We start from the raw sequence: 57069 nt of genomic DNA, 5'->3' as shown, positions 1-57069 counted from the left end.
CTGCAATTGCTTGTAGCGACCCAGCAGACCTTCGCCAATGGTGCCGTCTGTGTAGAAAGCCGCGCTTTGGTGCGGGTTCTCGCCGTAGCGCAGAGTCTGCTCCTGTTTGAGCTGAATGGTCAGCACATTGGGCCAGGTGTTCACTTCGGGGGCGCTGTCCTGGGCAGGCTCGGCTTGAGCCAGACTGCTCAGGTAAGCCGCGATGGCACCGTCGTAAGCGGCGGTGTGGGCGTAGACCTTGGCAGCCAGTTCCAGACGCAGGCCGTAAGAAGGGTGACCAGCAGGGCCGTCCATATCAGCCAGCACGCGTTCGTAATCGACGGGGTCAATGACGACACAGGCGCCGCCTTCAGGCGTGCCGTGGTTTTTGGCAGCAGCGCGCAACATGGCGGGGCCACCAATATCAATGTTCTCTACCGCATCGGCAAAGGTGCAACCAGGCTTGGCAATGGTTTCACGGAAAGGGTAGAGGTTGACGACCAGCAGATCGATACGGTCAATGCCGTGCTCTTCCAGAGTCTTCAAGTGTTCGGCGCTGTCGCGACGGGCCAGCAGGCCACCGTGAATTTTTGGATGCAGTGTTTTGACACGGCCATCCAGAATTTCTGGCGAACCGGTGTGCTGGGCCACTTCGGTAACAGTCAGGCCGGCCTGGGCCAGCAGCTTGGCCGTGCCGCCAGTGGATAGAAGCCGCACTCCCCGCTGGGCGAGTGCTTGGGCAAATTCGACAATACCGGTTTTGTCGGAGACAGAGAGAAGAGCTGTCTGGATTTTCATGGAAGGTGAGACGTGAGAGTTAGGAATCAGGGTTGCAGATTGTGGGCGCTGAGCTTCTTGCGCAAAGTACTACGCGTGATGCCCAGCATTTCTGCGGCCTTGGATTGGTTGCCCGCGGATTTCTCCAGGGCAACTTGCAGGACAGGCCGTTCCACGCAGGAGATGACCATCGACAACAGATCGCGTGGCTCGGATTCGCCCAGATCGGCGAAGTAGCGTTCGAGGCGTTCACGTACGGACTGTTCTAGTGGGTTGGTCGTTGACATTTTTTTCTGAAGGTATACGTAGTACTTAAATACAAAAGAGCCACACAGCTGTCTGTTATTGCAGGTAGGGCTGGTCCAGGTCGCATTCTTGAAACCAGTGAGTAATGGCTTCTAATTGATCTGCACAGTTTTCGATACGATTAATCTGATCCAGCCAGTGTCGGGAGTCCGGCATATCCGACAGATACCAGCCTATGTGCTTGCGGGCAGTACGTACTCCAGTGTGCTGCCCGTAGAAAGCGTAGTGGTCTTGCAGGTGTTCGATCATGCAATCGCGCAGCTCGCCAAAGGTGGGGGCTGCACGATGTTCGCCATGTTCGAGGTAATGCAGGATTTCCCGGAAAATCCAGGGACGTCCTTGCGCGGCTCGACCGATCATGACGGCATCCGCTCCGGTGTACTCTAGTACGAATTTTGCCTTTTCGGGACTATCGATATCCCCATTGGCGATGACCGGAATAGAGAGGCTGTTTTTGACTTCGCGTATGGTGTCGTATTCGGCGTGGCCCTGGTAGAAGTCGCAGCGTGTGCGGCCATGCAGGGTCAAAGCGGCGATGCCGATATCCTCGGCCAAGCGGGCAATACGAACAGCATTGCGCGATTGCGCATCCCAGCCGGTGCGGGTCTTGAGTGTAACCGGAACCTGGTAGGGAGTACATGCCTTGACAACGTGTTCAAGGATTTCAATGATGCGTGGCTCGTCACGCAAGAGCGCGGAACCCGAGGCCACGTTACACACTTTTTTGGCCGGGCAACCCATATTGATATCGATGATGCGAGCGCCTTTGCTGATATTGAACACGGCTGCTTCGGCCATCATTTCAGGGTCGGAACCGGCAATCTGTACAGCAACCGGATCAGCCTCACCCTCGTGATTCAGACGTCGGGATGTTTTTACGCTGTCCCACAAGCGCTTGTTGCTGGCGGCCATTTCCGAGACAGCATAACCGGCGCCCAGCGTCTTGCACAGACGACGATAAGGTCTGTCTGTGACTCCAGCCATGGGGGCAATGAAAATGGGGTTAGGAAGGGTCCAGGGGCCGATACGCATGGGGAAGATTTTAACCCTGCGGCACGGCTTCGTGGGCAAGGACTTACAAGAAGAAAAGGGCAGGCCCCGCATCGGGACCTGCATGACAGAGGGGCCTAGGCGCGCATCCCTTGCAGCAATTGCCGTGCAAAGGGCTGACGAGCGAACGGCAGGGTGTCCATGGCCAACAGCCCCAGACCACACGCATGTTGTATCAACGGATTCTTGGTCGCAAACAGACGCGGCAAGGTGTCGGTGATGGCGGCGGTCAACCAGCGATCGGGGCGACGCAGACGGGCATAACGCGCCAAAAAGGGATCGGGGTTCTGGCTGCAATCGGCTTGCCAGGCGGCCAGACACTGTGACAATTGTGCGACATCACGCAGGCCCAGGTTCAGGCCCTGACCGGCCACCGGGTGCAAGGTCTGGGCGGCATTGCCGACTGCCAGCAGGCGCTCGGACAAGCGGCTGGGGCCGGCATGAAAGGCGAGGGGAAAGATGTGACGCTTGGAGACCAGCTCCAGATGTCCCAGGCGCTCTCCAAAGGCTTGCAACATGGCGGCCTGAAACGCCTCGACCGGCAGTTCGGATAGAGATTGGCTGCGTTCAGGGCTGTTGCACCAGACGATGGCATACAGGTCGGGTGCATCAGGGTGGGGCAGTGCGGCAAAGGGGCCGTGTTCGGTAAAGCGCTCGTAGGCCCAGCCGGTTTGAGGCTGGCTGGCGCGCACCGTCGTCAACAAGGCGTGTTGACCGTAATCGCGTCGCACGCCGCTTGGACGGACGCCATCACATTGCACGGCAATCAAGGCTGTGGCCTGACCCGCATCGTGGTCGACCAGAATCTGTTTGGGGGCGGAGTGAGTACGGGCCTCCTGAGCGGACAGCAGCGTGACGCCGCTGTCCCGGAGCCGGGCATGCAGGGCCCAGAGCAAATCATCGTAATGAACCACGGCGCCAAGGTCAGGTACACCCAGTTCGTCGGCTTGAATCAGACAACGGCCCAGGCGTCCTTTTTGGGAAACATGCACGGTGCGCATCAGGGCGGCGCGCTCGGGCCAGGCTTTGAGCTGATTCAGAATCAGGCGACGGCTGCCGTGATTCAGGGCCAGGGTGCGTGGATCGCCCTGGGCATGTTCGGTACTGGCCAGATTGAAGTTTTTCCCCAGAACGGCAATGCGTGACGGGCTTGGGTGCTGGGCAGCCAGCATTAGCGCCAAAGATGCGCCTACGGGACCGGCGCCACAAATGGCGATGTCGTAGTCGGTGGCATTCATGGGGGACCTCATGACGGCAAGGAAGTAATTCAGGTATTGTACGGGAAGGTGGCTGTCAAATTGGCTTTAAGCAAATGACAGCTGTGCGCAATGGCTGGCAGCACAAGCCCGGATTGGATGCCCTGCATGTCTCAGCAGACTTTGTCATTTGAACAGACCAAACCTTTTCGCCATAAAGTCACCGCTGCGTGGCTGTCTCTTCTATTAGGTGTGGTGGGCGCACAGCACCGCTATCTGGGCAGACGTTTTTGGTATGTCCCTTTGATGTTTACCAGCCTGGCCATTCTGGGAACGCTGGTGTTTCAGCAGGGGCTGGATTCGTTATTCCCCAATTTGCTGATCTTGCCGGTCAGTGCCGGGATTATCGAGGCCGTGATTCTGGCGCTGCGTAGCCCCGAAAAATTTGACGCGCTCTACAACCCCCAAAGCGAGCAACACAATCAGCATGGCTGGCCCAGCGTCCTGACAGCGGTGGTCTCGACGGTTGCCTTTGCCAATATCAGCCTGTTCTGGCTGGTACACATCATCATGGCCTTTTATCGCTATATGGGCTGGCTGGATCTGTCTGTGTATTAAACACATCAAGTGCCTTGTAAAGTAAAGGTTTTTCACAGGCCTGCCCTTGTGGCGAGGCCTTGCGCACGTTACAATACGGGTTCTTTAGTTTTATAGGAGCTGTGTGGTGAATCCCGACCCCGGCGACAGTGCTAGTCGATCTATGTTCGACCTATCTATGTCCAGGCGCGTTCAGGCCCGCTGATTCCTTCACAGCTTGCCGCGTCCTGGAAATTTCAGGGCGTGGTGTCTCAGGCGGCTGTTCTGCTGCCTTAAATTCCCCGCCATTTCATTCTCTGGAAAGCCCTTGGCTTTCTGAATCCTGATGTGTTGCAACTTTAATGTGCAATAGGGGGAATGTATGCGTATTTTCGATCTCTTTTTGCGCCGTGCCGGCATCCAGGCTTCTGCCCTGCGTGCTCGTGCCCCTTTGTCCGTCTCCCGTTTGACGGTTGTCTGCCCTCGTGGCGATCTGGCCCAGATCCGGCGTCGTATTTACTCGGACCTGAATACGGCAGGTATCCGCGTGGCCAATGTGCAGGTAGACCATTCCGATACGCACGATACCGCGTGTGTGACCTTGACCTGCCCGCCTGAACTGCGCGCAGAGCTGATGCAGCGTGCACGGCTGATTCGGGATTATCCCGGTGTGCTGAATGTGAAGTGGGCAGGACGGGAGCGTATTGCTATAAACTAAACCGCAACTGGATTTGCGGATGGCGCTGCTATGTCCTTGCTCGACTGGCTGACACCTTGGGAGTTTTCTCCTGTTCTGCTTTTGACCTTTTTGCTGGTCATTGCTTTGTACGTCCGGGGGCGGCAAGTACACCGCCCCAATCTTTTGCGCCAGTCCTTCTTCTGGATTGGCCTGATTCTCCTCTATCTTTCCTTGCACACGCGTCTGGACTATTACGCCGAGCGCATGTTCTTCATCCATCGGGCCCAGCATTTGATCTTGCATCATCTGGGCCCCTTGTTCCTGATGGGAGCCTACCCTGGCCAGACCCTGCGCGCCGGCCTGCCTTTAAGCTGGCGTCGTGCTCTGGCTCAATGGCTGCGTAGACCCAGTGGCCGACGCGTTCAGGCTATCCTGACCAACCCGATACTGGTCGCCTTTCTGTTTGTTTTCCTGGTCCTGATCTGGATGCTGCCCACGGTGCAGTTTTACTCCATGCTGGACTGGCGTCTGTACCGTTTGATGAACTGGTCTGTGGTTATCAGCGGGATCATGTACTGGAACCTGATTCTGGATCGTCGGCCTTCGCCACCGGCCCGGCTGTCGGTGGGGGGGCGTATACTTTCGCCGGTTATCACCATGGTGCCGCAAATGGTTGTGGGTGCCATCATCACCTTTACCGAATACGACCTGTATCCGATTTTCGATTTATGTGGTCGTGCCATTCCGGGCATGGATGCGCTGGCTGATCAGGTCATGGGGGGGCTGATCATGTGGGTGCTGGCCGGTCTGGTGGAAGTGTTTGGCCTTTTGTATGCCTTGGGCACCTTGATGCGCCTGTCAGCGCGTCACCGTTTGCCAGAATCTCGCAAGCGGGCAAGCGCTATGATGGTCAGGGCCAATTGATTTTGTCGGGAGTATCCATGCAGTTTAAACCCGCCCGTTCCGCGCTTTCTTTATGTCTGGCATTGTCGCTGGCGTTCAGTTCGGTGTTGCCTGTGCAGGCGCAGCCTATGGGCATTCCTTCCATGGGAGCGGCCTCGGGCGCCGAGTTGTCGCCGGCTTTGGAAAGGACGCTGGGCAACGCCATCATGGAGCAGGGCAGGCGCTCGCCCGAATATGTGTCGGACCCGGATATCAATCAGTATCTGACGGATATGGGCCGCAAACTGGCCCAGTACGGCCCCGCCATGGCGCAGCCCGTGACGGTATTTGCCTTGCGCGATAGCAGCATCAACGCCTTCGCCTTGCCCGGTGGTTATATCGGTATTCATAGCGGCCTGTTTACGGCTTCGCAGTCCGAGTCTGAACTGGCCTCAGTTCTGGCGCACGAAATTGCCCACGTAGCGCAACGTCACGTTGCTCGCGGTATTACTCAAAGTGCACAAAGCAACCATTTGCTGATTGCCGCCCTGGCCGGTGCCTTGTTGGGCGCCTTGGCGGGCAGCGGTGATCTGGCGATGGGGGCGGCTGCTTTCGGACAGGCGGCGGCGGTGGACCGTCAACTGGGCTTTTCGCGTCAGGCTGAGCAGGAAGCTGACCGGGTCGGCTTCGAAATGCTGCTCAAGGCAGGCTACGAACCTCAAGGTATGGTGCAGATGTTTCAACGTCTGGCCGCGGCTTCGCGCCTGAATGAACGTGCGACAGCCAATGAGTACGCCAGCACTCACCCCATGTCCCAGCAGCGTGAATCGGACATCAGCAACCGGGTGCGTGGTCTGCCAGCCAGCAATTATCAGGATACGCCCTCGTTCTGGTATATCCGTGCGAAGTTGATGGTGATGCAGGCTGGGGGCGGGCAGTCCTTGCGTGTTCTGGAGCAGGCGCTGCAAAGCTCGAATCAGTCGCAAAGCGATCTGGAGCGTTCGGCGGCACAGTATGGCCTGGCCTATATTGCGCAAGGCCGCCAGGATTACGAGCAGGCCCGCGCGCATCTGGCCCAGGCGCGGGCGCAAGGCAAGTTTCAGGCTCCTGAACTGGATACCCTGGATATACGCATTGCGATTGCCGATCGTGATGTACAAGGCGCCCTGAACTTGGCCAAGCAGGCCTGGCAGCGTTGGCCCAAGAGCCAAGGGGTTGCCCTGGCATATGTGCAGGTCCTGCAGCAATTGGGGCAGAACGATCAGGCCCAGGCTTTCTTGATGGATCGCATCAAGCAATGGCCTGATGAACCCCAACTGCATCAGCTGCTGGCACAAACGTACGACCGTTTGGGTGATGGGGTGAAAGCCCGACGTGCCATGGCTCAATATTATGAATTAGTTGGGGCCTTGCCTACGGCGGTGGAGCAATTGCAGCAGGCGCGCAATCTGACTCAGGACTTCTATCAGCAGTCCGAGCTGGATACGCAGATTCGCCAATTGCGCGAGCGCGTTGAAAGTGAGCGTGTCTTGCTGGAGCGTTTCCGCTCCTGATGAGCCCGCAGGCCCGCTTTAACCAGTCTTAGCTATTGGTTTCGAAGAAGCGGGCCAGCCGTGCGGGTAACCAACCCATATTGCCGGGGATGCTGCCCGTGATGAAACCGACGTGCCCACCTTCGGCAGGTTGGTGCAGCAAAATGGAGTCCGAGCAATCCTGAATCGTCGGCAAGCTGGCATGTGGCACGAAAGGGTCGTTACGGGCATTCAAAACCAGCGTGGGGATTTTGATATTGCGCAGCAAAGGTTTGCTGGACGCACGCGTCCAATAATCCAGCGCATGGCTGAAACCATGCATGGGCGCGGTATAAATATCGTCGAAGTCGCGTATGGTGCGGGCCTGGTTCAAGCGGGCCGTATCGACCATGCCGGGAAAGCGGTGGGCCTTGTCCTGCAGCTTGCTGCGCATGCTTTTCAGAAAATAGGGCGAGTAGAACCAACGACCCATTCGGGATTCGGACAGGTAGCGGCCGCAAGCGACCAGATCCAGGGGTACCGAAATGGAGGCACATGCCTGCACCCAGGAAACCTCATCACCCGCTTCACCCAAATACTTGAGCATGGCATTGCCGCCCAGCGAGGTGCCGGCCACGTGCCAGCGTACATTGGGCAGATGGCCGCGAACAGTATTCAGGATAAAGCTGATTTCCTCCGAGTCGCCCGAGTAATAGGCGCGCGCCATGCGATTCGGAAAACCCGAGCAACCGCGGAAATGAGCGACCACCACAATCCAGCCGCGGGCGCGAAAGTATTGCGCAATGGCCTGGATGTAATGGCTTCGGCTGCTGCCTTCCAAGCCATGAAACAGAACCAGGGCATGCGTATCGGCCGTGCTGGGCAGGCTGTCCCAATCCTGGGGCTGCATCCAGCGGCGGGCGGCGGTACGGGATAGATGGGCGTCGGGCTGGGCGGTGGCACCGTTGGCCAGCTTGTCTGCAAACAAGCCTGGTCCGGTCCAGTCCAGATCCAGGAAGTCGCCATCGGGCGTATCAATCCTTTGGCGGACAAAGGCGATATGGTGATGGCGGGCAAAAAATGCCCCGTGGATAGTTTGGAGGTGTCCGCCAGGCAGCCAGGCGGGCAGAGGGCAGGCGCTGGAATCCAGACGGGCAACCACGTCGGTGTGACGCCAGGGTTGCGCGTCTGCGCCGGGCACAGGGCCCGGCTCTATCGCATTGCCAGAGGGGGGAGCAGTAGGGTCCAACGAAGCCAAATTCAGAAATTAATGACCGTGAACCTTTTCGCCTTCTTTCAGGCGGTAGCGGGCGCCACAGTAAGGACAAGCGGCTTCGCCGGTTTTGCTGATATCGATATACACGCGGGGGTGCATGTTCCACAGCGAGCCACCTGGACGGGGGCAATGCACGGGCAGATCGTCGGCTCCGACCATGATCAGTTCGTGATCTGCTTTTTTAGGTTCGATAGCGGCGCTCATAGGATTCCTGATAAACAATGAGAGGGGTAAGAATACCGTGCACGCAACGGCGATGCCGACCTTTACGTGCGTAGACTAGGGATTGTAGCAAGACCCGGCCTGTTTTTTCTTGACCTTATTAAGAGAGCAAGATGTTCGGGGCCGTCTTTTGCTTCTAGAATAAGCAAAATCATAAGCAAAGCTGCCATCGCTGTTTCCAGCTTGCGGGCAGCACATCTCAGGAGACGGCGTGTCAGCCATCACAAGATTATCGGCCTTGCTGCCCAGTGCACAGGATCGTGTGCACATGCGCGCCGGTTTTATCGACTTTATTCCCGCCTTGATTGCCACTGTGGTCTGGGGTTTTGTGACGGGCGTGGCGATGGTCAAGTCTGGCTTGAGCGGGTTTGAAGCCACCTTGATGACCTTGTTTGTGTATGCCGGCTCGGCCCAGCTGACGGCGTTGCCGCTGATCGAATCTCACGCGCCCTTGTGGCTGATTTTCACCGCCGGTTTCATTGTCAATATTCGCTTCATTATTTTTGGAGCGGCCCTGCAGCCCTTTTTTCGTCATTTGAGCTGGAAAAAACGCTTGGGCCTGGGCTATATCACCAGTGACATGGTGTTTGTGCTGTTCATGTCCAAGTATGGTGACGCCAAGGAACGCGGCTCTCGCGAGCATCTCTGGTATTACCTGGGCATCATCCTGCCCGGCTGGTTGAGCTGGCAGATCGCTTCTCTGTCGGGCATTGTGCTCAGTGCCTATGTGCCGCCTTCCTGGTCGCTGGAGTTTGCCGCCATTCTGGCCTTGCTGGCGCTCTTGATTCCCCTGGTCAACAACCGTGCCATGTGGGCCTGTTTGATTACGGCCAGCGTGATTGCGTGGGTCGGACAGGCGCTGCCCCTGCGTTTGGGACTGGTGGCAGCGGTGCTTGGCGGAGTGCTGGCCGGCGTGGCGGCAGAACAACTGCAACGGCATAGGGATGCACGGTGATGAGCGATTGGCAGTATGATTGGTACGTTTTGGGTGCAATCGCCCTGTTGGTGTTGTGCAGCTTGCTCACCCGCTCAGGCTATTTCATGTTTGGTGATTTGCTGCCCCTGACCGAACGTATGCGGCGCGCCTTGCGCTTTGCTCCGGTAGCTGCTCTGGCAGCAATCATTATCCCGGAACTTTTGCCTTGGGCTTACGGCGACACCCCCCGATTGGATATCAAAGCTCTGGCCAGCCTGGTGGCTGTGCTGGTGTTCATCCGTACCCGTAACGCTGTTTGGGTAATCGTGGCCGGGATGGTGGCGTTCTGGCTGATACGTGCCGTGATGCCATAAAATCCTGACGCGAGTACTTACACGCCCGTGACTGCTGTTGAGGCAGGCGGGCATAAGTTAAAATAGGATTGTTACAAATGCTTGCCACTCGTGGCAAGCCGACTTTTTGCGTACATGACAGATAAAACTCCTTCGACTCCCAATGACCTTACGTTTGCTGATTTCGGTCTGCACCCTGGAATATTAAGCGCCGTTACCGAGGCGGGATATTCCAAGCCTACGCCTATTCAGGCCGAGGCGATTCCTGTGGTGCTGGCCGGCCGTGATGTCATGGGAGCAGCCCAGACGGGTACAGGTAAGACGGCAGCCTTTTCCTTGCCTATCCTGAATCGTCTGATGGCACACGCCACGACCAGCGCCTCGCCCGCCCGTCACCCGGTGCGGGCTTTGGTGTTGACGCCAACGCGCGAACTGGCCGACCAGGTGGCTGAGAGCATTGCGCTCTACAGCAAATCGGTCCCGCTGCGTTCGACCGTCGTGTTCGGTGGTGTGGATATTGGTCCGCAAAAAGAGGCCCTGCGTCGCGGTGTTGAAATTGTCATCGCCACGCCAGGCCGTCTGCTGGATCACATTGATCAGCGCACGATCAACTTGAGCCAGGTCAGCATTCTGGTGCTGGACGAAGCGGACCGCATGCTGGATATGGGCTTCTTGCCCGATCTGGACCGTATTGTTTCCTTGCTGCCCAAGAGTCGCCAGGGTCTGTTGTTCTCGGCAACGTTCAGCAAGGAAATTCGCAAACTGGCCCGCAACTTCCTGAATGACCCGGTCGAGATCGAAGTGGCTGCCCGCAACGCCACCGCATCGACGGTGACCCAGGTTGTGTACCCCATGTCAGCTGACGAGAAGCGTCGTGCTGTCGCGCATCTGATCAAGACCAAGAAGCTGACCCAGACTATCGTCTTTTCCAATACCAAGATTGGTGCCGGTCAACTGGCACGCTATCTGGAGCGTGAAGGCATCAAGGCGGAATCCATCCACGGCAATAAAAGCCAGCTGGAGCGTATGAAAGTACTGGACGCCTTCAAGAGCGGTACTGTGGATGTTCTGGTCGCTACCGATGTGGCCGCCCGTGGTCTGGACGTGGCCGGTATGCCTTGCGTGATCAACGTGGACCTGCCGTACAACGCTGAAGACTATGTGCACCGTATTGGTCGTACCGGTCGTGCCGGTGCCTCGGGTGAAGCCATTGCCTTGATGGCTCCTGATGAAGAACACTTGCTGCAGGAAATTGAAAAGCTGATTGGTACGGCGGTGCCACGCTTGAAGCTGGATCTGCCATCCGCAGCTTCGTCTTCCCGTTCTGGCTCCAACCGCCACGAGCGTGGTGAGCGTCGTTCGTATCAGCCGAACACACCACCTGTGGACGAGTTTTTCCTGAAGCCTTACGAGCCATCCACCGCTGCGGCTCCCAAACCTGCGGTGACGACTCCTTCCAGCACCACGCGCAAGCGTTCGGTGGGTGTCCTGTTAGGCGGCGGCCGCTACTAAGGCGCGCAAATCCCCTGGCCCGGTATCAAGTACCGGGCTGCGTTCTGAGATGCTGTGCACCAGACGCTCCAGATGTTCGATATGAGGCAGCATGGGACCGTAAAAAACGGTCCCATTTTCGTTCTGGATCAATAAGGTGGGGAAGTCCTCGATATCTTCATCGCCCAGCAGCTCGGGCTGCTCTTCAATATCAATCCAGATCAGGCAGGCCTGAGGGAACTGTGTGGCCAGAGCCTCAAAGGCAGGCTGATATTGCTGACAGGTTTTGCACCATTCGGCGCAAAAGCAGGCAATCAGCATAGCGTCGGGCTCGGCTTGCAAATGGGCCGCCAGAGCGGGCAGATCGTGTTGGGCGTTGAACAAGGCCATAATTTCATACAGACAAAAAGAAGCGACTGTGTCTATGATACTCGGGTAATTGATTTTGCTTCGCAGGAGCTGTATGTCCGTATCTTCGTCTGCCCCCTCGCGATCGGGCCCTGCTGGTGGATGGGCCAGTATTTCCATCGCCTTCAAGCGCTCTTTGGTGTCGCAATTTCAGCCGCGCATGCTGGTGGCCTTGGTCATGCCTTTCCTGATCATGTTTGTGGGCCTGATTCTGCTGAGCTGGCTGCTTTGGACACCTATCCAGAACTGGTTGCTGGAGGTGCTGGGCGGCTGGAATGCTTTTGAGTCCGTGGACCAATGGCTGGTGGGTCTGGGCCTGTTCTCGTTGAAAGTGTATCTGGCCCCCTTGCTGGCCTTGGGCATCCTGTTGCCCCTGGCGGGTGTGCTGGGTCTGATTATTGCTGCCGTGCTGGTCATGCCTTTGGTTCTGGGGCATTTGCAGCAGAAAGACTATCCCGATGTGATCAAGCAAGGCCACAATGCGACAGCGTATAGCGTCTGGAATGCCGTGTGGGTGGGGACCTTGTTTGTGGTGGGCTGGCTGGTCACCCTGCCTTTATGGATTTTTCCTCCTTTTGCCCTGATTCTTCCCGTGTTGTGGTGGGTCTTTGCCCTGACACGCATGTTGCGGGTGGACTCCCTGGTCGAGCATGCCAATGTGCAGGAGCGCAAGTATCTGTGGTCCCGCTTGAATAGCCAGTATTGGCTGATCGGCCTGATCTTTGCCCTGTTGAACCTGATTCCACCGGCCTGGCTGGTCTTGCCTGTATTCTCGGCCCTGGTATTTGCCCACTTCTCTTTGGAAAACCTCCGTCGCCTGCGTCAGCAAGAGGCAGCCGCGGCTTCTACTGCGCTTATTGACCATGACAACTAAGGATCAAGCCATTATTCGTCTGATTATCATTGGCGACGAAATCCTGTCGGGGCGTCGTTACGATAAACACTTTTCAAAACTGATCGAGCTGTTAGGGGCCAGAGGCTTGCAACTGGGGGGCGCACAGATTATCCCCGACGACCTGGACACGATTGCCGCTACCTTGGAGCGCAGTTTTGCAACGTCGGATATTGTGTTTTGCTGTGGCGGGATTGGCGCCACGCCGGATGACCAAACCCGTCAGGCGGCAGCCAAGGCTTTGGGCGTGGAACTGAAGCTGCATCCCGAGGCTGCGGCCTTGATTACTGAACGCTGTGCTGAAAATGAGCGTAACGGCGTGGGCAGTGCTGATATGTCCTTGCCCGAGAACCAGCAGCGCTTGCAGATGGGGATGTTCCCGGAGGGTGCAGAAATTGTGCCCAACAGCTACAACAAGATTCCCGGTTTCTTCATTCGCAATCACACGTTCATGCCAGGTTTTCCCGTGATGGCCTGGCCCATGATGGAGTGGACACTGGATACGCGTTACCAGGCACTGCACCATCTGGCTCATCGGGTGGAGCATTCCTTCCTGGCGTTCAACTTGCCAGAGTCGCGCATTACGCCAGCGATGGAACATGTAGAGCTGAACTGGCCGGGCGTGAAAGCGTTTAGCTTGCCCAGTGTGGGAGAGTCGGGCGGACAGCCGCATATTGATCTGGGTGTAAAAGGGGAGCCGGAACCGGCCGCGGAAGCATTGGCTTATTTGCGCCAGCAAGTGCTGGACTTGGGCGGGAGCTTGAGCCCTGCGCTAAAATAGCGCTTGCCAAGCGCGCGGCCATTTCATATTATGGAATTTGTTGCGTTGCATCATAATTCTCCTAATAATGACAACAAATTCCTTTACGCCTTCTAGCGCGTCGTCAAGCAATGGTGGTCAGATGTCGATCCAGGTTCTGGAACGCGCCATGATTCTATTGGACGAACTGGCCAAGCAATCCGAGCCAGTGGCATTGAAGAATCTGGCGGCTGCAACTGGCCTGCACACCTCTACGACTCACCGCATTTTGAATGATCTGGTGGTGGGGCGTTACGTTGAGCGCGTGGACAGCGGACTGTACCGACTGGGCATGCGTTTGCTGGAGCTGGGCTCTCTGGTTAAAGGCCGCCTGAATGTGCGTGCGGCCTCCCTGGCTCCCATGCGCGAACTGCACAAGTACACCGGCCAAACGGTGAATCTGTCCTTGCAGCAGGGCGATGAAATTGTCTATGTAGAACGTTCCTGGAGCGAGAGCTCGGGTATGCAGGTGGTACGCGCCATTGGTGGCCACGCGCCTTTGCATTTGACCTCGACCGGCAAGCTGTTTCTGGCTTCCTGGGAGCCGCGCCAGGTTCGGGCCTACGTCATGCGTACTGGTCTGGCTGGTGCAACCCGCAACAGTATTACTCAGCTGGAGTTGCTGGAGCGCGAATTGGCTCAAGTTCGTCGCCTGGGTTATGCCCGTGATAACGAAGAACTGGAGATGGGCGTGCGCTGTATTGCGGCCGGTGTGTACGACGATACCGGCAAGCTGCTGGCAGGCTTGTCCCTGTCCGCACCCGCCGAGCGTTTGCACGATGACTGGATTCCCGTCCTCTTAAGTACGGCCGCCAAGATTTCCGAAACTCTGGGTTACGACAAGCAGCGCTAAGTCTGTGTTTTTGCGCGGTTTACAGGTTTTGAGAATAAGCTCAAGCGGGATTTGTTGCAGCGCAACAAATCCCGTTGACTTTGTTTTGGATAGCGCTTAAAGTTGAATTGTTGCGGTGCAACATAGAAGGTTTGCCTTGCGTAGTTGCGAATGGGCCGGGCCTTCTGCAGACCCTTGTCTAGTAACACTGACACTAATTTCACGCTGGCTTGACCCAGGCCACGTATCTCCAAGGAAAACATCATGAGTGCTATTCCACAAAACGTACTGGAATCCCAACAAGCTACTTTGAACAACCTGTTCGCTGCTCAAGGCCAACTGTTGCAAGGCTTTGAAAAGCTGGTTGGTCTGAACCTGAATCTGCTGCGCAGCTCGCTGGAACAAGCGGCTGGCCAATCCCAGCAAGCCATCAACGCCAAAGACGTGCAAGACGTTGTGGCCCTGTCGCAAAGCGTGGCCAAGCCTAACGCTGCCCAGGCTCTGGAATACGGCAAAAGCGTGTACGACATCTTCTCCGATCTGCAACTGAACCTGTCGCGCATCGCTGAAGCTCAACTGGCTCAAGGTCAACAGCACGCTGCTGACGCTATCGACCAGTTGGCCAAGAATGCTCCTACCGGCACCGAAAGCGCTGTTGCTTTGCTGAAGTCCTCCTTCGCCACGGCTTCCAACGCTGCCGAGACCGTTGTTAAAGCAGCTCGCCAAGCCGCTGATGCTGCTGAAAGCAACATCCAGGCTGCCACTAACGCCAGCTTGAAAGCCGCTGCCCAAGTTACTGAAGCCAGCAACAAAACAGTGGAAGCCGCTGCCGCTGCCGCAACTGCTGCTACCAGCAAGAAGTAATCATTGGCTTGCTGATTTGATCAGACGCTAAAGGAAAAGCCAGCTCATTGAGCTGGCTTTTTTCTTGTCTGCAGTGCAAGCCGTCAGCTTGCTTCAGGATGGAATGCGATTGCCCGCTTCAAGCGGGCAATAAGCGTTTTACAGAGCGCGAATGCACTCGGAAATCAGGGCGGGGCCCTTATAAATCAAGCCGGTATACAGCTGTACTGCCTGAGCACCGGCCTGGATTTTTTCCTGGGCCTGACGACCAGACTCAATACCGCCCACACCAATAATCGGGAAGTCCGGCCCTAATTGCTCGCGCAGGCGACGAATGACGTTCAAGGACAGTTCGTGCACTGGCGGGCCGGACAAACCACCCTGTTCCTGACCATGTTTCAATCCTTGAACAGCATTGCGCGACAAGGTGGTGTTGGTCGCAATAATGCCGTCCAGACCTTGCGAGGGTACGGTGTCCGCAATGGCATCAATTTGCGATTGATCCAGGTCGGGCGCGATTTTCACCACGATAGGCACGTAGCGTTTGTGCTCGTCTGCCAACTCGGTGCGCAGCGCTTGCAAGGCACCCAGCAGGCGGGCCAGCTCGTCCTGCGCCTGCAGCGCACGCAGGTTTTGCGTGTTGGGCGAGGAGATGTTCACAGTGACGTAATCAGCGTGAGGGTAGACCGCACGCAGACATGTCAGATAGTCCTGATCGGCCTGCTCAATAGGGGTGCTCGCGTTCTTGCCAATATTCAGGCCCAGAATGCCGCCTTGCGAGCGGAACTGGCTTTTGCGCACATTTTCAATAAAGGTATCCAGGCCGTGGTTGTTAAAGCCGAAGCGATTGATCAGGCTATTGGCTTCAGGCAGGCGGAACAGGCGTGGCTTGGGATTGCCGGGCTGCGCTTTTGGAGTCACGGTGCCAACTTCGACAAAACCAAAACCCAGGGCGCCCAAGGCATCGATATGTGCGCCATTTTTATCCAGGCCAGCGGCCAGACCCACAGGATTGCGCAGCTTCAGACCCATTAGTTCCAGAGGTTTGCTGGGCAGGTCTTTCAGCAAACTACCCAAAAGAGGGGTTTGGTGAGCGCAATGCAGGGATTTCAGAGTCAGTTCGTGAGCGTGTTCAGCATCCAGACTGAACAGCACCCGGCGAGCCAAGGGATAAAGGCTGAATAGGGCAGACATGGGGATCGATAAAAGAGGACGTTAAGCCAGCCATTCCCAACGACCTTTCATCAGGAGCTGGTAGGGGCGAAAGCGGGTTTTGTAGGCCATTTTACGGCTTTCTTCGATCCAGTAGCCTAAATAGAGCCAGGGCAGGGATTGTTGACGGCAGTAGTCCAGTTGCCAAAGCACGGCGTAGGTGCCCAGACTGCCGGTGTCGTCGGGATCAAAAAAGGTATAGACGGCGGAAAGTCCGTCTTGCAGCACGTCGATGACGGCCACGATTTTCAAGGTGCCGTCGGGTTCGCGAAACTCCAGCAGGCGCGAGGTGACATGGCTGGCCAGTAGAAACTGGGCGTACTGGGACTGGTCGTCTTCATCCATGCCGGCACCGGGATGGCGGCTGGCCTGGTAGCGGCGATACAGCTCGTAGTGCTCGGCGTTCCAGTGCAAGGGCAGATCTTGCACGATCAGATTGCCGTGACGTTTTTTTGCACGGCGCTGGGCGCGGTCGGGCTGAAAATGCAGAGTGTCGCAACGCAAGGGCAGGCAAGCGCGGCACTGGTCGCAATAGGGGCGATAGGTAAAGGTGCCGCTGCGTCGAAAGCCTTGCTGGACCAGTTTGGAGTACACCGCATCGTTAATCAGGTGAGCAGGAGCGGCAACCAGAGAGCGTGCCTGTTGCTCTGGCAGGTAGCTGCAACGGTAGCTGGCCGTGGAATAGAATTGCAGCGTTTGAGGACTGGTGGGTGCTTTGGGATAATTCATGCGACTCTGCCAAGCGTGATAGAGCCATTATGGGATGCTCGCGCCAGCCTAGCAAGCTGGGGGAGGGCCTAGCCGCAAAGCCCCGCGTGGCCAGACCGGGCTGGGCTGGTCTTTGGCCCAGGCCAGGGCATCCATAAAGTCCTCGCGGGGAATGGGGCTGGCGCCCAGACTGGCCAGATGCGATGTCTCTTGCTGGCAGTCTATATATGGTATCCCGGCGAATTTCAGAAAATCCACCAGGTGGGCCAGGGCGATCTTGCTGGCATCGGTTTGCAAGGCAAACATGGATTCGCCAAAGAAGAAGCGGCCCAGATTCACCCCATACAAGCCACCGACCAGCTTGCCGTCCATCCAGGTTTCTATGCTGTGCGCGTAGCCGGTGCGATGCAGATCGGTATAGACCTGTTGAATGTCCGGGCTGATCCAGGTGCCGGTGGCGCTGCGCTGCGCGGCGCATTGGCCGATGACTTGCTCGAAAGCCAGATCGCAGGTGACACGAAGGCGGGCCTCGTCCTGATCTTGCTGGCGTGCAATCTGGCGCAGCTTCTTGCCCAAGGAGCGGGATATCTTGAAATTGTCCACCTCCAGCACCATGCGTGGATCAGGCGACCACCACAGTACCGGGTCGCCAGGGCTGTACCAGGGAAACATGCCCTGACTGTAGGCTTCTAACAGACGTGGAACGCTTAAATCCAGACCGGCGGCCACCAGCCCTTCGGGGCTGGCGTTTTCAGGGCTGGGCAGGGCCTGATCAGGAGCGACCCATACAAGCGACATGATCAGTCTTGGTCGCGGGGGGCGATATCAAATTCGTGAATCTGGAAGCGGCCCGCCTTGTGATCCTCCACGTAGCGCTCCAGGGTGGCGCTGACCGTGCGGAACGCCAGGTTGTCCCATGGAATGTCGTTCAGGTGGAAGAAGCGGGCTTCCAGGGATTCCGGGCCGGGGTCCAGCACATCACTGGTTACCTTGGCCAGGTAGTACACATGTACTTGCTCGGCGTAAGGCACGCTGATAACGGTAAAGAGCGGGCCGGGTTCGACCTGCGCACCGGCTTCTTCGCCCATTTCACGCAAGGCGCCTTGTCCCAGGGTCTCGCCCAGCTCCATGAAACCGGCGGGCAAGGTCCAGGTGTTGTAGCGTGGCTCGATGGCGCGACGGCATAGCAGGACCTGATCGTCTTTCCACATGGGCACAATGCCGACCACATTGCGGGGGTTCTGGTAGTGCACTGCACCGCAGCTTTCGCAGACATCACGCATGCGGTTATCGTCCGGGGGCACCAGGCGTGTCAGTTTGCTGCCGCATTGATTGCAGAAGTTTTGCGTGCGTGGGGCGGGGAAATAGAAAGAGGCGGATGGCTGGGTCATGCAGATTCTGTGATGGCGGTTCAAATGGGATCGGGCTCTGGCAAAACAATATACGCCAATTCCTCGGTGGGCGACACGCAGGAAGACCAGACTGTCAGGGAACAGGGCTTGGGGTAGGCAGGCAAGGACCAGCCTTCGCTGTGCTGGGGCTGCTCCAGATCCAGGCTGCCCAGGCCTTGCTGCTTTGTGCGTAGTTGTTCCAGCAGCGCCGGAATATCTCGACCTGCCAACAAGGCCGGGCCTGCTGAGGTACGTAAATAGAGCCTGCCTTCAGCGCTGAGGTACCAGGCCAGGATAGCGTGGACAGGGCTGCTAGTGTGGTCTTGCAAATGGGCCTGGTCTTCAGCCAGAGACACAATCAATGGGGCGGCGTCCAGACGAACATAGACGCGCTGCGGACCGTTCTGGATAAACCAGCGCCCTTTTTCATCCGCCTGATAATTGCGATTGAAAAAGGAGAGCAGACCCTGGTGGGCAATGCGCTCGCCTACTTGTTCAGGGTGCTGGTTGGCATCGCCAGCCGGGTGATGACGCCACTGGCCAGCCTGATCCAAAGAGATGTACCCGCTGACAGCGGGTACATTGGGCCATTTTTTCATGGCATCAATAACAGCAGTATCCATAAGTTTCAGCCTTGCGAGGACGAAAACAAAGGGTGGCAACCGTATCGGTGCCACCCTTGATGGTGTGGGGTCGACAGCAAGGTCGCCCCTTGGGCAAGACGGGTTTGCGTCTTAGGCCATATAACTGCGTTGCAGGGTTGTGGGCAGAGGGTGCGAAAGTGGCTTGTCAACTTTGATGTCCGGGGTGCTATCGCCTTGCAGGGCCTTGGATAACAAACTGGACAAGCGTTGGCGCACGTCTTGGGGCACATGGCTAAATACGCCCGAGAGCCACTCGATGTAATAGGGCAGCAGGTGCTCGCACAACTCTTGTCCGGCTTCGGTGAGTTTAACAGTGAGCACGCGGCGGTCCGACGTATTGTTTTGTCGCACCAGCAATTGCTGCTGCTCCAGCCCGTCGAGCAGTCCGGTGATGGTGGCGCGGGTGACACCCGCTTGTTCTGCCAGCAAGGCGGGGCTCAGGCCAGACGGTTGGCGGCTAAGCAAAAACAGCAGAACCAGACGGCCTTCGGACAGGCCAAACTCGTTCAAAACGGAGCTGGAAGCGCGATTAATGCTGGAGGCCAGCGACAGAACGCGTAAACACAGTTCGATATCCTCGGTTTTAGGGTGGGCCTGGCGCTGGGATTCGCTCAGGATAGTTTGATATTTCAGATCGAGTAATTTCATAGTGCTGTGCCGTTAAGGAGTGCGCGGCAAAGAGCAGTAGTTATTTAGAAAGAATCAACAAAACCCAATAAAACCGGGCCTGCTTTCTTTTATTACTGAGCCGCTGCTTTTAATGTGGAAATTTATCTTATTTTTTAATTCCATTTTTACTGATTTAAACATCTTTTATTGATCAGGAATTTTCATTTAGTAAAATAAGACTGGTTTTTTTCAGTATAAGCGGCTGCGGGTTTAGAGAATAGCCTTAATGCCTGTGTATACTCTTTCGCCTTCCTTTTTTTCTCAAATCGCAAGGTTTCCGGACTTCCAATCCGGGCATCGCCAGGGTGATTTTTGATCTTGTGTTGTGAGTCTTATGGTGAAACAGCATCAAAATGATGCAAGCGCGCAACGCTCGTGCACAAAGCGCCAGACTCTTGTTACAGACAGGATGAGCGAGCTATATCGGAGATACACCGCTAAATTAAGTCAGTTTTCAACTGTCAGTCAGGAAAGCAGAGCGGCCCAACTCAAGAAAAACCGCAAAACGACACGCATGCGAGCGCTCGGCGTTTACAATGTTCTCAGCGCTTCCCGAGCTCGACGATGCCTTCAAAAAAGGCGGTTGGATCATTCACCCCGCTTGGTGGATTGCAATAGAGGCCCGTTTTTTACGGGCCTTTGCTTTCCGGGTTTGGATACAAGCATTATCCAAAGCTTATTAGCGGTATTTGCCAGCATGTCCCCGAGCCCCTGCCAAGTTCGCAAGAAATGGCAGGGCTTTGTTCCGTTTGTAGTCCGGGATCGAGTATGAGGCGTATCAAAAAAGTCTTGCTATCGTTATTAAGGAAACGAAGGAATTATGAGTCAGTTCCGTATCGAACATGATTTGCTGGGAGACCGCCAAGTCCCCGATGAAGTCTATTATGGTGTTCATACCTTGCGTGCCAAGGAGAATTTCCACATTACCGGTACGCCTATTTCAACTTACCCGGAACTGATTAATGCTCTGGCGCTGGTCAAGCAGGCAGCTGCTCAGGCCAATTTCAAACTGGGTTTGCTGGAGCAGGATAAGCACGACGCCATTGTGGCTGCCTGTCAGGCTGTACAAGCAGGCAAGTGCCATGAGCATTTCGTGGTAGACATGATTCAGGGCGGCGCAGGTACCTCGACCAATATGAATGCCAACGAGGTTATTTGTAACCTGGCTTTGGAGCATATGGGTCACAAGCGCGGCGAGTATCAATATCTTCACCCCAATGAAGATGTGAACATGGCCCAAAGTACCAACGACGTGTACCCAACGGCTCTGCACCTGGCGGCCTACCGTTCGCTGGACCCGCTGTTTGCCGCCATGGAGCGTCTGCGTGATGCCTTCCTGAAAAAGTCCGAGGAGTTCTCCTCGTACATGAAGATTGGCCGCACTCAGTTGCAAGATGCTGTGCCCATGACCCTGGGTCAGGAGTTCAATGCATTTGCCACCATGATCAACGAAGACATCGTGCGCCTGAAAGAATCGCGCAAACTGATGTGCGACGTGAACCTGGGCGGTACGGCTATTGGTACTGGTATTACGGCTCACCCCGAGTATGCCGAGCTGGCTGTCGCGGCCTTGTCCGATCTGTCCGGTGTTCAGCTGCGTGTGTCTGCCGACCTGATCGAAGCAACTCAGGATTGCGGTGGTTTCCTGCACCTGTCGGGCGTATTGAAGCGCGCTGCCGTCAAGCTGTCCAAGTTGTCCAACGACTTGCGTCTGCTCTCTAGCGGTCCTCGTGCCGGTATGGGTGAAATTTGTCTGCCCGCCGTGCAAGCTGGTTCGTCCATCATGCCCGGTAAGGTCAACCCCGTGATCCCGGAAGTGGTCAACCAGGTTGCCTTTGAAGTGATCGGTGCCGACATGACCGTGACCATGGCTGCTGAAGCCGGTCAATTGCAGTTGAACGCGTTTGAACCTGTGATCATTCACTCCCTGCTGCGTAGCATGGCTCTGTTGAGCAATGCTTGCGACACGCTGACCCAGTTCTGCGTGGTAGGTATCACTGCCAACCGTGAATGCCTGGAAAGCAATATCGAGCGTTCCATTTCCCTGGTGACTGCCTTGAATCCGTTCATCGGTTACAAAGCCGCTACCTCGGTTGCCGCCGAAGCCTTCCAGACAGGTACCAATATTCGTGACGTGGTTCTCAAGCGTGGCCTGATGGACGCCGAGACCCTGAACGAAGTGTTGCGTGCCGAATCGCTGATCCAACCTCGTGATCTGCGTGCTGCTGACCCAGCCTGAACCAATCTGAACCAGGCCTGATTGGCCAGTCTTGGCCGACGCCGGTAACAGTTTGGGAAGCCTCCATTGTGGAGGCTTTTTTCTGCCCGCTCGCTTCGTAAAGAGGGATACTGTCGCTTGTCTTCAGGCAAGGAGCAGCAGGGGATGATGGAGTCGGTTTATTGGGCGGTGGCTTTTGGCGCCATTGTGGCGGGTTTTGTTCAGGGGCTGTCGGGCTTTGCCTTTGGCATGGTAGCCATGTCTTGCTGGGCCTGGTTTCTGGAGCCTCAATTGGCCGCGGTGCTGGCGGTCTGCGGTGCCTGGACAGGACAGATGATTGCCGCCTTTACCCGGCGGCGCACTTCTTATTGGCAGATCCTGCTGCCGTTTCTGGCCGGTGGCCTGATCGGAGTGCCTTTGGGCACCTATTTGCTGCCTTTTCTGGATGCAGCTGTATTCAAGGCATTTTTAGGGACCTTGATGGTGATCTGGTGTCCCATCATGCTGATGTCCAGCCGTTTGGGCCATGTCCGGGTACGTAGCCGCCTGACCAATGCCGTGTCCGGCTTGATAGGCGGCATCATGGGTGGGCTCGGTGGCATGACGGGGGTGATTCCTACCTTGTGGACCACCATGACCGGATTGCCCAAAGACGAGCAGCGCGCCGTTATACAAAACTTCAATCTGGCGACCTTGTCGGTGACTTTGCTGGCCTATATTGCCTCCGGTTCTATTCTGCCCGCCATGTTGCCGTCTATAGGGCTGGTGATGCTGGCCGTGCTGATTCCCGTGCTGGCGGGCGCGCGCCTGTATGTGGGCATTAGCCAAAGCACGTTTCGGGCCATTGTTTTAAGTTTGTTGACCCTGTCCGGCATTGCCATGCTGGTCTCTTCGGTCCCCCAGTTGCTGGCGCGCTAGAGCAGGTGGTTTAAGCCTCTAGGGTAATGCTCTATATCTAAAAAAAGCCTGTTTCCCTGATAATAAGTGTCGGCGATGGGAACGCATTTCGGCTTCCCGCCCACTGGAGCAGAGCCTGTGAGGTTTCTGGGATTTCAATTGTTGTTTGGTGATCACTTGGCACGCAGTGTGCGTGGGGTATCCTGCGCGCCCCCCTGCAAGGCTTGAGCCCAAGTTTCAAGGCGTTTTTACGCCGTCTTTGATTACCTGATTGCAACTGGAGTCTGCTATGACTGACTTGTTTGAAAATCCAATGGGCCTGATGGGCTTTGAGTTCATCGAATTTGCCGCTCCCCAGCCTGGCGTGATGGAACCCGTATTCGAGATGATGGGTTTCACCAAAGTGGCGGTACACCGCTCCAAGAAAGTGTCCCTGTATCGCCAGGGCGAGATCAACCTGATCCTGAACGAAGAACCCAAGAGCCACGCCGCTTACTTTGCCGCCGAGCACGGCCCTTCGGCCTGCGGCATGGCCTTTCGCGTGCGTGATGCGCAGAAAGCCTACGAACGCGCGCTGGAGCTGGGTGCCCAGCCTGTCGATATTCCTACCGGCCCCATGGAGCTGCGCCTGCCTGCGATTAAAGGCATTGGTGGCGCCCCTCTGTACCTGATCGACCGTTTTGGCGAAGGCAACTCCATCTACGACATTGACTTCGTTTACCTGGACGGCGTGGATCGTCATCCCGTGGGCGCGGGCTTGAAAGAGATCGATCACCTGACCCACAACGTGTACCGCGGTCGCATGGCCTACTGGGCCCAGTTCTATGAGCACCTGTTCAACTTCCGTGAGATTCGCTACTTCGACATCAAGGGCGAATACACCGGCCTGACGTCCAAAGCCATGACCGCCCCCGATGGCAAGATCCGCATTCCTTTGAACGAGGAATCCGCCAAGGGCTCGGGCCAGATCGAAGAGTTCCTGATGCAATTCAATGGTGAAGGCATCCAGCACGTGGCCTTCCTGACTGACGATCTGATTGCCTCCTGGGACAAGCTCAAAGCCATGGGCATGCGCTTTATGACCGCGCCGCCACAAACCTATTACGAGATGCTGGAAGGCCGCTTGCCAGCGCACGGTGAACCGACTGCAGAACTGCAAAACCGTGGCATTTTGCTCGATGGCACATCGGAAGGTGGCCACCGCCGTCTCTTGCTGCAGATTTTCTCTGAAACCTTGATGGGCCCCGTGTTCTTCGAGTTCATCCAGCGCAAGGGCGATGATGGTTTTGGTGAAGGCAACTTCAAGGCCTTGTTTGAATCCATCGAGCGCGATCAGTTGCGCCGTGGTGTCTTGCAGGCCGAGTAAAAAGGTTCTGTGCCGGTGCTCACTGCACTGGCGCTGATCTGTCCCCACTGTTTGGCGATGGCAAACAGTGGGGATTTTTATTTGGGCTGAGCCTTTATGTTCAATCCGGCTTGCCGCGTGCGGGCTGCAGGATTCTGAACAGCTCCAGCATCAGATCAGATTGGGTGATCATGCCCACCAGCTCCTTGTGATCATTGACCACCGGCATATGGCGATGGCGACCCTGGCTGAACAGGGGAATCAGCTCGGCCACCGACCAGTTTGCATTGGCGGTGACGGCAGGTGTGGTCATGATCTCGGCTACTGTGGGCGCGGCACGCTGCCGGGGGCTTAAAAAGCGCTTGAGTCGCTGGCGCAGATTATCCGGTTGATCCAGCCCGGCACGCTGCAAGAAGTCCGACAGGGCCAAGATACCAATCACGTGCTTGTTCTGATCCAGTACTGGCAAAGCCTTGATCTTGCGCTCGCGCATCATGTCCCAGGCTTGTTGCAAGGGCGTGCTGACCTGACAGGACAGGGGAGCATCATTCATCAGGGTGGAGCAACGGCGGGTGCCCAGATTGCGCCGGAAGGCAGACTGGTGCACATAGCTGACCAGCTTTTCCAGGTCATCGTGGCTGATGTTCAGCGTCTGGTTGTAGTGGCTCAAGGCCGCATCGTAATCCTGGTCCGTAAAGCGGGCAGGAGTAGCGGCGGGGCGTGTTGCGGGCTTGTGTACTGGCGGGTAAGCCACGCCGGTCAGGCGGTTGTACAGCATGCCCAGAAGGATCAGCACGCAGGAGTCAAACAGCACCGGAAACAGGACGAAATCGTAGTTCTGAATACCATTCAGGGCAGGAAAGACCGCCATAGCCAGACTGGGCGGGTGCACGCAGCGCAGGGCCAGCATGATGGGCATGGCAACGCAGACGGCCATCGTAATGGCAGCAATCGGATGAGGGAGCAGCACCGCACAGGTAATGCCTGTGAGCGCACCCACCAGATTGCCCAGCACTATGTTCCAGGGTTGAGCCAGAGGGCTGGTTGGCACCAGAAAGATCAGCAAGGCACTGGCGGCCAGGGACGCCACCAACCAATGATGCGTGTGTGCGAAATCCGACAGGTACAGGCTAAGAGAGGAAACTATCAGCACACTAAGCGTGGCGCCTAGCGTGGCACGCAGCATTTCAGGGCGTGCAATGGCCAGCGACTTGGGGCGCAGGCTGTCAAACCAGTGACGAAGTAAAGCAGGCATACCCACCAGGGTGAAGAAGGAAGACAGCTTTAAATCATACTGCTAACTCTTCACTTCAGGGCTGAGCCCCTTGCTGGATACCGGGAATGATGGCGGGGCCCTTGCGCTCGGTGGCGATTTGTTGGGGTACGGCATCGACCGTAATCACAATATGCTCGCGTTGCAGCGAATCCAGCAGCACGCCCGGTGCCAGCTCCTGGCCAGGGCGATACGCACGTACCGGCTGTTGATTGATGCTGAGCAGGGCTGCGCCAGCCTGGCCGCTCACAATCATGCCGTGCAAGCGCAGCTCGGGCAGCGCGGTGCTGCCTCCAAACCACTGCGCAATTTGTTGTGTGCTGATCTGTTCGCGATGATCTTCATCCAGCACCGGCGCAATCGTTCCCTCCGAGGGCAGGAACAGATTGATCAGCAGGTTGATCAGGGCCAGAGCAATACCGGCCTGACACAGACGCAGCCAAAGATGTGACGGAAATATGGCGGAAATAATACCCATTTAGACTGCATCGCATAGTGCTTTGGCAGACGGCCGAGATGGCTGTCTTAAGGGCTCTTAGTGTGCGTGTGCTCCATGAAGCCCGTATGACAAGAGCTTGGGTTTTTTTGGATAGCTTATTTCCTTCATGTCTCGATCTACTTTATCTCGCCGTCCGGCACGCCGTTTGGCCGGCTCGCTTCAGTCCCGCGCTCAACACGGTTTTTCTCTGATTGAGGTCATGGTGGTGGTGGTCATCATGGGCATTATGGCGGCCCTGGTCGTCCCCAGTCTGATGGACCGCCCCGATCAGGCACGTGCCGTCGCGGCTCGTCAGGATATTGCCGCGCTGACCCAGGCCCTGAAGCTGTACCGCCTGGATAACGGCCGTTACCCCAGTACGGCTCAAGGTTTGACGGCGCTGCACCAGCGTCCGACCCAGCCACCCGAGCCTCGCAATTGGCGTCCTTATATGGACCGTCTGCCCAACGACCCTTGGGGCAACCCGTACCAGTATCTGCAACCCGGCGTTCATGGCGAGATTGATGTGTTCTCGCTAGGGGCGGACGGGCAGGCCGGCGGGTCGGGCAGTGATGCCGATATAGGCAATTGGGACTGATGTGGCACAGCGGGGCTTTTCCTTGATCGAGACCCTGGTGGTCTTGCTGATCGTGGGCATTGTCAGCAGCGCAGGCTTAAGCGTGCTGGTACTGGACCGGGATCAGGGGATACAGCGAGAAGCCCGTCAACTGGCCCTGCGGCTGGCCGAACTGCAAAGCTATGTGCGTGAAAGCGGGCGCAGCGTGGCCTGGACGGCGGATCAGCAGGGTTATCGCTTCAGCCTGATTCCGGACGCTACCGATGGCTCCAGTCCTACGCCGGGCTGGCTGCGCGATCAGGCCCGCTTTGCCCAATTATTTCCTCAGCGATCCTGGACTATGGAGTCAGTGCGTGTGCGCCTGGAGCCGGCGGGACCGTGGGTTTTTGTGAATGAATGGTTGTCCGCGCCGCGTCAGCTGGAGCTGGATGATGGCCACGAGGTCCTGCATTTGCGCAGTGATCCGACGGGCCGCTTTGATGTGCAGTCATGACAGAGCGTGGCATGAGTTTGATTGAAGTCCTGATTGCGCTGGCAATCGTCTCGGTAGCCTTGACTGCCGGCTTGCGTGCGCTGGGCCTTAGTGCCTCTGGTAGCCAGGCCATGCATGAACGCAGCCTGGCCTTGCTGGCCGTTGATGGCGTGGTAGCCGAGATGCGCTTGCGCCGCCTGTTTCCCGAACCGGGTGAAACCGTGGTGCCGTGTCGCCAGGGGCCTCTTAATTTGCAGTGCAAGCAAACCGTGCAAGCCACGGCCAATCGTTTCTTTCGTCAGGTAACGGTCCAGGCTTCCATGCCCAAAGGCCCCGTGCTGGCCGAGTTGCACGCGACCTTGGCGTCCTTGCCATGACAGACGCCGGCCAGGAAGGCTTCACTTTGGTGGAAATGCTGGTGGCTCTGACCATCATGGCCTTGATCAGCCTGATGTCCTGGCGCGGCCTGGACGCGGTCTTGCATGCGGATGAGCAACTTGGTCGACAGGCGCGCCAGACCCAGGCCTTGTTCAATGTCTTGTCTCAAATGGGCCGGGATCTGGAACTGCATTTGCCTCCTGTGCCAGGTCCGGCAGACCCGACGGGGGCGATGGCGGTATTGCCTGCCAGTATTCGCTGGCAGGCCAAGGGCGAGGGCCCGGCCATCCTGATGATTGAGCGTCGTACTGAATCCGGAGCGGGAACCCAGCAGATCCAATGGCGCTTGCAGCAGGGCGTGTTGCAGCGTGCCATTGCTCAGGCTGGGACCGCTTACCCCTTGCCTGAATTGAGCCCTTTGCAAGATGTGCTGGAGCAGGTCACTGCCTGGAACTTGCGTATCTGGATTCCAGCGCGTGGTTGGCAAAGCTGGCCGTGGCCCGAGCAGGCCGGAGCAGCGGCGACTGGCATAGAGCTGACCGTGCAATTGGAAGGGCAGGAGCACCCGTATCGCAAAGTGGTGATGCTGCTATGAAGCGGGTAACCCAACAGGGCATGGCGGTGATCAATGCGTTGGTCGTTGTGATGGCGGTGTCCATTGCCACCATGGGCATCGTCCAGCGTCAAAGTGGGCTGGCAACACAGTTGGCCAGCGAGCGTGATTACATGCAGGCCAACTGGCTGCTGCGTGGTGCGCTGGATTGGGCTGTGCTGGTCTTGCGTCTGGACTCGCAGCGTTCGGCTGTGACGCATAAAGGTGGGCTGTGGGCGCAGGCCCTGAGCGAGCTGAAGATAGAGACACCGGACAAGACCCGCGCAGCTTACTTCTCCGGCTATATCCAGGACGAGCAGGGCAAATTCAATCTGGCTTTATTGCTGCGCGATGGCCGTATTCAGGCCCGCTATGTGCAGGCATTGGAACAGTTGCTGGGCAGTGTGCAGCAGGAACCCTCTTTGGCTTTGGAGCTGGCCCAGCGATTGGAGCGGGCGCAGGCCGGGCAAGCGCCCTGGCCCTCTCATTTGCAGGACTTCTTTCCCAATGCGGCGCAACAGGCCAAGCAGCTGGAGCCTTATCTCAGCTATTTGCCGCAAGCCAAATCCCTGAATGTGAATACCGCCAGTGCCCAGGTGCTGGCGGCGGTGCAGCCTTCCGTCAGTCTGGTGGAGTGGCAAGGCCTGCTGGAGCAGCGCGACCGGGGCCAGTGGTTTCGGGATCAGGCCGATGTGCAAGCCCGCCTCCAACGTCAGGAGGCGCTGGAAGGGCAAACGCTGAGCGTGCGCAGTGAGTGGTTTTTATTAAGTGGTGAGTTGCGACTTGACCATAGCCGGGTGGCGACCCAGGCCCTGATCAACAGGGCCGCGGATCGCAGCCGGATTGTCTGGATTCGTTGAAGTGATGAGCAAAGTGCTGCGTATTTATTTGGACTCTCCGCCAAGGCTGGATCAGCCGGTGGATTTTGTGCTGCGGGACAAGCGCGCCAGGGTGCTGCGCCGTGGGCGGGGAGAGGTGCAGGCGTTCAAGGGTCTGGCCCGCTCTTTGGAGCTGGTCTTGCCTGCGGGGATGGCGACGGTGACTGAAGCGCGTATTCCTTCGGTCAGTGCTTCGCGGCGGCAAGCCGTGGCATGCAGTGCGGTCGAGCCTATGTGCTTGAGCCCTATCGAACAGGTGTGGGTGGCTTGTTCGGCACCGGGGCCGGCCGGTATGAGTCAATTGGCCTGGACGGAGCGCCAGCCCTTGCTGGCCTTGGGAGAGCTGGCGCGCCAGTTGGGGCTGCCTTTGAGCGGAGTCTATGCCTGGTCCGATGGCCACGAGAAAGACAGACAAGGCCAAGGACAAACACTGACCGTACCCGCCTGCTCCTTGCTGATGCCGGAGATGGCCGCCAGTGGCGGAAACAGCGTGCTGCGACAAAGCCTGTGGTGGACTTTGGCCGCCGTCTTGAGCTGGACCCTGGTCTTGCAGCAGCAGGCGCAGTCGCTGCGCTCTCAGATGAAGCAGGTGCAGACCCAGATGGAGCAGGCGGTTCGACAAGCCTTGCCGCACTTGCCCGTTATCGTCGCACCCTTGACGCAGGCCAGACAGCATCGCGATGGTTTATTGGCTGAGAAGAGCCCGGCCTCGGCTCCCTTTGATCGTTTATTGATGGCCAGCGCCGTGCAGTGGCCGGCCTTGCAAGGACAGGTGCGGGCATTGAGTTTCAAGGATCAGCAATTGCTTTTGACACTGGCCAGCGAGCTGCCTGCGCAGCCTTTGCCAGCTGAATCGGATCTGGAGTGGAAGCAGGGCGAGTCCGCCCGTCAATGGGAAATTGGCTTCAGCAAAGCAGCACAGGCGTCCAGCCCGCAGGGGGCGCAGCAATGAGCAAACTCACGGCCCTCCAGCCTGTACTGCTGACCCTGCAAAGCAAGCTTTCGGTAGCCAGACAGTACTGGCAAGCCCTGAGCCGTCGGGATCAATTGGCCCTGTCGGTCCTGGGCGCTTTGCTGGTGTTGATGTTGCTGTGGTTGCTGCTGCTACGTCCTGCCGTTCGTGATCTGGCTCTGGCAAAACAGGAGCTGCCCCGCCTGCAGTACGAGATGGCGCAACTGCAAACCGTGCTGGCGCAGATTCAGGTGCTGGATAAAGAACTGGTAGCGCCTGTGGACGCGCAAGGACAAGACAAGGCCTTGCAGCGCAGCTTGCAGACCCTGGGTACCCAGTGCCAGACAGAGGAGCCTCAGGCTGAGCAGCGTGTTCTGGTCTGCCAGGCCGTGGCGGCTCCCGCCTTGATGGATTGGTTGATGCACGCCCCCCGTGTGCTGGGCTTTGCCGTGCAGGAAGTCAGCCTGAGTCGCTCTGTAGTCGATAGCCGGGAACGCGCCGGTCTGCTGGATGGCCGCATTGTGCTGCGTGCAGGAGAGCCTTCATGAAAAAACTGGCAAAGATCACCGCGTGGGCCTTGCTGGTGCTGTGCCTGCTGTTGGCCGCCGTGCCCTTTCTGCCTGCCCGCATGATGCTGGCCTGGCAGCCCGAGCAGTTGCCGCTACGGCTGGAAACCGCCCACGGCAGTCTGGCTTCCGGGCAAGGCTTGCTGGTAGTCGGTTCGGGTCTGCTGGCCCGCACCGTTCCCGGCCCTGTCCGCTGGCGCTGGCGTCTGACGCCCTGGCCACAAATGGAATTGAGCCATGGCTGGCTGGATCAGCCTGTGCGTCTGCAAGCCAGCCTGCAGGGTTGGCGTATTTCGGGTCAAAGCCTGGCGGCTCCCGCCGCGCTATTAGGGCGTTTGCATCCCTTGCTGCAGACCGTGCAACCGCAAGGACAGTTGCAGCTGCGCTGGCCCAGCCAGGCATTGGCCGCTGAAACCGGGCCTTTGCTGGAGCTGGATTGGCGCAGTGCACGTTCCGCTTTGGCCGCACAGGCGGAACTGGGGGATTACCAATTGGCGGTCAGCCGCAAGGGGCAGGGCGTGCAGTTAAGCCTGCGTACCTTGGCGGGGGATTTGACCCTGGCAGGTCAGGGTCAGTGGGGGCCGCAGGGTGGGCAGTTTGAAGGACGCGCACAAGCCAAACAAGCCGACGATCAACGATTCAAAGAGTTATTGGAGGCCTTGGGGCCTCAGCGTCAGGGTGTAACCCAATGGCGAATAGCCACAACGACTAGCAAGCAGGAATAACGATATTTTGACTATGAGTACCTTGACTAAACGACTTCCTGGGCTGCGGCCTCGCTTCCTTTTAAGCCTGGGTGCAGCCGTGCTGTTGAGCGCCTGTGCCAGCAATGGTCAGAAGCCTGAACCCGGCCCCGATCCTTCTTCGTTTTTTGCTTCGGTCGGCAAGACGCCTGTCCGCAGTACTCAGGCTGACCCGCGCTTTGCCAATAGCAATACGCCTTCTCCTGCCGTGACGCGTCGGGTTCCGCAGCGAGTTGGCGGCAGTGCTGCGCCGATCGACCTGCCCGACCCGGCCGAGTTTCCGCAAGGTAACGACATTACGCTGAATTTTGTGGATGCCGAGCTGGATGGGGTTGTGGCGGCATTGGCGCGCTTTACCGGCCAGAACTTCATCGTGGACCCACGCCTGAAAGGACAACTGACCCTGGTGTCCGAGGTACCGGTCGATGCCCGCACCGCCTACGAGATGCTGCTGTCGGCTTTGCGCATGCAAGGGTTTGCGGTGCTGCGCAATGGCAAGGTCAGCCGAGTGGTGCCTGAAGCCGAAGCGCGTCAACAAGGTGGCGCGGTGCGTGCCGCTGGTGCCGGGGCCAGCGGTAGCGGCGAGCTGGAAACCCGCGTGTTCACCCTGCGTTATGAAAACGCCACGGCCTTGGTGCCTGTGTTGCGGCCCATGATTTCGCCCAACAACCCTATCAATGCCTACCCCTCCAATAACACCTTGGTCGTGACGGACTATGGCGACAACCTGGACCGTATTGCCCAGGTGATTGCCGGGATTGATACTCCCGCCGGCTTGAATACCGACATCATCCCGATTGATTACGGGGTGGCGCTGGACGTGGCGGCACTGGCCTCGCAGATGCTGGACACGCCCGGCAACGATGTGGCGCAGCGTATTACCGTAGTGGCTGATCCGCGTAGTAACTCCGTGCTGGTGCGGGCAGGCAGTCCGGCCCGTCTGGATCTGGCGCGTGACCTGATACGCCGTATCGACAGCCCGGAAAGCAATAAGGGCAATCTGCACGTGGTCTATCTGCGTAATGCCCAGGCGGTGCAGCTGGCGGAAGTGCTCCGAGCCGCCTTGACCGGACAATCGGGTTCGGGGAACGTGTCTACCGGGAGTCAGCAGCAGAACAACAACAGTCTGGCTCCTGATAACAATGCCAATACCACTGGCGGAGCCAAGGTCATGACGACCTCGGCAACGACGGGCCAGCAGCCTCAAGGCGAACTGGGTTTGAGTGCTGCGAACAATGCCAGTGGCACCGTGGCCTTCAGTGCGGGCGGCGCAACCGTGCAAGCCGACCCGTCCACCAATACCTTGATTATTTCGGCTCCCGATCCGGTTTACCGCAGCTTGCGTGAAGTCATCGACCAACTGGATCAACGGCGTGCTCAGGTGCTGGTGGAAAGTCTGATCGTGGAAGTGAATGCAGAGGATGCCGCCGAGTTCGGTATTCAGTGGATGACGGGCGGTGGCAATATCGCCGATGGTGGTTCGGGCTTTGTGGGCGGTGCCAATCTGGGCGGTAGCGGCATCACCAAGGCCGGGGCAACCACACTGGATTCGCTGGCTGCCGGTCTGAGTCTGGGGGTAGTGAAAGGCACGGTAAATGTGCTGGGCCAGCAAGTGGTCAATCTGGGTGTTCTGGCGCGTGCGCTGGAACGCCAGGGCGGCACCAATATTCTGTCTACTCCCAATCTGATGACGCTGGACAATGAAGAAGCCAGCATCATGGTGGGCCGCACCGTGCCTTTTGTGACGGGGCAATACACCACCACGGGCGATGGGGCCAGCAACCCTTTCCAGACCATTCAGCGTGAAGACGTGGGCCTGACCTTGAAAGTGCGTCCGCAGATCTCGGAGGGTGGTACCGTCAAGATGGCGCTGTATCAGGAGGTCAGCAGCATTGATACCGCCATGTCGGTATCGGCCAATTCGCCTGTCACGCGCAAACGGGCGCTGAGCACCAATGTGCTGGTGGATGATGGGCAGATCATTGTGCTGGGTGGCTTGCTGGAAGACTCGATTGAGGACGGCACACAATCTGTTCCCTTGTTGGGCGATATCCCGCTGGTAGGCAATCTGTTCAAGTACGAAAAACGCAAGCGCACCAAAACCAATTTGATGGTGTTTCTGCGTCCGCATATCGTGCGTAATGCGCAAGACAGCCAGAGCCTGTCTTTGGACCGCTACAACTACATGCGTGCCGTGCAGACAGGCTTGCCGGATCGCTCCACCTGGTTCCATCCGGATGCGGGACACATGGTCTTGCCGCAGGCCGGAGGCTCGTCCGGAACCGTGGACCTGCGAGAGACGCTATGACCCGTCTGCCGTACTCTTGGGCACGTCAGCATCGAGCGGTGCTGACGCAGCAGCAAGGTGTGGGCACGCTGGTGATTAGCGAGCGCACACCGGATTGGGCTCTGGTGGAGTTGCGGCGACGCTATCCCGAGCTGGACGAGCGCCAAGTGCCTGATGCGGAACTGGATACCTTGATTGATGCCAGTTACGCCCAGGGCGACGATGCCGCCAGCGTGGTGGATGCGGCGGCCAATGAGGTGGACCTGGATCGCCTGATGCAGGAACTGCCCGCTGTCACTGACTTGCTGGAAAATCAGGACGATGCGCCAGTCATCCGCATGATCAACGCCTTGTTCACCCAGGCGGTGCGGGATGGTGCCAGTGATATACACCTGGAGCCGTATGAAACCCATTCGGTCGTGCGCTACCGGGTGGATGGCCGCCTGCGCGATATCGTCAGTCCGCGCCGAGCCTTGCATGGTGCTTTGGTGTCGCGTATCAAGATCATGGCCAGCCTGGATATTGCCGAAAAACGGCTGCCGCAAGATGGTCGTATAGCCTTGAAAGTGGGGGGCAGAGCGCTGGATCTGCGTGTCTCGATCCTGCCTACCGGACATGGCGAACGGGCCGTGATGCGCTTGCTGGACAAGTCCGCCGGGCAACTGGAGCTGGAGCGTCTGGGCATGGCCCCGGATATTCTGGCTCAGCTCGATGAGCTGATTCATCAACCACACGGCATTGTGCTGGTTACCGGGCCTACCGGCAGTGGCAAGACCACCACCTTGTATGCGGCCCTGGGGCGAGTCGATACGGCGCGCAGCAATGTGCTGACGGTAGAAGATCCGATTGAGTATGACCTGCCCGGCGTAGGCCAGACGCAGGTCAATCCCCGTATTGAATTGAGCTTTGCCCGCGCCTTGCGCGCCATATTGCGACAGGACCCGGACATCATCATGATCGGGGAAATCCGCGATCTGGAAACCGCGCAGATTGCGGTGCAGGCTTCCCTGACGGGGCATCTGGTGCTGGCTACCTTGCATACCAACGATGCCGTGTCAGCGGCGACGCGTTTGGTCGATATGGGCGTGGAGCCCTTCTTGCTGGCCTCCACCTTGCGCGGGGTGCTGGCCCAGCGGCTGATACGCAAGCTGTGCCGACATTGTCGTCAGCCTGCCGAGCACGGGCAGTACCGGGCCAGCCCGGATGGTTGCGAGCATTGCGCCCACACAGGTTATCAAGGCCGTACCGGTATTCATGAGCTGTATCGCATCGACGAACGTGCTCAACACTTGTTGAATGCCGCCGGAGCCGAGCCCGCCTTGCGTCAGGCCGCGCGTGAATCGGGTATGCGCAGCTTGCGTGAAGATGCCCAGCGTTGGGTAGAACAGGGCATCAGTACCCCTGAAGAAGTATTGCGCGTCACGCGCGAGTTATAGGGGGGGGCGAGACAGCATGGGTACCTATCACTATGAAGCGGTGGACCAGGCCGGGCGCAGCGAGCGGGGGGTGTTGGAGGCCGAGAGCGAACGGCTGGCACGCCAGCAGTTACTGTCCCGAGGTCTGTTGACGGTTTCCCTGAAAGCAGGGCGTAGCCGGGCTGCCGCTCGTGCCCGCAGTGCGGGGCTGCGCCGTACCGAGCTATCCTGGCTAACCCGTCAGTTAGCCAGTCTGGTGGCGGCGGGCTTGTCTCTGGAGGCCAGCCTGGGTGTGGTGATTGAACAGGCGACGCGTCGGCCTTTGGTGCAATTGCTGGCCGCCTTGCGTGCTGATATCCGAGCAGGGCAAAGCCTGAGCGATGCCTTGGCCAATCATCCGCGTGACTTTCCTGAGATTTACCGAGCATTGGTGCGGGCAGGGGAGCAGTCTGGCGAGCTGGAAAAAGTGCTGGACCGTCTGGCCAGTTTCATCGAGGACAGCGGAGCCTTGCGTGGCAAGGTGCTGACAGCTTTTATCTATCCAGCCATCGTCAGCCTGATTTCGGTGGCGATGGTGGTGTTCCTGCTGAGCTACGTTGTCCCGCAAGTGGTAGGGGCCTTCACCCAGGCCAAGCAGCAATTGCCCATGTTGACTCGCGTCATGATCAGCGCCAGCGATCTGCTGCGTGAGTGGGGGGTGGTGTTATTTGTTTTGCTGGTATTGGTGGCTGTGCTGGTGGCCTTCCTGCTGCGACAGCCGGCCTTGAAGCTGGCCTTTCACCGACGCCTGTTAAGCGTGCCTGTTCTGGGGGGATATTTGCTGGGGGTGGACACTGCTCGCTTCGCCGCTACGCTGGCGATTCTGGCTGGCAGCAATGTTGCCTTGCTAACCGCCCTGGAGGCGGCCGGGCGTACCGTGTCCAATCTGGCCTTGCGCGATGCCGTGAACCAGGCTGCCATTCATGTGCGCGAGGGCCTGCCTTTGGCTACCGCCTTGCAGCGCAGTGCCTTGTTCCCGCCCTTATTGGTGCAACTGATTGCCAGTGGTGAAAAAACCGGTGAACTGGCGCCCATGCTGGATCGGGCGGCGACGACCTTATCAACTGAACTGGAGCGCAAAGCCTTGACCATGACGGCCTTGCTGGAACCTTTGATGATTCTGCTGATGGGGGGCTTGGTCTTGCTGATTGTGCTGGCGGTGATGCTGCCAATTATCGAGATGAATCAGCTGGTGCAGTAAAAGGCGGCATTGCCGCCTTATTGATGTGTGGCGGCAGTGCCTGTTACCGCTCACGTTCCCGGCACGGTCCTGGCTAGGATGAGGACATGGCTTTGATACGACGTATCGTCCTGGGGTGTACGTCATATTTTTTTGCAACGATTTCCAGCGGAACCTGATTGGTCAGCGCAATAAGGGCTTCCTTGTGTTGGGCTGGCGACAGGGCAGGGCGCCGGCCTAGTGGCCTGCCATTGGCACGTGCAGCGGCCATTCCCGCGCGGGTACGTTCACTGATAAGCGATCGTTCAAATTCGGCCAGGGCGGCCATCATATGAAAAAGCAATCTGCCGCCCGATGTGGTGGTGTCAATATTTTCCGTCAGGGAAATGAAATGGATATTTTCTTTGCCCAAGCGATCAATGGTGTCGACCAAATAGCGCAATGACCTGCCCAGTCTATCCAGACGCCAGACAATCAGCGTGTCGCCCGATTTCAATTTTCGCTGCAGGTGATTCAATCCCGGACGCGTTGCTTTAGCGCCGGATACTCCTCTATCCGTATAGATATGATCACAATTCACCTTTTTTAAAGCCGCGATCTGTAGGTCCAGGTTTTGATCCTGTGTTGAAACGCGTGCATATCCATATTTCTTACTCATAGTACCCATCTTCCTAGCGCAAAGCGCAGCCTCCCCCCTCCCACTCGACGACATCTCAATGCAGTCGATGTTAGTAAACCCAAGATGGTCTAGTGGAATGTTGGCCACGCGATGCCAAGTTTTACTAACCGCATGCAAACCTGCTGCCACGTAAACGGCGATTGAGGTAGCTCGTATTGCAATAAAAACTATTACGTAATTTTTTATTAACGCTGTGTTTCAGATGCAGATACTGATTAAGTGTTAGCGGCGGCCACATGTGTGTCAACACGAAGTAGGTCTGGCTGATGCACTTTCTGAAGAACGTTGCAGCCAGCCATAGGCAAGCGTCAACAATGGTTAAGAAAAGGCGTAAATAGGCTTGCGATTTTGACAAGAAGCCTCCTTTTAGTCCCAACCGAATAGCGCATCGAAATGATCCTTTTCAGCGTAATTTCCACGTACAAACGTGTCTATTTGTTATGGAATGGATGTTGACATAAAGGAGGCTTTTTGACCGCTGCCAGGTTGAAAGCCAGGCGCTGATTCAGACTCAGCGTCCAGAGTGCCAGCCGACGATGCGGGGCGTGTAATGGGCGCCCGGTCGGTAGAGTCCTTGTCCTGCTGGTTGCAGCAAGTTACTCCTTCAAGCAGCTATTTGCTTTTAGGGCTGCGCAGCCTGGCATCGCTTGCTCAGGCCTATGATGCGCGCCTGCTCCAGCAAGCCCTTTTGTCCGCCATTCAGGAGCGTCTACGTCCTTACGGCGTCGTGCGTAGCGACATCCTGGTACTTGACCAGGTGGTGTTGATTGGCTTGACGGATTGCCGCTTGCCCACCCAGTTTGACAAGGACCTGTTTCTGGAACGCTGCCAGGCGGCCCTGTGCCACGAGCCTGTCAGATGCGGCTCCGAGCTCATCCTGGTGAATGTGGTACTGGCCTGGGTGGAAGCGTCTGTTGACCAGCCGGTCTGCCTGTCTCATCTGCGTTCGCTGGCAAGCACGATTGCCTTTTCCGAGATCAAGCCGCAGGACGGCGACCAGACTCGACAAGACATGGCGCTGGCATCCCGTTTCTTTGCAGATATGCAAGACGGCAAGATTGCCTTGTCCTTTCAGCCCGTTGTGTTTGTGCAGAACCGCGAACACGTTCTGTACTACGAAGCGCTGTTGCGCTGGGATGATGCCGATTCAGGCTGCCAGTCAGGCTCTTGTGCGCCCGTTGTGCAGGCGATTGAGCGCCTGCATGTTACGGAACGCCTTGATGCCAGTGTGCTTTGGTCGGTGGTGCAGCTACTGGAGCGTTATCCGGACATCCACCTGGCCTGCAATATTTCCCCCTTGTCCTTGCAGCACGGGCCGTGGTGGCGGCTGTTGATCGCAGTGCTGGGCAATGCTCCGCAGTTGGCCAGTCGCCTGACTTTGGAAATCACGGAGACGGCCTGCGTCTTTGATCATAAGGCTGCCGCTAAGCTGCTTTGCACCTTGCGCAGTCTGGGCTGCAAAGTCGCCATTGATGATATTGGGGCCGGATTCAACACCCTGGATCTGGCCCGCCAGATCCGTCCTCACGTCATAAAAATTGATAAAGCCCTGGTGCATCAAGCACGGCACAAGGACGGGATCGCCGCCCTGAACTCCTTGGTTCAGACCTCTTGCGGCATCAGCCAATACGTCATCGCAGAAGGCATTGAGACGGAGCTGGATTTCCAGCTGAGCGTCGATGCCGGTGTGCACGCCGTCCAGGGCTACTTCATTGCATCTCCTTGCGTTCAACCCCCATGGGAGGGGGCGGAACCCTTGTCCGTTAGAGACAGTTTCAACCCCACACACACCAACTTTGCACTCAACAGGTATTCCTTAAAGGATCAGGAACAGAGATGAATCACATCTATAAAACCATCTGGAATGAGCAGACTGGAACATTTGTTGCCGTTTCAGAGAACAAGGCAGCAAAAGGGAAGCGCAGTTCTTCTTGCGTAAAGGGAGGCAAGCGTTCGTCTTTCTCCGCACGTATGGGATTGCTTGCCTTGTTGACAGCCAGCGCATTGGCGGTGAGCAATGCCTGGGCTGTTGTCGAGATTCCTGGCGACGGTCAGGACAACACCATCAACTTCACCAGCCCCGGCGGTACTATCCAATTTGTGGGTGGTGGCAGCATTGTGGGGCTGAGCAGCCTGACCATCTCCGGTGTCTTGAGTGCCGATCAGATTACGGTGGGTGGGGAGTCTGTGGCGACCCTGACGCAGCTCAATGCAACTTCTGCCGATGTGCAGACCAAGATTGATGGGCTGGAAACTCGTGTTACGGGTAATGAGTCCACTCTGACGGATCACGGGACTCGCATTACGGACAATGAAACGGCCATTACGAGTCATGACACCCGGATTACGGATAATGAAACAGCCATTACGGCCCATGACACCCGAATCTCGGACAATGAAACGGTTATTGCTGATCATGGTAGCCGCATTGGAGCGGCTGAAGCAGGCTTGGTAACGGTCAACGATCGTCTGACCACCTTGGGTGTGGATGATACCAATCCTGGTGTGAAGTATTTCCGTGCCAATTCAGAGCAGCCTGACGCCGAGGCGAACGGCGAAGAATCCATTGCAATTGGCCCTGAGTCCAAGGCAGAGGGTGATCGTAGTATCGCTGCAGGCCAGGGCGCTTTGGCCGATGCCCAGAGCGCGATTGCATTGGGTGACGGTGCCAGTGTCGCCAGCGCAGACAGTCGACCCAAACCGGAGGCGGCGATTGCGATTGGCAAGGATAGTCAGAGCAGCGGTTTGGCCAGCGTTGCGGTAGGCCGCGAAGCAGCGGCGAGTGGAAATAATGCGCTTGCCTTGGGTATGCAGGCACAGGCCAGTGGGGCTAACGGGATCGCCTTGGGTCTGGGTGCTCAGGCTGATGCAGAAAACAATATCTCTATCGGTAATGGTGCTGGCCGGGCGACTGGCAATCATCTGCCGGGTGATCGTTCGCACAATATTGCCATCGGTCAGGCCAGTGGTCAGAACGTCAAAGGTCAGTTCAATGTGGCGCTGGGTGATGGCACCGGCAATGGCGTGGATGGCAACGAGAACGTGGCGCTTGGCCGAGATGCTGGCCAGAATATCATTGGCGATAGCAATGTCAGCCTGGGCAAGAATGCGAATCGTGGGCTGTCATCCAATCGTGCGATCGGTATTGGTGAGGACTCCGGCGCTGAAACAGAAGGCGTGGCGATTGGGTACAAGGCGATTGCCGGTAATACCGGGGTCGCGGTGGGCCGTCAGACAACGGCATTGGGAACGGGTACAGCCATTGGTCCTAATGCACATGCAGACAGCAATTTTGTGGCCCTGGGGTTGAACTCTTATGCCGCACAAAATGATGTGTCCGGTCTGGGCCGGTTCACCAATAGAGGCTTCGATGGAAGTGCAGTGTCGGTTGGCAGTAGCCAGGCGGGCAGTGAGTTCACACGTCGTATTGTGAACGTGGAAGACGGTGCCAATGATACGGATGCAGTGAACGTGCGCCAGCTGCAATCGGCAGTAGATCAGGTGACGCTGGGTGCGACAGTGGACTATGAAAAGCTGGCCGAGAAGGTCGACAAGGATTGGGGCCAGCAGATTGCCGACAGCAAGACGGGTTACTTCAGTGTCAATGATGGTGGTGTGGACAAGGGCAACAAGAATAATAATGGTGCTGCTGCTACCGCCATTGATTCGATTGCCATCGGCCCGGATGCGACTGCCAAGGAGAAAGACTCGGTTGCCATTGGGTATATGGCAGGGGCAGAGGGAGCGTCCTCTGTGGTGATGGGGCACAACATCAAGGGCTTGGGGGTGAACTCCACGACCATCGGTAATTCCCAATCCGAGGCGCGCGACGAGAGTGGTGTAGCGATTGGTACGCATGTCGTTAGCCGTGACAAGAACTCCATCGTAATTGGCCGGGATTCCTATACGGATCGCCAGGCAAACGGTCCCTCTGTCGAGAATTCGATTGTGATTGGTACAGAATCCAGTTCCACAGCAGTGGAAGGGATTGTGATTGGTAAAAACTCGGTGGTGAATGCTGCTCGCGGTATCGCGCAGGGTAGCAATGCGGAGGCAACGGCCAGTGACGCCATGGCGTTTGGTACCCGGTCGCGGGCTGATGCGAGTGATGCCCAGGCCAGCGGTACGGATGCCCAGACCTTTGCGGCGCGTGGTATTGCCATGGGCACGCGTGCTCGCTCCGGCCAGCCTAATCCTGATGTCGAAAATCAGGACAGGAACCGCGACTCCATTGCGCTGGGTACGGATTCCGTTGCCGAGTTCAATAGCAGCATTGCAGTAGGACGCGAAGCTCAGGCCACCGCTGATTATGCACAGGCACAGGGCAAGGGCGCTCATGCTTTTGGCGAGGCATCGATTGCACAGGGCCGTGATGCTTGGGCTCTTGAACGACAAGCGATTGCGCTGGGTGACGGTTCCCGCAGCACGGCCGACCGTGCCGTCGCTATTGGTCAGGGCGCACGTGCAGGCAATGCACGTTCGATAGCGCTGGGCGATGGTGCAGAGACAGCAGGCGCGGTTGGCACCTCGAATGCCTCTTTGAACGGGTTGAACTACGGTAACTTTGCCGGGGATCGTCCTGTTGCTACCGTCAGCGTGGGTACGGAGCAGGAAAAACGTACAGTGACGAATGTGGCCGCAGGCCGGATCAGCGCGAGCAGCACGGATGCGATCAATGGCAGCCAGTTGTATGCCACGAATTCGGTGCTGGGCAATGTAGCCAACACCACGAAAAACATCCTGGGTGGTAATGCCACACTGGCCCCCAACGGCACTCTGAGCATGAGCAATATCGGTGATACCGGTGAAAACACGGTGCACGATGCGATCAAATACGCTGCTCAGGGCTGGCATGTGAGCGCCAATGGCGCCGCCACAGAGAACGTGAAACCGGGTGGTTCGGTGGACTTCAGCAATGACGATGGGAACATCACCGTCACGCGCACCGGCACCGATCTGGCCTTCAATCTGGCCGATGATCTGACCGTGGGTAACAGCATTACGGTGGGCGACACCGTGATCAACGGCGACAGCGTCACCGTAGGCGACACGGTCGTCAATGGCGATAGCATCACCACCAACAACCTGACCGTTCAGGGTGAAACCCGCTTGGGTGACAACTTTGTAGTGAACAACGCGGGTGATGTCATTTACAAGGGCAGTGAAGTCGCTACGCAGAATGACGGCTTGAGCTTTGCCGGCAACACCGGCAGCACCATTGCCAAGACGCTGGGGGATAACACGCCATTGACGGTCTCCGGCGAACTGGCCGAGGGCGAAGCCTCGACAGGCGCGAACCTGCGTGTTGATAGCGACGGCAACCAGCTGAACCTGGTCATGGCGCAGAACCTGACGGATCTGAACAGCATCACCATCAATAACGGTGGTCCGGTGATCAACGGCGACGGCATCAATATGGGTGGCAAGAAGATCACCGATCTGGCCGTTGGCACAGAAGACACCGATGCGGTGAATGTGTCGCAGTTGAAAGAGGTCTCGGATGTTGCCAACGCGGGCTGGAACATCAGTGCCAATGGTGCTGCCGCCGAGAACGTCAAGCCGGGCGGTTCGGTGGACTTCAGCAATGACGATGGCAACATCACCGTCACGCGCACCGGCACCGATCTGGCTTTCAATCTGGCCGATGATCTGACCGTGGGTAACAGCATTACGGTGGGCGACACCGTGATCAACGGCGACAGCGTCACTGTGGGTGATACGGTCGTCAATGGCGATAGCATCACCACCAACAACCTGACCGTTCAGGGTGAAACCCGCTTGGGTGACAACTTTGTAGTGAACAACGCGGGTGATGTCATTTACAAGGGCAGTGAAGTCGCTACGCAGAATGACGGCTTGAGCTTTGCCGGCAACACCGGCAGCACCATTGCCAAGACGCTGGGGGATAACACGCCATTGACGGTCTCCGGCGAACTGGCCGAGGGCGAAGCCTCCACAGGTGCCAACCTGCGCGTTGATAGCGACGGCAATCAGTTGAACCTGGTCATGGCGCAGAACCTGACGGATCTGAGCAGCATCACCATCAATAACGGTGGTCCAGTGATCAACGGCGACGGCATCAATATGGGTGGCAAGAAGATCACCAATCTGGATGCTGGCACGGATGACACCGATGCCGTGAATGTGTCGCAGCTGAAAGAAGTCTCGGACGTTGCCAATGCGGGCTGGAATATCAGTGCCAATGGTGCTGCCGCCGAGAACGTCAAGCCGGGCGGTTCGGTGGACTTCAGCAATGACGATGGCAACATCACCGTCACGCGCACCGGCACCGATCTGGCTTTCAATCTGGCCGATGATCTGACCGTGGGTAACAGCATTACGGTGGGCGACACCGTGATCAACGGCGACAGCGTCACTGTGGGTGATACGGTCGTCAATGGCGATAGCATCACCACCAACAACCTGACCGTTCAGGGTGAAACCCGCTTGGGTGACAACTTTGTAGTGAACAACGCGGGTGATGTCATTTACAAGGGCAGTGAAGTCGCTACGCAGAATGACGGCTTGAGCTTTGCCGGCAACACCGGCAGCACCATTGCCAAGACGCTGGGGGATAACACGCCATTGACGGTCTCCGGCGAACTGGCCGAGGGCGAAGCCTCCACAGGTGCCAACCTGCGCGTTGATAGCGACGGCAATCAGTTGAACCTGGTCATGGCGCAGAACCTGACGGATCTGAACAGCATCACCATCAATAACGGTGGTCCAGTGATCAACGGCGACGGCATCAATATGGGTGGCAAGAAGATCACCAATCTGGATGCTGGCACGGATGACACCGATGCCGTGAATGTGTCGCAGCTGAAAGAAGTCTCGGACGTTGCCAATGCGGGCTGGAATATCAGTGCCAATGGTGCTGCCGCCGAGAATGTCAAACCCGGTGCTTCGGTGGACTTCAGCAATGACGATGGCAACATCACCGTTACGCGTACCGGCACCGATCTGGCCTTCAACCTGGCTGATGATCTGACCGTAGGCAACAGTATTACCGTGGGTGATACGGTGGTCAATGGCGATAGCGTCACTACTAACAACCTGACCGTTCAGGGTGAAACCCGTCTGGGTGACAACTTTGTGGTCAATAATGGCGGTGATGTCATTTACAAGGGCAGTGAAGTTGCTACCCAGAATGACGGCTTGAGCTTTGCCGGCAACACCGGCGGCACCATTGCCAAGACCTTGGGTGATAACACGCCATTGACCATTTCAGGTGAGTTGGCCGAAAGCGAAGCCTCTACAGGCGCGAACCTGCGTGTTGATAGCGATGGCAACAAGCTGAACCTGGTCATGGCGCAGAACCTGACGGATCTGAACAGCATCACCATCAATAACGGTGGTCCGGTGATCAATGGCGATGGCATCAATATGGGTGGCAAGAAGATCACCGATCTGGCCGTTGGCACAGAAGACACCGATGCGGTGAATGTGTCGCAGTTGAAGGGTGTTGAAGAGGTTGCCAACGCAGGCTGGAACATCAGTGCCAATGGTGGTGCCACAGAAAATGTGAAACCAGGCGCATCGGTGGACTTTAGCAACACCGACGGCAATATCAACATCACACGTGATGGCACGGACCTGGCCTTCAACCTGAACAAGGACATTGATCTGGGTGCGGACGGCAGCCTGACGACAGGAAACACGGTCGTCAATAACGACGGTCTGACTGTAGAGGATGGTGCAGGTAACAAGACCTCCACGACTGCGGCAGGCACCACGGTCAGCAATGCCGCCGGTGACACGACTAACGTAGGCGCAGGTTCGATCACGGTAGCAGATGCGGCCGGTAACAGCACGGCTATCGGCAGCACGCAGGTCGTGGTGGGCGGAGCAAACCCGGTCACGATCAATGGTGATACCGGCCGAATCGGCGGACTGACCAATCTGACTTGGGATCCGGACAATTACACCAGCGGTCAGGCGGCGACCGAAGACCAGCTCAAGCAAGTCAATGACGTTGCCAGCGCTGGCTGGAATGTGACCGATGCGGATGGCAATAGCGCCAATATCGGCCCGAACGGCCAGGTTGCCTTTGTCGGTGACAAGAACGTCACGGTCGAGCAGACCGGCACCGATGATTCCGGACAGGTTGAAGTCAAGCTGAACAAGGACATTGATCTGGGTGCAGATGGCAGCCTGAAGACCGGCGATACCGTCATCAACAACGCAGGGGTTGCGGTAGGAAACGACGTACACCTGGGTAACACCGGCCTGACCATCAACAATGGCCCGAGCATCACCCTGGCTGGCATTAACGCAGGTGATATGCGCATCACCAATGTGGCCGCCGGCCGCAATCCGACGGATGCCGTCAATTACGGTCAGCTCCAGCCTATCGAGTCCTTCATTGGTCTGGATGGAAACGGCTCGTTTGCTTACAACGGTGGCCAGCATTCTTCCTTGAAAGATGTTCTGGACAGCATGCACTGGAATGTTGAAGCACCGACAGATGGCAAGGAAGGCGGCAATACCGGTGGCTCCAATGGCAATGGTTCCGGCTCCACAGGTGGTGGCAATAATGGCTCCGGTGACGGCACACCTATCCATAATGGCAACACCGTGGGTTTTGTTGAAGGCGACAACATCGTGATCTCCAAGACGGACCGGGTCAATGATGCAGGCCAGACCGTTGGCGCTGATATCAAGGTGTCGGTGTCCCAGGATCTGAAGGTCAATTCCATTACGGCAGTGAATGTTCAGGCCGATGAAATTCAGATCAATAACGGTGGCCCGATCATCAACGAGAACGGTATCAATATGTCCGGCAAGCACATCACCAATGTGGCGGCGGGCGTCAATGACACCGATGCGGTGAACGTGAGCCAGTTGAATCAGGTTGCGGGCAATCTGCAAGGCCAGATCAACAACATTCGCCACGATATCAATCGTCTGGATAACCGCTTGAGTGCAGGTGTGGCGGCCGCCATGGCAACAGCGTCACTGCCCCAGGCTTACTTGCCGGGCAAACACATGATGTCCATGGCTGGTGGTACCTGGCGTGGAGAGTCCGGTATGGCCATTGGTTTCTCCGGAATTACCGATAACGGCAAATGGGTTTACAAGCTCTCGGGCAATACCACCTCGCGCGGTGATTACGGTGGTGCCGTGGGTATTGGTTATCAATGGTAAGTCGGCCCTGACTCTACGGTGCATCGGCGCATTGACGCCGATGCACAGCACACACTTTTGAAGGATTTCAGATCATGAAGAAAAATTGGTTTGGGGCTGCTCTGCTCGGCAGTCTGGTGCTTGCTGGATGCGGAACTTTGAGTCAGGTGGACTCGGAAGGTCACACAGAAAACCCGGTGTTTCCTGAAGTGGACAAAGCGACGTTTCACACGGGCTCTTACCCGAATATCGACAATCTGCGTCAGGTCCGGGAAGGCGTGACACGCGATCAGTTGTATGACTTGCTGGGTCGCCCGCACTTTGCCGAAGGTTTCAAGGTGCGGGAGTGGGATTACCTGTTCCACTTCAACACGGCACAGGGCATCAAGACGTGTCAGTTCAAGGTGCTGTTTGACCAGGACAAGCTGGGCCGCAGTTTTTACTGGAAGCCTAGCGAGTGTGCTTCTGTCCTGGATGCGACGCCGAAAACCGCGACTGTTCAGCCTTTCTCGCTTTCCGGGGACGTGGCCTTTGCCTTTGGCAGTGCGACCTTGACCAGTGCGGGGTTGAGCACGATTGGAGATATTGCAGGCCAGCTCAAGCAAATGTCCGAAATCGAGCGCGTGACTGTTTCCGGTCATACGGATCGAATCGGAAATGCGGCATCGAATCAGCATTTGTCGCAGCAACGAGCCCAGACAGTCCGCCAGGCTTTGTCCGCCCAGGGCATTCCAGCTGCCGTGATTGTGACGCAAGGCTTTGGTTCGGATCGTCCCCTTGTGCAGTGTGATCAACACAATCGCACTGAGTTGATCGCCTGCCTGGCGCCGAATCGTCGGGTTGATATTGAGGTTCAAGGCCAACGTTAAGTTGGATGCTGCAACCAGGCACGCACCCGGCTTGTCGGGCTGCGTGCCGTGATTGAGAAAATAATGAATATTCTGCACAAATTAGCGCTACTGATTCTGGCGGGCGGCCTGGCTGCTTGTCAGCAAACGATGCCTCGCCAGGCTCCTGAACCTGTAGATCCGGCACCGCCTGTCATGCAAGGTTCTGCCTCGTCCGCCAAGGCCCCTGCGGTGGCAGCAACAGCCTCTCGCAATCAATCCAACACGGTCATCACCCTGCATTTGGCGCAGGAGAAAGCGGAAGCGCCCTTGGTGGCGGTGGATGTGGGCGGAACCTCTCTTTATGCGCTGCCCCAGCCCGTTCTGACGCAAGCCGATCTGCACCGTGTCACTCCCGTGACCACACAAGATCAAGGAACCTTTCTGTTGCTGGAAATGAACCAGAACGGGATTACCAAACTGCGCAGTGTCACGGCTCAGGCGCAAGGCCACTATCTGCTGCTAAGTGTGCAAGGGCAACTGGTGAGTGTGGCGCGTATCAGTGAAACGATTTCCGATGGGCGTTTGCTGATCGGAACCCAGAATGCTCAGCATACACAGGCCATTATTAAATTGATGCAGGGTGGTCAGTGATAAAAGGACTGCGTATCGCGCCCTATGTACGATTTTGATGTGGTTTTTCTCCTGATTGCACAGCCTGCATCATCGCGTGTGGGCGATATGCTGGCCCTGCATGATTATCTGGCCGGCTCAGGGGTGTGCACGACCGTGGCGACCAGACCCACGGACCTTGCCACAATCGGAAAGCGCCTGCGTGTCTTGATTATTGATGGTGAAGGGGAAAGCGAGTTTGATGTTTATGCCGTGATCTCGGCAATGCGTCAGCTGGATAATGTGGCAATTCTTTTTCTGGCCGATGAGACTCCTTTGGCCTGTGAGCGCGCCTTGTATGCGGGGGCTGACATTTGTTTGTCGGCCCGCATTACGCATGCCGAGTGCTTACGCGCTGTCGTTGAACTGGGCAGTGTCCGCAAGCCCCCGCCCATCAATGAAGAAAGAGTGGCGCTGAAAAGAAAGAGGCAGCGCAGAAGGCATTACATTGGCTTGAATCTTCGCTCCCGCTATTCCCGCTAAGTTTGGTAGCGGGCCCTTGGCGCGCTACCTGCATCAATCACAATCAAAAAAAACCCCGATGCCACTTGTTGGCATCGGGGTAAAAAGTGTGCGTGGTGCGCACGCACACATAGTCAGACGATAGAACTATAGATTCAGAGCGTTTAAGTCTTACAGGTAGGCAGGAATCCCCAGAGCTGGGTCGCTGACGCCGTGCTCGCCAAACTCCACGCGGCCTGCGAAGCGACGGTAGTAGCTTGGGTCGCTGCTGCAGCGAACCACGAAGTCGTACCAGTGGCCGCTGGCCTTCAAGGCCCAGGATTGTTTGGATTGCTGGCCTGGCTCAACCGTCACCTCCCATGGACCGTCTTCACGGTAGGCCATGGACTGGATGGTGAAGGTGCAGGCAGACTGGCCACCGTTCATCATTTCCAGATAGATATCGCCTTTGGTGACTTCGTAGCAGACACGAATTTCGGGGCGGGCAGCTTCGGGCTGGCTCAACACGCTGACATCGCCACGGAAGTGACGGTGAAAGCCGTTCGGACCCAGGACCCACAGGTCGTAGTGACCCAGATTGTTCGCTTGCACGTCCCACACATCATCCAGGATCTGGTCAGGGTTGACCATGTAGCGGCGAGGGATGCGGTCCAGATTCAGCTTGTCGTAGACGTGGAACACAGCCGCTGCTTTCCCCGTGTTGGAGAACAGCAGTTGTACGCCTTTCTCGCTGTCGCAACGGGCGCTGACGTGCAGTTCGTAAGGCAGGGCACGCGATGGACGCACGCCGGTTTGCTGCACGGGAATGCGCTGGTTGTCGACGGGCTGAGGTACTTGGGCCAGACGCTCCTGAGCACTACGGATCGAGTCTGCGTCCTGACGGCTGCGGCGGCCGTTCAAGGTAGGCAAAGGTTCGTCGTTCGGGCTGGCAAAGTTGAAGGCGGAGGTCAGGTCACCACATACGGCACGGCGGTACGGGCTGATATTCGGTTCCATCACGCCAAAGCGCTCTTCCATGAAGCGGATAACAGAGGTGTGGTCGAACACTTGCGAGTTCACCCAACCGCCACGGCTCCAGGGCGAGATCACGTACATGGGTACACGCACGCCGGGGCCAAAGACCTTGCCGTCACGGGGAGGCTGACCCAACAGACCTTTGGGGCTGGGGTAGTTGTAGTACTCGAACGCGATCTCTTCTTCGCTCAGGGAGGTTTTGCCCGCGGGCTTGCCAGTGACCGGATCAATGGAAGGGGCAGAAGGCGAAGGCACGTGGTCAAAGAAGCCGTCGTTCTCGTCAAAGTTGACCAGCAAAACGGTCTTGCTCCAGACCTCGGGGTTGGCTGTCAGCGCATCCAGCAGTTCCTGGGTGTACCAGGCGCCTTGTACCGGGCTTGATGGGCCAGGGTGTTCGGAGTAGTTGGCAGGAGCCACGACCCAGGAGATCTGAGGCAGATTGCCTTCTTCCACGTCTTTACGCAGTTGGCCAAAGAAACCACCATCGGGCATGGTGTTGGCCACGCCTTTGTACAGCGGGTTGCCATCATTGTCGGCCGGATCGTAAGGCGAGTTGTTGGGCTTGCCGGATTGTTCGTTGGCACGACGGTATTGCTTGAAGCCGGCCAGGGAGTTGTCGGTAAAGTTGTCAGGCAGGTTCTGATACACCTTCCAGCTGATACCGGCTTCTTCCAGGCGCTCGGGGTAGGTTTTCCACTCGTAGCCCAACAGGGAAGAACCAAGGCTGTCCCAGGCGTTGTTCACCGTACATTCGCCGCTGCCCGATGGTCCATTCGTACCCGTCCACAGGAACATGCGGTTGGAGTTGGTGCCGGTGTGCATGGAACAGTGGTAGGCATCACACAGGGTGAAGGCGTTGGCCATGGCGAACTGGAAGGGTACTTCGGCTTCGCGGTAGTAGCCCATGGAGTGACGGTTCTTGTGCTTGGGCCAGAAGTTCATGCGGCCGTGATCCCAGGCAGCCTGGCCGTCCGACCAGGAGTGCGGCGTACCGTTGACGCGCTGGGCATTACCCTTGGTGCTGTCCAGGTGATAGGGCAACACGCTTTCGGTGGAGCTGACGTTTTGCTGCCAGACATTGCGGCCATTGGGCAAGGGAATGGTGAAGCGGTCGCCAAAACCGCGCACACCTTTCAGGGTGCCGAAGTAATGGTCAAAGGAGCGGTTCTCCTGCATCAGAACCACAATGTGTTCTACGTCCTTGATGGTGCCTGTCTTGTTGTTGGCCGGAATGGCCAGCGCCTTGCGGATGCTGGGAGGGAATGCGGCCAGGGAACCTGCTGCCAGGCTGGCACCGGTCATATTGCGTAGGAAGCTGCGGCGTGAAGTCATTGTGCTTAATCTCTTAGTCAATCAAGGGGCGCATTTCAGTTGCGGCGCGGGTTCGGGCGTGGGTTTGCCGGGCTCGGTGGGCTCTTCAGGCGAGCCCGTGTTACCCGAGCTACCGGTGTCGCTGCCACCGCCGCAGGCAGCCAGCAGGCCGCAGAACATCAACAAGACGGATGCGCGTTTTATGCGCTCAAAGGTGAGTGAAGCGTTCTTGGGAGTCATAAAAAGTCCTTGCTTGGCGATCAGGGTTGGAGGCTGGACAGAGGCTGGCGGGATTCGTAAATGCTGGTCAGTTCGTCCGTGCTCAGGGCGCGGTCCCACATGGCCAGTTCGCCAAAGTCCATATTGATGTCGCTGCGTCCCCAGCGTTTGTAGTACTGGCCGGTAACGTCTTCGTTCAGGCCCAGCTCGCCGGTGCCGGTGCCACCCAGGGCTTGCAGGGTGCGGGCTTCCAAAGCCACCGAGCCAAACTGTGCGCCTTTCTTGGGGTCAAACACGTGGCCCAGCATCTTGCCTTCGGCCTTGTCGATGACCACGGCCACATAGGCCCATTCGTCCGGGGTGATGTTGTAGCCCTGGCTCTCGTTGCGGCCGCCACCGTAGCCGGTGTTAAAGCGGATGTCGCAGCCATTGGCGTTGAACAGGCCCAGCGCAAAGCCGGGGTTGTTGCCCGAGTCGTAGTTCTTGTTGGCCATGATGGAGGCGCCGTAACCCTGGCAGTTGTTGGGGGTGCGCAGCCAGAAGCCGATAGTCATTTGCTGCACGCTGCTCAAGGTGAACAGGTCGCGGCTCATGGACAGGCGGTAGCCGCGGTTGCCATTGCTATCGGCATTGTTACCTGTGATGCGCAGGCCGCCCTTGGCTGTGCTTGGGTCCAGGAAGTCTGCGGCAATCAGTTGGCCGGCGGGAACGGCTGGAGTCGAGGTTTGCAGTGTGCTGCCACCTTTGGCGTCGGTAAAGGGCTGGCTGCTGAAGGTGTAGTAGCTGCGCAGTCCGTTCTTCAGGGTGTCAGCCAGTTTGGGCGGGGGCTGGTAGCCCACCTCGGCTTTCAGAGTCGAAGCTGCTTTGCCTACCTGCACCGAGTAATACAGGGAGTAGGTTTGGGCGGTTTCCGATGCGGGCAGCGGGTCGGAGTACTGGGTGGTTCCGGCAGGCAGCGTGGCGATCAGCTTGCCGTCACGCATGATCTGGATTTCTTGCGAGGCCTCGCCTTGCAGGACCCAGTTCAGGTCCACCATGTTTTTGTCGGCAGGTTTGCTGAACGCCAGGTTGTGTACGCGGGTGTCGGCTTGCAGGGGCGAGCCACGGAAGCGGTATTGCTCGTTTTGCAGACCCAGGTGCGACAGGACGGTGGGTGCGATGTCGATGATGGCGGCCAAGGTGTTCATGTCGGTGCTGCTGGAGACCTGGCTGTCCACGGCGGGCAAGGAGGCCAGTGTTTTATTGGTGGCAATAAAGCTGGTCTTGTTGCGGTTGAATTGCGAGCCGGTGGTGCCACCAAATTCGTCCAGGCCGTAGCTGGTGGTCAGGATGACCAGCCAGTCTTCCGAGGCGTCTGCCTGTTTGCGTTTGTCGATCAGGGCGAACAGCTTGTCCAGTGATGCCAGGGATTCGCTGACAGCCTGTTGATAAGCGGCGCTACCCAGGCCGCCTTGGGTGGCGGCACGGGCGGGAGCCTGGATCTGGGCCAGGATCAGGGACTTGCCTTCTTGCAGGTATTTCTGGGTTTGTTCGCTGACACAGCTGTCGGAGTCGGTGCAGTTGGCCGCTTCAATGATGCGGCCTTCTTGCAGGTCCTGGCTCCACAGTGTGCGGTAGTTGGCGGTGCTCAAGGCCAGGGCGGCCTGGGTGGGTTCCGAGGTTTGGGCCACCAGGGTGGGGCTGTTGAGTTTGCTGTCTTCTTGTCCGACTCCGCGCAGGCCGTGCTGGTCTGCCCACACGCCGGTAATCAGGGAGGCCCAGCCGGGCAGTGGCAGGGTGCGTTGTTCGCTGGGAGTGCCTGCGTAGCCGCCGGTTTGGGCGGGAGCGATGGTCAGGTTTTTCAGGGCGGGGTGCTGGCCGGCCTTGCGAGCTTGCAGCAGGGCTTCGTAGCTCAGGCCGTCGATGGTGACGATCAGGGCTTTTTTGCCGCCCAGTGCCTGGGGTTTGTCGCCGGGCTCTACGGTCGGGGTTTCTGGGTCGACGCCGGGGTTGGTCGGGCCATCGTTGCCACTGGAACCGCTGCCGCAGGCGGTCAGCAGCAGTGCCAGGGACAGGGAGAGTCCGGCTTGTTGCAGGCGCTGCACGGTGTGGGATTTTTGGGGACGGGAGGTGAAGGTCATACAGCCACTCGTGGAGAGAAGGGAAAAAGAGAGGCCGGACTGTGCGTGGGGGTGGGCTGCTCAGTCGGCATCGGATCAGGACTGCGGGCAGTGTAGGAAGGGCGTATGACTGCCCTGTGAACGGATCAGCAAATCCGCCGATGATTGGATTGTGTTTTATGTGAAGGGCTGGTTCCGGGGGGATGGGGTGGTGGGAGAGTGGCGGCGGGCTGCGGCTTGGCGGGGATGTGGCGGGTGGATGTCTGGTTTGTTACGGGGGGAGGAGGGCGGTGGGTTTTGAGCGGTTTTTTATGTTTTAGGTTCAAAATTGTTGTTGGGTTTGGGTTTGGGTTTGGGTTGAGGGTGGGGCGTAGGGTCGGGGGCTGGATGGGGAAACTGAAGGGAGGATTGCCGGAGGGCATTCTTCGTAGGCCACTGCTCGGGGTGCCGGCACAGGGGGAGCAGGGCGGACTACTTGCCGACGCTGCGCGTCGGTGCCCTTGTCAGAGTGTCAATCGGGGCGCAGCCTGAACTCGCCCGGTGGTTTGTCCCCCGGACAAACCACAAGCGTCGGGCTCAAGCAGCAGGCTGCTTGCATCCCCGATCGACACTCCGCCCGCGGCAAGTAGTCTGACTCGCCCCCGCGCCCCCTGTGCCGGCACCCCGAGCAGCTCTCAACGGTTTGAGGAGGCATGCCTGGGATCCTTGTTCCTGCGGATTGTTGTTCGAGTCGTGGGGCTCGGGGCTTGTCGCTCGGGCTGACTTTTAAAACCGTCCGGAAGGAGGGTTTTAAAAGTCAGCACGTCAGCACGTCAGCACGTCAGCACGTCAGCACGTCAGCACGTCAGCACGTCAGCACGTCACTACGGATGCGGGTTTGATCGAAGGTGGCGAAAGAGGGGTCCGAAACTGGACAGCAGGAGGTAGAGATCAGCCAGATAGAGCAGCCGATTCAAGCTGCTCTTATGGGATACATCGGGGAATTAAGGACGGCCGGTTTTACAGCGTGCTCAGCGTTTGTGTCGGGAATGCCAGCATGGTGGGTTCCGCCAGTCCTGTCAGTGCTTGGATGACTTTTTGGGCTTGTTCTATGGGGGCGCTGCTGATGAAGGCGCTGTTGCCTGCTTGGGTTAGGGTGTTCAGGCAGTTGGCTTGGTCCAGGCGGCGGTGGACTTGGGCGGCCACGGCGAAGGAGGGTTCCAGGATATGGAAGCGCGAGCCGCTGATGGCTTCGATGGTGGCGCGCAGGAAGGGGTAGTGGGTACAGCCCAGTACAAGTGTGTCGGCCTGGCTTTGCAGGGCCGGAGCCAGGCGGTGGCGTAGTTCTGCTTCGATTTCCGGGCCGCTCAGTTGCAGGGCTTCGACGCGGTCGGCCAGGCCGGGGCAGGGGATGCGAATGATTTCTACGTCGCTGGCATAGCGGTCGATCAGGCTTTGCAGGCCGCTGCTATCCAGGGTGCGGCTGGTGGCCATCAGGGCGACGCTACGGCTGCGGCTCAGTGCAGCGGCGGGTTTGATGGCCGGTTCGATGGCGATGATGGGAATGCTCAGTGTGGCGCGCAGGGCCTGGGCCGCTACCAGGGTGGCGGTGTTGCAGGCGATAACCAGTGCTTTGCAGCCTTGGTCGACCAGCAGTTGTGTCATGCGCTGGGTGCGCTCGATGATCCATTCTGGAGAGCGGTCGCCGTATGGGGCGCATTGTGAGTCCGCCAGATAGAGCAGGTTTTCATTAGGCAAAGACTGACGCAAGGCACGCCAGATGGACAGGCCGCCCACGCCCGAGTCAAACAGGCCGATGGGAGCCTGAGCAAAAGGGGGCGGTGTGGGTGAACTCATGGCGCTGAACGTTTCTTGTGGAGCAAAGCTCGTATTATGGCGCGTTTGTGTACGTTGGAGCAGGCTGCAGGAGGGGCTTGGGTGGAAAGTTAAGGTTTCCAGTTGCAACGACTGGGGGACGATTTCGGGGCGGCCCGCAGCAGGCCGCCCTTTGGCTCGTTAAGCCAGTTGCTTCAGGACGCCACCGACGGCGTCGAACAGCGAGTCCAGCTGTTCAGGTGTGCTGGTGAAGGTGGGACCAAATTGCAGGGTGTCGCCACCAAAGCGTACGTAAAAGCCTTGTTTCCACAGTTGTAGACCGGCTTCAAAGGGGCGGATGGCAGGGTCGCCATTACGAGGGGCCAGTTGGATGGCACCTGCCAGGCCGCAGTTGCGGATGTCGATGACATTCGGGCTGTCGCGCAACTGGTGCAGGCCCTGCTCAAAATGCGGAGCCAGTTCGGCGGAGCGTTGCAGCAGATTGTCTTGCTCCAGCAGCTCCAGGGCAGCCAGTCCGGCGGCGCAGGCGACGGGGTGGGCGGAATAGGTGTGGCCGTGGCTGAACTCTACGGCGTGCAGTGGCAGGTCCTGACCCATGAAGGTTTGGTAGATTTCTTTGCTGGCAACGACTGCGCCCATGGGGATGGCGCCGTTGGTCAGCTGCTTGGCCATGGTCATGATGTCGGGGGTGACGCCAAAGTACTCAGCCCCGGTATAAGTGCCCAAGCGGCCCAGGCCGGTGATGACTTCATCAAAGACCAGCAGGATGTTGTATTGATCGCAAATCTGGCGCAGGCGCTGCAGATAGCCGGTAGGTGGCACCAGTACGCCTGCCGAGCCCGAAACGGGTTCGACAAAAACGGCGGCGATGGTGCTGGCATCGTGCAATTCGATCAGTTTCAGCAGTTCGTCGGCCAGGGTAAGGCCACCTGTCTCGGGCTGGCCGCGCGTGAACGCGCAGTCTGCTTGCAGTACATGGGGCAGGTGGTCGGCATCCATCAGCTGGCCGAACATTTTGCGGTTGCCGCCTATGCCACCCAGGCTGGTGCCGGCCACGTTCACGCCGTGGTAGCCACGAGCACGGCCAATCAGACGAGTTTTGGTGGCCTGGCCTTTGATGCGCCAGAAGGCTCGCACCATCTTCACGACGGTGTCGGTACATTCAGAACCGGAGTTCGTGAAGAAGACATGATCCAGACCGTCAGGGGTGTGCTGGGTCAGCTTGTCGGCCAGTTGAAACGCGGCGGGATGTCCAAACTGAAAGGCAGGGGAGTAGTCCAGTTGGCCAAGTTGGCGGTGCACGGCGGCCTGGATTTCATGGCGAGCGTGCCCGGCACCGCAAGTCCAAAGCCCGGACAGGCTGTCAAAAATCTGGCGGCCATCCTGGTCGTACAGCCAGTTGCCTTCAGCTTTGACGACCAGGCGCGGGTCCTGCTGGAAGTGCCGGTTCGCGGTAAAGGGCATCCAGTGGGACTGGAGATTGAGTTCACTGGCAATCTGCTGTGGCGCAAAATAGGGTGAGTTCATATTGGTCTCCTCAAGGCGGTGAATACCCCCAGTGTAGGCAGCTAAGTTGTTGAGTAAAATACGTTTTTATTTAACTTCACTTATTGTTTTACTCACCTATATGCAATTCAAGGGACTTTTGCAGGTTTCCGATTTTGATTTGCGTCTGCTGCGTGTGTTCAGAACGGTGGCGCAAGTGGGCAGCTTTTCGGCCGCGGAAGGCGTGTTGGGCATTACGCGCTCGGCCATCAGCCTGCATATGAGCGATCTGGAAAAACGCCTGGGTGGAATCCGGCTGTGCCAGCGTGGCCGGGCTGGCTTTGCCTTGACCGAGGAAGGGCGGCAGGTGTTACGGGCCAGTGAAACCTTGATGGCCGCGGTGGAGAATTTTCGCAGTGAAGTGAACCAGCTGCATTCCAGCTTGCGAGGGGACTTGAATATAGGCTTGATGAATAGTCTGATCTCGCAGCCTCATATGCATATCACGTCGGCCCTGCGTGCCTTGCGGCAAAACAGCGAGGCGGTGCGGGTGCATATCAGCATGAGTACGCCCGGCGAAATTGAGCGTGGTTTATTGGACGGCCGCTTGCACATGGGCGTGCTGCCTGAAACCAATTCGCTTAGCGGGCTGGAGTATCGCACGCTCTACGCGGAGCCTTATTTTTTATATTGCTCCTGGGAGCATCCTTTGTTTGAAGCGGCGCAAACAGGCACGGTGTCTCAGGACACCTTGTGCCGGGCTGCGGCCATTGCACCTGCCTATCGCATGAGCCCCGAGGCGATTGGCCAGCACCAGGATTTGAATTGCGTTGCTACCGCCAGTGATCGGGAAGGGATCGCCTTTTTGATTTTGACGGGGGAGTACATCGGCTTTTTGCCCGAGCACGTGGCGGCTCGTTGGGTGGAAAAGGGCCAGATGATTGCGGTGGACCCGCAGCAACGCCAGTTCACGATTCCTCTGTCCTTGGCCATGCGCAAGGACAGGCGCGCTCATGCGATTGTGGATTATTTTCTGGGCCTGCTCGATAGCGCGGCTCAGAATTGAAACGACCAGCAAAGGCTGGCCGTTCGTGATGCCCTTGGGCGAGCCTGCTTAGACGGGCTCGGCGCGGTGCCACAACAAGGTGCCCACGCCCAGCTTGCCCGCCACCACGACGGGATCACGGGTAGACAGTTCCAGCGCGTCTTGGATAAAGCGTGCCAGGCGTAGCTGGGGAACGCCTACCCAATCGGGATACAGAGACATATCAACAAAGTGGGTGACGCATTGGGTCGCCTCGTCTACTTCAAACGTACCTGCATAGGCCAGATACGTATCCAGTAGGGACTGACAGCTGTCCTGTACCGTTCTGGTGCTGCTGCCCAGTTGTGCTCCCATATAACCTGTTTCTGTGTAAATCAGCTGACCAATGGGGTTGGGCCCCAGCCCCGGATAGC

Annotated in this window: 53 protein-coding genes (2 of these 53 running past the window's edge); 31 read left to right on the top strand and 22 right to left on the bottom strand. The window is 57.8% G+C overall.

Annotated elements, in window-relative coordinates; translation table 11 throughout:
- From purH to CPY64_RS13135, 4 genes are all read right to left on the bottom strand, one after another.
- Positions 1–777, bottom strand: the beginning of a protein-coding gene (gene purH / locus CPY64_RS13150; RefSeq protein WP_026484736.1) for a bifunctional phosphoribosylaminoimidazolecarboxamide formyltransferase/IMP cyclohydrolase. The gene continues 816 nt to the left of window position 1, outside the view; 777 of the gene's 1593 nt are visible here — the first part of the coding sequence; its start codon is at positions 775–777; its stop codon lies off the left edge, out of view.
- Between the two features lie 26 nt (positions 778–803).
- Positions 804–1043 carry a helix-turn-helix domain-containing protein gene (locus tag CPY64_RS13145; protein WP_003803089.1) on the bottom strand — a complete coding sequence of 80 codons (240 nt, stop codon included), beginning with the start codon at positions 1041–1043 and terminating at the stop codon, positions 804–806.
- Between the two features lie 55 nt (positions 1044–1098).
- Positions 1099–2094, bottom strand: coding sequence for a tRNA dihydrouridine synthase DusB (dusB, locus tag CPY64_RS13140; RefSeq protein ID WP_021446962.1), 996 nt, complete (start codon positions 2092–2094; stop codon positions 1099–1101).
- A gap of 95 nt (positions 2095–2189) precedes the next feature.
- Entirely contained in the window at positions 2190–3350 is a 1161-nt protein-coding gene (locus CPY64_RS13135; protein WP_042486971.1) for an FAD-dependent monooxygenase, read from the bottom strand.
- 126 nt (positions 3351–3476) lie between these two features.
- Between CPY64_RS13135 and CPY64_RS13130 the strand changes: the two genes are divergently transcribed.
- From CPY64_RS13130 to CPY64_RS13115, 4 genes are all read left to right on the top strand, one after another.
- The gene (locus CPY64_RS13130; RefSeq protein WP_226791379.1) at positions 3477–3926 is read left to right on the top strand and encodes a hypothetical protein; all 450 of its coding nucleotides are present in this window, start codon (positions 3477–3479) and stop codon (positions 3924–3926) included.
- A 340-nt stretch (positions 3927–4266) separates the two neighbouring features.
- Positions 4267–4602 (top strand): hypothetical protein, encoded by a 336-nt coding sequence (locus tag CPY64_RS13125; protein ID WP_003803097.1) that lies wholly within the window; start codon positions 4267–4269, stop codon positions 4600–4602.
- 30 nt (positions 4603–4632) lie between these two features.
- Positions 4633–5487, top strand: a complete 855-nt coding sequence (locus CPY64_RS13120; RefSeq protein WP_042486978.1) for a cytochrome c oxidase assembly protein — start codon at positions 4633–4635, stop codon at positions 5485–5487.
- A 17-nt stretch (positions 5488–5504) separates the two neighbouring features.
- Positions 5505–6998: a M48 family metalloprotease gene (locus CPY64_RS13115; protein ID WP_042486981.1), complete on the top strand. Its 1494-nt coding sequence runs from the start codon at positions 5505–5507 to the stop codon at positions 6996–6998.
- Between the two features lie 28 nt (positions 6999–7026).
- Here CPY64_RS13115 and CPY64_RS13110 read toward each other — a convergent pair whose 3' ends face one another.
- Positions 7027–8157: a YheT family hydrolase gene (locus CPY64_RS13110; RefSeq protein ID WP_086046127.1), complete on the bottom strand. Its 1131-nt coding sequence runs from the start codon at positions 8155–8157 to the stop codon at positions 7027–7029.
- A 66-nt stretch (positions 8158–8223) separates the two neighbouring features.
- Complete coding sequence (locus CPY64_RS13105; protein ID WP_026484742.1) at positions 8224–8436, bottom strand: zinc-finger domain-containing protein; 213 nt, start codon at positions 8434–8436, stop codon at positions 8224–8226.
- A 286-nt stretch (positions 8437–8722) separates the two neighbouring features.
- On the opposite strand from CPY64_RS13105, the gene CPY64_RS13100 reads away from it, so the two are divergent.
- From CPY64_RS13100 to CPY64_RS13090, 3 genes are all read left to right on the top strand, one after another.
- Entirely contained in the window at positions 8723–9409 is a 687-nt protein-coding gene (locus CPY64_RS13100) for an AzlC family ABC transporter permease (protein ID WP_042487085.1), read from the top strand.
- Entirely contained in the window at positions 9409–9744 is a 336-nt protein-coding gene (locus CPY64_RS13095; protein WP_009460095.1) for an AzlD domain-containing protein, read from the top strand. Before CPY64_RS13100 ends, CPY64_RS13095 begins: the two co-directional genes overlap by 1 nt.
- 114 nt (positions 9745–9858) lie before the next feature.
- Complete coding sequence (locus CPY64_RS13090) at positions 9859–11235, top strand: DEAD/DEAH box helicase (RefSeq protein WP_080723808.1); 1377 nt, start codon at positions 9859–9861, stop codon at positions 11233–11235.
- On the opposite strand, the gene CPY64_RS13085 is transcribed toward CPY64_RS13090, so the two are convergent.
- Positions 11215–11604 (bottom strand): thioredoxin family protein, encoded by a 390-nt coding sequence (locus tag CPY64_RS13085; protein WP_042486987.1) that lies wholly within the window; start codon positions 11602–11604, stop codon positions 11215–11217. The genes CPY64_RS13090 and CPY64_RS13085 overlap by 21 nt on opposite strands.
- Before the next feature lie 73 nt (positions 11605–11677).
- Between CPY64_RS13085 and CPY64_RS13080 the strand changes: the two genes are divergently transcribed.
- The 4 genes from CPY64_RS13080 (at position 11678) to phaP (ending at position 15009) form a co-directional block, all read left to right on the top strand.
- Positions 11678–12496: an EI24 domain-containing protein gene (locus CPY64_RS13080; protein WP_042486990.1), complete on the top strand. Its 819-nt coding sequence runs from the start codon at positions 11678–11680 to the stop codon at positions 12494–12496.
- Positions 12486–13295: a competence/damage-inducible protein A gene (locus CPY64_RS13075; RefSeq protein WP_042486992.1), complete on the top strand. Its 810-nt coding sequence runs from the start codon at positions 12486–12488 to the stop codon at positions 13293–13295. Before CPY64_RS13080 ends, CPY64_RS13075 begins: the two co-directional genes overlap by 11 nt.
- A gap of 121 nt (positions 13296–13416) precedes the next feature.
- Entirely contained in the window at positions 13417–14166 is a 750-nt protein-coding gene (locus CPY64_RS13070; protein WP_042486997.1) for an IclR family transcriptional regulator, read from the top strand.
- A 243-nt stretch (positions 14167–14409) separates the two neighbouring features.
- Positions 14410–15009, top strand: coding sequence for a TIGR01841 family phasin (gene phaP / locus CPY64_RS13060; RefSeq protein WP_042487002.1), 600 nt, complete (start codon positions 14410–14412; stop codon positions 15007–15009).
- A 138-nt stretch (positions 15010–15147) separates the two neighbouring features.
- Here the strand turns inward: phaP and CPY64_RS13055 are convergent, their stop codons facing one another.
- From CPY64_RS13055 to CPY64_RS13030, 6 genes are all read right to left on the bottom strand, one after another.
- Positions 15148–16182, bottom strand: coding sequence for a quinone-dependent dihydroorotate dehydrogenase (locus CPY64_RS13055; RefSeq protein WP_042487005.1), 1035 nt, complete (start codon positions 16180–16182; stop codon positions 15148–15150).
- Between the two features lie 21 nt (positions 16183–16203).
- Positions 16204–16929: an arginyltransferase gene (locus tag CPY64_RS13050; protein ID WP_026484750.1), complete on the bottom strand. Its 726-nt coding sequence runs from the start codon at positions 16927–16929 to the stop codon at positions 16204–16206.
- A gap of 48 nt (positions 16930–16977) precedes the next feature.
- Entirely contained in the window at positions 16978–17706 is a 729-nt protein-coding gene (gene aat, locus CPY64_RS13045; RefSeq protein WP_042487008.1) for a leucyl/phenylalanyl-tRNA--protein transferase, read from the bottom strand.
- 2 nt (positions 17707–17708) lie between these two features.
- Positions 17709–18299: an NUDIX hydrolase gene (locus CPY64_RS13040; RefSeq protein ID WP_042487011.1), complete on the bottom strand. Its 591-nt coding sequence runs from the start codon at positions 18297–18299 to the stop codon at positions 17709–17711.
- Positions 18300–18319: 20 nt separating this feature from the next.
- On the bottom strand, positions 18320–18922 hold the full coding sequence (locus tag CPY64_RS13035; protein WP_042487014.1) for a DUF2946 family protein: 603 nt from the start codon (positions 18920–18922) through the stop codon (positions 18320–18322).
- 111 nt (positions 18923–19033) lie between these two features.
- Complete coding sequence (locus CPY64_RS13030) at positions 19034–19591, bottom strand: MarR family winged helix-turn-helix transcriptional regulator (protein ID WP_052362993.1); 558 nt, start codon at positions 19589–19591, stop codon at positions 19034–19036.
- 841 nt (positions 19592–20432) lie between these two features.
- Here CPY64_RS13030 and CPY64_RS13025 point away from each other — a divergent pair.
- From CPY64_RS13025 to hppD, 3 genes are all read left to right on the top strand, one after another.
- A complete protein-coding gene (locus CPY64_RS13025; protein WP_042487017.1) occupies positions 20433–21851 on the top strand; it encodes an aspartate ammonia-lyase in 1419 nt (472 codons plus the stop codon).
- A gap of 147 nt (positions 21852–21998) precedes the next feature.
- The gene (locus tag CPY64_RS13020; protein WP_042487091.1) at positions 21999–22748 is read left to right on the top strand and encodes a sulfite exporter TauE/SafE family protein; all 750 of its coding nucleotides are present in this window, start codon (positions 21999–22001) and stop codon (positions 22746–22748) included.
- Positions 22749–23016: 268 nt separating this feature from the next.
- A complete protein-coding gene (gene hppD, locus CPY64_RS13015; RefSeq protein ID WP_042487020.1) occupies positions 23017–24093 on the top strand; it encodes a 4-hydroxyphenylpyruvate dioxygenase in 1077 nt (358 codons plus the stop codon).
- A 100-nt stretch (positions 24094–24193) separates the two neighbouring features.
- On the opposite strand, the gene CPY64_RS13010 is transcribed toward hppD, so the two are convergent.
- Positions 24194–25327 carry an HPP family protein gene (locus CPY64_RS13010; RefSeq protein ID WP_042487023.1) on the bottom strand — a complete coding sequence of 378 codons (1134 nt, stop codon included), beginning with the start codon at positions 25325–25327 and terminating at the stop codon, positions 24194–24196.
- A gap of 55 nt (positions 25328–25382) precedes the next feature.
- On the bottom strand, positions 25383–25823 hold the full coding sequence (locus CPY64_RS13005) for a hypothetical protein (RefSeq protein ID WP_042487026.1): 441 nt from the start codon (positions 25821–25823) through the stop codon (positions 25383–25385).
- Between the two features lie 127 nt (positions 25824–25950).
- On the opposite strand from CPY64_RS13005, the gene gspG reads away from it, so the two are divergent.
- The 11 genes from gspG to gspF are packed head-to-tail and all read left to right on the top strand — an operon-like array spanning position 25951 to position 35923.
- The gene (gene gspG, locus CPY64_RS13000) at positions 25951–26421 is read left to right on the top strand and encodes a type II secretion system major pseudopilin GspG (protein WP_042487029.1); all 471 of its coding nucleotides are present in this window, start codon (positions 25951–25953) and stop codon (positions 26419–26421) included.
- Position 26422: 1 nt separating this feature from the next.
- Positions 26423–26893, top strand: a complete 471-nt coding sequence (locus CPY64_RS12995) for a type II secretion system protein (RefSeq protein ID WP_042487031.1) — start codon at positions 26423–26425, stop codon at positions 26891–26893.
- Positions 26890–27249, top strand: coding sequence for a type II secretion system minor pseudopilin GspI (gspI, locus tag CPY64_RS12990; protein WP_009460075.1), 360 nt, complete (start codon positions 26890–26892; stop codon positions 27247–27249). The genes CPY64_RS12995 and gspI overlap by 4 nt, the downstream gene beginning before the upstream one ends.
- A complete protein-coding gene (locus tag CPY64_RS12985; protein ID WP_042487034.1) occupies positions 27246–27845 on the top strand; it encodes a prepilin-type N-terminal cleavage/methylation domain-containing protein in 600 nt (199 codons plus the stop codon). Before gspI ends, CPY64_RS12985 begins: the two co-directional genes overlap by 4 nt.
- Positions 27842–28702, top strand: coding sequence for a type II secretion system minor pseudopilin GspK (gspK, locus tag CPY64_RS12980; RefSeq protein WP_042487038.1), 861 nt, complete (start codon positions 27842–27844; stop codon positions 28700–28702). The genes CPY64_RS12985 and gspK overlap by 4 nt, the downstream gene beginning before the upstream one ends.
- Positions 28703–28706: 4 nt before the next feature.
- Positions 28707–29672: a GspL/Epsl periplasmic domain-containing protein gene (locus tag CPY64_RS12975; protein ID WP_042487041.1), complete on the top strand. Its 966-nt coding sequence runs from the start codon at positions 28707–28709 to the stop codon at positions 29670–29672.
- Positions 29669–30220 (top strand): type II secretion system protein GspM, encoded by a 552-nt coding sequence (gene gspM / locus CPY64_RS12970; RefSeq protein WP_042487044.1) that lies wholly within the window; start codon positions 29669–29671, stop codon positions 30218–30220. Before CPY64_RS12975 ends, gspM begins: the two co-directional genes overlap by 4 nt.
- Positions 30217–30963 (top strand): type II secretion system protein N, encoded by a 747-nt coding sequence (gene gspN / locus CPY64_RS12965; RefSeq protein WP_042487046.1) that lies wholly within the window; start codon positions 30217–30219, stop codon positions 30961–30963. The genes gspM and gspN overlap by 4 nt, the downstream gene beginning before the upstream one ends.
- Before the next feature lie 13 nt (positions 30964–30976).
- On the top strand, positions 30977–33289 hold the full coding sequence (gene gspD / locus CPY64_RS12960; protein WP_042487049.1) for a type II secretion system secretin GspD: 2313 nt from the start codon (positions 30977–30979) through the stop codon (positions 33287–33289).
- Positions 33286–34704 (top strand): type II secretion system ATPase GspE, encoded by a 1419-nt coding sequence (gspE, locus tag CPY64_RS12955; RefSeq protein WP_042487051.1) that lies wholly within the window; start codon positions 33286–33288, stop codon positions 34702–34704. The genes gspD and gspE overlap by 4 nt, the downstream gene beginning before the upstream one ends.
- A gap of 16 nt (positions 34705–34720) precedes the next feature.
- On the top strand, positions 34721–35923 hold the full coding sequence (gene gspF, locus CPY64_RS12950; RefSeq protein ID WP_042487055.1) for a type II secretion system inner membrane protein GspF: 1203 nt from the start codon (positions 34721–34723) through the stop codon (positions 35921–35923).
- 73 nt (positions 35924–35996) lie between these two features.
- Here gspF and CPY64_RS12945 read toward each other — a convergent pair whose 3' ends face one another.
- A complete protein-coding gene (locus tag CPY64_RS12945) occupies positions 35997–36560 on the bottom strand; it encodes a recombinase family protein (protein ID WP_042487058.1) in 564 nt (187 codons plus the stop codon).
- Between the two features lie 571 nt (positions 36561–37131).
- Between CPY64_RS12945 and CPY64_RS12940 the strand changes: the two genes are divergently transcribed.
- The 5 genes from CPY64_RS12940 (at position 37132) to CPY64_RS12920 (ending at position 47689) form a co-directional block, all read left to right on the top strand.
- Positions 37132–38421, top strand: a complete 1290-nt coding sequence (locus CPY64_RS12940; protein ID WP_042487061.1) for an EAL domain-containing protein — start codon at positions 37132–37134, stop codon at positions 38419–38421.
- Entirely contained in the window at positions 38418–45728 is a 7311-nt protein-coding gene (locus tag CPY64_RS12935) for a YadA-like family protein (RefSeq protein ID WP_096917391.1), read from the top strand. Before CPY64_RS12940 ends, CPY64_RS12935 begins: the two co-directional genes overlap by 4 nt.
- 74 nt (positions 45729–45802) lie before the next feature.
- Complete coding sequence (locus CPY64_RS12930; protein ID WP_042487066.1) at positions 45803–46576, top strand: OmpA family protein; 774 nt, start codon at positions 45803–45805, stop codon at positions 46574–46576.
- Between the two features lie 63 nt (positions 46577–46639).
- Positions 46640–47188, top strand: a complete 549-nt coding sequence (locus CPY64_RS12925) for a hypothetical protein (RefSeq protein ID WP_042487069.1) — start codon at positions 46640–46642, stop codon at positions 47186–47188.
- A gap of 24 nt (positions 47189–47212) precedes the next feature.
- Entirely contained in the window at positions 47213–47689 is a 477-nt protein-coding gene (locus tag CPY64_RS12920; protein ID WP_042487072.1) for a hypothetical protein, read from the top strand.
- Between the two features lie 150 nt (positions 47690–47839).
- On the opposite strand, the gene CPY64_RS12915 is transcribed toward CPY64_RS12920, so the two are convergent.
- The 5 genes from CPY64_RS12915 to aptA all read right to left on the bottom strand — a co-directional run bounded on the left by CPY64_RS12915 (position 47840) and on the right by aptA (position 55653).
- On the bottom strand, positions 47840–50014 hold the full coding sequence (locus tag CPY64_RS12915; RefSeq protein ID WP_042487075.1) for a phosphocholine-specific phospholipase C: 2175 nt from the start codon (positions 50012–50014) through the stop codon (positions 47840–47842).
- A gap of 21 nt (positions 50015–50035) precedes the next feature.
- Positions 50036–50233 (bottom strand): hypothetical protein, encoded by a 198-nt coding sequence (locus CPY64_RS12910; RefSeq protein WP_042487078.1) that lies wholly within the window; start codon positions 50231–50233, stop codon positions 50036–50038.
- A 20-nt stretch (positions 50234–50253) separates the two neighbouring features.
- Entirely contained in the window at positions 50254–52332 is a 2079-nt protein-coding gene (locus CPY64_RS12905) for a LamG-like jellyroll fold domain-containing protein (RefSeq protein WP_052362994.1), read from the bottom strand.
- Between the two features lie 978 nt (positions 52333–53310).
- Positions 53311–54147 carry a glutamate racemase gene (gene murI / locus CPY64_RS12900; protein WP_042487103.1) on the bottom strand — a complete coding sequence of 279 codons (837 nt, stop codon included), beginning with the start codon at positions 54145–54147 and terminating at the stop codon, positions 53311–53313.
- Positions 54148–54306: 159 nt separating this feature from the next.
- Positions 54307–55653 (bottom strand): omega-aminotransferase AptA, encoded by a 1347-nt coding sequence (gene aptA, locus CPY64_RS12895; protein ID WP_042487107.1) that lies wholly within the window; start codon positions 55651–55653, stop codon positions 54307–54309.
- 118 nt (positions 55654–55771) lie between these two features.
- Here aptA and CPY64_RS12890 point away from each other — a divergent pair, with 118 nt between their 5' ends.
- The gene (locus CPY64_RS12890) at positions 55772–56677 is read left to right on the top strand and encodes a LysR family transcriptional regulator (RefSeq protein ID WP_269780406.1); all 906 of its coding nucleotides are present in this window, start codon (positions 55772–55774) and stop codon (positions 56675–56677) included.
- Between the two features lie 48 nt (positions 56678–56725).
- Here the strand turns inward: CPY64_RS12890 and CPY64_RS12885 are convergent, their stop codons facing one another.
- Positions 56726–57069, bottom strand: partial view of a lipocalin-like domain-containing protein gene (locus CPY64_RS12885; protein ID WP_042487112.1) — the 3' portion only. Its footprint extends 82 nt past the window's final position; 344 of the gene's 426 nt are visible here — the last part of the coding sequence; the start codon falls outside the window, past its right edge; it ends in the stop codon at positions 56726–56728.

This window comes from Alcaligenes faecalis, from assembly GCF_002443155.1.
Lineage (GTDB): Bacteria > Pseudomonadota > Gammaproteobacteria > Burkholderiales > Burkholderiaceae_B > Alcaligenes > Alcaligenes faecalis.
The sequence above is the reverse complement of the archived record's forward strand: the minus strand, read 5'-3'. Positions and strand labels throughout refer to the sequence as shown.

Bases quoted from the DNA above. Each gene is read 5' to 3' on its own strand.
- CPY64_RS13145 (WP_003803089.1), bottom strand. From the start codon at position 1,043: ATGTCAACGACCAACCCACTAGAACAGTCCGTACGTGAACGCCTCGAA.
- dusB (WP_021446962.1), bottom strand. From the start codon at position 2,094: ATGCGTATCGGCCCCTGGACCCTTCCTAACCCCATTTTCATTGCCCCC.
- CPY64_RS13135 (WP_042486971.1), bottom strand. From the start codon at position 3,350: ATGAATGCCACCGACTACGACATCGCCATTTGTGGCGCCGGTCCCGTA.
- CPY64_RS13130 (WP_226791379.1), top strand. From the start codon at position 3,477: ATGTCTCAGCAGACTTTGTCATTTGAACAGACCAAACCTTTTCGCCAT.
- CPY64_RS13125 (WP_003803097.1), top strand. From the start codon at position 4,267: ATGCGTATTTTCGATCTCTTTTTGCGCCGTGCCGGCATCCAGGCTTCT.
- CPY64_RS13120 (WP_042486978.1), top strand. From the start codon at position 4,633: ATGTCCTTGCTCGACTGGCTGACACCTTGGGAGTTTTCTCCTGTTCTG.
- CPY64_RS13115 (WP_042486981.1), top strand. From the start codon at position 5,505: ATGCAGTTTAAACCCGCCCGTTCCGCGCTTTCTTTATGTCTGGCATTG.
- CPY64_RS13105 (WP_026484742.1), bottom strand. From the start codon at position 8,436: ATGAGCGCCGCTATCGAACCTAAAAAAGCAGATCACGAACTGATCATG.
- CPY64_RS13100 (WP_042487085.1), top strand. From the start codon at position 8,723: ATGCGCGCCGGTTTTATCGACTTTATTCCCGCCTTGATTGCCACTGTG.
- CPY64_RS13095 (WP_009460095.1), top strand. From the start codon at position 9,409: ATGAGCGATTGGCAGTATGATTGGTACGTTTTGGGTGCAATCGCCCTG.
- CPY64_RS13090 (WP_080723808.1), top strand. From the start codon at position 9,859: ATGACAGATAAAACTCCTTCGACTCCCAATGACCTTACGTTTGCTGAT.
- CPY64_RS13085 (WP_042486987.1), bottom strand. From the start codon at position 11,604: ATGGCCTTGTTCAACGCCCAACACGATCTGCCCGCTCTGGCGGCCCAT.
- CPY64_RS13080 (WP_042486990.1), top strand. From the start codon at position 11,678: ATGTCCGTATCTTCGTCTGCCCCCTCGCGATCGGGCCCTGCTGGTGGA.
- CPY64_RS13075 (WP_042486992.1), top strand. From the start codon at position 12,486: ATGACAACTAAGGATCAAGCCATTATTCGTCTGATTATCATTGGCGAC.
- CPY64_RS13070 (WP_042486997.1), top strand. From the start codon at position 13,417: ATGTCGATCCAGGTTCTGGAACGCGCCATGATTCTATTGGACGAACTG.
- phaP (WP_042487002.1), top strand. From the start codon at position 14,410: ATGAGTGCTATTCCACAAAACGTACTGGAATCCCAACAAGCTACTTTG.
- CPY64_RS13055 (WP_042487005.1), bottom strand. From the start codon at position 16,182: ATGTCTGCCCTATTCAGCCTTTATCCCTTGGCTCGCCGGGTGCTGTTC.
- CPY64_RS13050 (WP_026484750.1), bottom strand. From the start codon at position 16,929: ATGAATTATCCCAAAGCACCCACCAGTCCTCAAACGCTGCAATTCTAT.
- aat (WP_042487008.1), bottom strand. From the start codon at position 17,706: ATGTCGCTTGTATGGGTCGCTCCTGATCAGGCCCTGCCCAGCCCTGAA.
- CPY64_RS13040 (WP_042487011.1), bottom strand. From the start codon at position 18,299: ATGACCCAGCCATCCGCCTCTTTCTATTTCCCCGCCCCACGCACGCAA.
- CPY64_RS13035 (WP_042487014.1), bottom strand. From the start codon at position 18,922: ATGGATACTGCTGTTATTGATGCCATGAAAAAATGGCCCAATGTACCC.
- CPY64_RS13030 (WP_052362993.1), bottom strand. From the start codon at position 19,591: ATGAAATTACTCGATCTGAAATATCAAACTATCCTGAGCGAATCCCAG.
- CPY64_RS13025 (WP_042487017.1), top strand. From the start codon at position 20,433: ATGAGTCAGTTCCGTATCGAACATGATTTGCTGGGAGACCGCCAAGTC.
- CPY64_RS13020 (WP_042487091.1), top strand. From the start codon at position 21,999: ATGGAGTCGGTTTATTGGGCGGTGGCTTTTGGCGCCATTGTGGCGGGT.
- hppD (WP_042487020.1), top strand. From the start codon at position 23,017: ATGACTGACTTGTTTGAAAATCCAATGGGCCTGATGGGCTTTGAGTTC.
- CPY64_RS13010 (WP_042487023.1), bottom strand. From the start codon at position 25,327: ATGCCTGCTTTACTTCGTCACTGGTTTGACAGCCTGCGCCCCAAGTCG.
- CPY64_RS13005 (WP_042487026.1), bottom strand. From the start codon at position 25,823: ATGGGTATTATTTCCGCCATATTTCCGTCACATCTTTGGCTGCGTCTG.
- gspG (WP_042487029.1), top strand. From the start codon at position 25,951: ATGTCTCGATCTACTTTATCTCGCCGTCCGGCACGCCGTTTGGCCGGC.
- gspI (WP_009460075.1), top strand. From the start codon at position 26,890: ATGACAGAGCGTGGCATGAGTTTGATTGAAGTCCTGATTGCGCTGGCA.
- CPY64_RS12985 (WP_042487034.1), top strand. From the start codon at position 27,246: ATGACAGACGCCGGCCAGGAAGGCTTCACTTTGGTGGAAATGCTGGTG.
- gspK (WP_042487038.1), top strand. From the start codon at position 27,842: ATGAAGCGGGTAACCCAACAGGGCATGGCGGTGATCAATGCGTTGGTC.
- CPY64_RS12975 (WP_042487041.1), top strand. From the start codon at position 28,707: ATGAGCAAAGTGCTGCGTATTTATTTGGACTCTCCGCCAAGGCTGGAT.
- gspM (WP_042487044.1), top strand. From the start codon at position 29,669: ATGAGCAAACTCACGGCCCTCCAGCCTGTACTGCTGACCCTGCAAAGC.
- gspN (WP_042487046.1), top strand. From the start codon at position 30,217: ATGAAAAAACTGGCAAAGATCACCGCGTGGGCCTTGCTGGTGCTGTGC.
- gspD (WP_042487049.1), top strand. From the start codon at position 30,977: ATGAGTACCTTGACTAAACGACTTCCTGGGCTGCGGCCTCGCTTCCTT.
- gspE (WP_042487051.1), top strand. From the start codon at position 33,286: ATGACCCGTCTGCCGTACTCTTGGGCACGTCAGCATCGAGCGGTGCTG.
- gspF (WP_042487055.1), top strand. From the start codon at position 34,721: ATGGGTACCTATCACTATGAAGCGGTGGACCAGGCCGGGCGCAGCGAG.
- CPY64_RS12945 (WP_042487058.1), bottom strand. From the start codon at position 36,560: ATGAGTAAGAAATATGGATATGCACGCGTTTCAACACAGGATCAAAAC.
- CPY64_RS12940 (WP_042487061.1), top strand. From the start codon at position 37,132: ATGGGCGCCCGGTCGGTAGAGTCCTTGTCCTGCTGGTTGCAGCAAGTT.
- CPY64_RS12935 (WP_096917391.1), top strand. From the start codon at position 38,418: ATGAATCACATCTATAAAACCATCTGGAATGAGCAGACTGGAACATTT.
- CPY64_RS12930 (WP_042487066.1), top strand. From the start codon at position 45,803: ATGAAGAAAAATTGGTTTGGGGCTGCTCTGCTCGGCAGTCTGGTGCTT.
- CPY64_RS12925 (WP_042487069.1), top strand. From the start codon at position 46,640: ATGAATATTCTGCACAAATTAGCGCTACTGATTCTGGCGGGCGGCCTG.
- CPY64_RS12920 (WP_042487072.1), top strand. From the start codon at position 47,213: ATGTACGATTTTGATGTGGTTTTTCTCCTGATTGCACAGCCTGCATCA.
- CPY64_RS12915 (WP_042487075.1), bottom strand. From the start codon at position 50,014: ATGACTTCACGCCGCAGCTTCCTACGCAATATGACCGGTGCCAGCCTG.
- CPY64_RS12910 (WP_042487078.1), bottom strand. From the start codon at position 50,233: ATGACTCCCAAGAACGCTTCACTCACCTTTGAGCGCATAAAACGCGCA.
- CPY64_RS12905 (WP_052362994.1), bottom strand. From the start codon at position 52,332: ATGACCTTCACCTCCCGTCCCCAAAAATCCCACACCGTGCAGCGCCTG.
- murI (WP_042487103.1), bottom strand. From the start codon at position 54,147: ATGAGTTCACCCACACCGCCCCCTTTTGCTCAGGCTCCCATCGGCCTG.
- aptA (WP_042487107.1), bottom strand. From the start codon at position 55,653: ATGAACTCACCCTATTTTGCGCCACAGCAGATTGCCAGTGAACTCAAT.